This window comes from Kitasatospora sp. MAA19 (assembly GCF_029894125.1).
GTDB lineage: Bacteria > Actinomycetota > Actinomycetes > Streptomycetales > Streptomycetaceae > Kitasatospora.
Map to the genome: position 1 here is coordinate 1 of NZ_JARXYZ010000041.1, position 57671 is coordinate 57671.

Annotated in this window: 46 protein-coding genes, 2 pseudogenes and 2 CRISPR repeat arrays (1 of these 50 running past the window's edge); of the genes and pseudogenes, 30 read left to right on the forward strand and 18 right to left on the reverse strand. The window is 69.3% G+C overall.

The annotated features are described in order from the left end of the window. Nucleotides 1-39: 39 nt before the first annotated feature. Nucleotides 40-648 (forward strand): annotated as a pseudogene (locus P3T27_RS35805) (IPT/TIG domain-containing protein); the annotation flags it as partial. Nucleotides 649-726: 78 nt separating this feature from the next. Further along, nucleotides 727-1710, forward strand: a complete 984-nt coding sequence (locus tag P3T27_RS35810) for an IPT/TIG domain-containing protein (RefSeq protein WP_280685540.1) — start codon at nt 727-729, stop codon at nt 1708-1710. A 157-nt stretch (nt 1711-1867) separates the two neighbouring features. Here the strand turns inward: P3T27_RS35810 and P3T27_RS35815 are convergent, their stop codons facing one another. Beyond that, on the reverse strand, nt 1868-2368 hold the full coding sequence (locus P3T27_RS35815) for an IPT/TIG domain-containing protein (RefSeq protein ID WP_280685487.1): 501 nt from the start codon (nt 2366-2368) through the stop codon (nt 1868-1870). 612 nt (nt 2369-2980) lie between these two features. Here P3T27_RS35815 and P3T27_RS35820 point away from each other — a divergent pair. From P3T27_RS35820 to P3T27_RS35855, 8 genes are all read left to right on the forward strand, one after another. After that, nucleotides 2981-3199, forward strand: coding sequence for a DUF5988 family protein (locus tag P3T27_RS35820; RefSeq protein WP_280685488.1), 219 nt, complete (start codon nt 2981-2983; stop codon nt 3197-3199). 228 nt (nt 3200-3427) lie between these two features. Continuing rightward, nucleotides 3428-4714: a beta-ketoacyl synthase N-terminal-like domain-containing protein gene (locus P3T27_RS35825; protein ID WP_280685541.1), complete on the forward strand. Its 1287-nt coding sequence runs from the start codon at nt 3428-3430 to the stop codon at nt 4712-4714. An 80-nt stretch (nt 4715-4794) separates the two neighbouring features. Next, nucleotides 4795-11229: a type I polyketide synthase gene (locus P3T27_RS35830; RefSeq protein ID WP_280685489.1), complete on the forward strand. Its 6435-nt coding sequence runs from the start codon at nt 4795-4797 to the stop codon at nt 11227-11229. 92 nt (nt 11230-11321) lie between these two features. After that, nucleotides 11322-11744: an ATP-binding protein gene (locus P3T27_RS35835; RefSeq protein WP_280685490.1), complete on the forward strand. Its 423-nt coding sequence runs from the start codon at nt 11322-11324 to the stop codon at nt 11742-11744. A 370-nt stretch (nt 11745-12114) separates the two neighbouring features. Then, a complete protein-coding gene (locus P3T27_RS35840; RefSeq protein WP_280685491.1) occupies nt 12115-13434 on the forward strand; it encodes an IS21 family transposase in 1320 nt (439 codons plus the stop codon). Between the two features lie 441 nt (nt 13435-13875). Further along, complete coding sequence (locus tag P3T27_RS35845; RefSeq protein ID WP_280685492.1) at nt 13876-14625, forward strand: IPT/TIG domain-containing protein; 750 nt, start codon at nt 13876-13878, stop codon at nt 14623-14625. A gap of 133 nt (nt 14626-14758) precedes the next feature. After that, a complete protein-coding gene (locus P3T27_RS35850) occupies nt 14759-14998 on the forward strand; it encodes a hypothetical protein (RefSeq protein ID WP_280685493.1) in 240 nt (79 codons plus the stop codon). Between the two features lie 237 nt (nt 14999-15235). Then, on the forward strand, nt 15236-15730 hold the full coding sequence (locus P3T27_RS35855) for a hypothetical protein (protein ID WP_280685494.1): 495 nt from the start codon (nt 15236-15238) through the stop codon (nt 15728-15730). A gap of 609 nt (nt 15731-16339) precedes the next feature. Here P3T27_RS35855 and P3T27_RS35860 read toward each other — a convergent pair. Next, complete coding sequence (locus P3T27_RS35860) at nt 16340-16651, reverse strand: hypothetical protein (RefSeq protein ID WP_280685495.1); 312 nt, start codon at nt 16649-16651, stop codon at nt 16340-16342. Between the two features lie 205 nt (nt 16652-16856). Further along, the gene (locus P3T27_RS35865) at nt 16857-17384 is read right to left on the reverse strand and encodes an ATP-binding protein (RefSeq protein ID WP_280685496.1); all 528 of its coding nucleotides are present in this window, start codon (nt 17382-17384) and stop codon (nt 16857-16859) included. 1311 nt (nt 17385-18695) lie between these two features. Between P3T27_RS35865 and P3T27_RS35870 the strand changes: the two genes are divergently transcribed. From P3T27_RS35870 to P3T27_RS35890, 5 genes and pseudogenes are all read left to right on the forward strand, one after another. After that, entirely contained in the window at nt 18696-19106 is a 411-nt protein-coding gene (locus P3T27_RS35870) for a hypothetical protein (RefSeq protein ID WP_280685497.1), read from the forward strand. Nucleotides 19107-23019: 3913 nt separating this feature from the next. After that, entirely contained in the window at nt 23020-23169 is a 150-nt protein-coding gene (locus P3T27_RS35875) for a hypothetical protein (RefSeq protein ID WP_280685498.1), read from the forward strand. A 48-nt stretch (nt 23170-23217) separates the two neighbouring features. Further along, complete coding sequence (locus tag P3T27_RS35880) at nt 23218-23928, forward strand: DUF2637 domain-containing protein (protein ID WP_280685499.1); 711 nt, start codon at nt 23218-23220, stop codon at nt 23926-23928. A 145-nt stretch (nt 23929-24073) separates the two neighbouring features. Continuing rightward, nucleotides 24074-24646, forward strand: a complete 573-nt coding sequence (locus P3T27_RS35885) for a winged helix-turn-helix domain-containing protein (protein WP_280685542.1) — start codon at nt 24074-24076, stop codon at nt 24644-24646. Next, nucleotides 24643-24914, forward strand: a pseudogene (locus P3T27_RS35890) (transposase). The gene P3T27_RS35885 and the pseudogene P3T27_RS35890 overlap by 4 nt, the downstream one beginning before the upstream one ends. Nucleotides 24915-25217: 303 nt before the next feature. On the opposite strand, the gene P3T27_RS35895 reads toward P3T27_RS35890, so the two are convergent. Then, the gene (locus P3T27_RS35895) at nt 25218-26378 is read right to left on the reverse strand and encodes a hypothetical protein (RefSeq protein ID WP_280685501.1); all 1161 of its coding nucleotides are present in this window, start codon (nt 26376-26378) and stop codon (nt 25218-25220) included. Nucleotides 26379-26584: 206 nt separating this feature from the next. Between P3T27_RS35895 and P3T27_RS35900 the strand changes: the two genes are divergently transcribed. Further along, nucleotides 26585-27022, forward strand: a complete 438-nt coding sequence (locus tag P3T27_RS35900) for a hypothetical protein (protein WP_280685502.1) — start codon at nt 26585-26587, stop codon at nt 27020-27022. A 160-nt stretch (nt 27023-27182) separates the two neighbouring features. Here P3T27_RS35900 and P3T27_RS35905 read toward each other — a convergent pair whose 3' ends face one another. Further along, entirely contained in the window at nt 27183-27818 is a 636-nt protein-coding gene (locus P3T27_RS35905) for a hypothetical protein (protein WP_280685503.1), read from the reverse strand. Nucleotides 27819-28167: 349 nt separating this feature from the next. Beyond that, nucleotides 28168-28716, reverse strand: a complete 549-nt coding sequence (locus P3T27_RS35910; protein ID WP_280685504.1) for a flavoprotein — start codon at nt 28714-28716, stop codon at nt 28168-28170. Here P3T27_RS35910 and P3T27_RS35915 point away from each other — a divergent pair. Together P3T27_RS35915 and P3T27_RS35920 are read left to right on the forward strand one after the other, a co-directional pair. Next, the gene (locus tag P3T27_RS35915) at nt 28715-29650 is read left to right on the forward strand and encodes a helix-turn-helix transcriptional regulator (RefSeq protein ID WP_280685505.1); all 936 of its coding nucleotides are present in this window, start codon (nt 28715-28717) and stop codon (nt 29648-29650) included. The two genes, P3T27_RS35910 and P3T27_RS35915, sit on opposite strands and share 2 nt — an antisense overlap. Further along, a complete protein-coding gene (locus P3T27_RS35920; protein WP_280685506.1) occupies nt 29583-30008 on the forward strand; it encodes a transposase in 426 nt (141 codons plus the stop codon). The genes P3T27_RS35915 and P3T27_RS35920 overlap by 68 nt, the downstream gene beginning before the upstream one ends. Before the next feature lie 138 nt (nt 30009-30146). On the opposite strand, the gene P3T27_RS35925 is transcribed toward P3T27_RS35920, so the two are convergent. Further along, entirely contained in the window at nt 30147-30536 is a 390-nt protein-coding gene (locus P3T27_RS35925; RefSeq protein ID WP_280685507.1) for a hypothetical protein, read from the reverse strand. Nucleotides 30537-30606: 70 nt separating this feature from the next. Here P3T27_RS35925 and P3T27_RS35930 point away from each other — a divergent pair, with 70 nt between their 5' ends. Beyond that, nucleotides 30607-31521, forward strand: a complete 915-nt coding sequence (locus P3T27_RS35930) for an IS982 family transposase (RefSeq protein ID WP_280685508.1) — start codon at nt 30607-30609, stop codon at nt 31519-31521. A 46-nt stretch (nt 31522-31567) separates the two neighbouring features. Next, a CRISPR array of direct repeats spans nt 31568-33548; the repeat unit is 29 nt; unit sequence CGGCTGACCCCCGCGGGTGCGGGGAGGAC. A 789-nt stretch (nt 33549-34337) separates the two neighbouring features. After that, the gene (locus tag P3T27_RS35940) at nt 34338-35006 is read left to right on the forward strand and encodes a 3'-5' exonuclease (RefSeq protein ID WP_280685509.1); all 669 of its coding nucleotides are present in this window, start codon (nt 34338-34340) and stop codon (nt 35004-35006) included. 167 nt (nt 35007-35173) lie between these two features. Here P3T27_RS35940 and P3T27_RS35945 read toward each other — a convergent pair whose 3' ends face one another. Both P3T27_RS35945 and P3T27_RS35950 read right to left on the reverse strand, forming a co-directional pair. Beyond that, nucleotides 35174-36235, reverse strand: a complete 1062-nt coding sequence (locus P3T27_RS35945) for a PQQ-binding-like beta-propeller repeat protein (protein ID WP_280685510.1) — start codon at nt 36233-36235, stop codon at nt 35174-35176. Nucleotides 36236-36722: 487 nt separating this feature from the next. Further along, on the reverse strand, nt 36723-37907 hold the full coding sequence (locus tag P3T27_RS35950; protein WP_280685511.1) for a DNA sulfur modification protein DndB: 1185 nt from the start codon (nt 37905-37907) through the stop codon (nt 36723-36725). A 575-nt stretch (nt 37908-38482) separates the two neighbouring features. Between P3T27_RS35950 and P3T27_RS35955 the strand changes: the two genes are divergently transcribed. Next, nucleotides 38483-39058, forward strand: a complete 576-nt coding sequence (locus P3T27_RS35955) for a hypothetical protein (protein WP_280685512.1) — start codon at nt 38483-38485, stop codon at nt 39056-39058. Continuing rightward, the gene (locus P3T27_RS35960; RefSeq protein ID WP_280685513.1) at nt 39043-39393 is read left to right on the forward strand and encodes a hypothetical protein; all 351 of its coding nucleotides are present in this window, start codon (nt 39043-39045) and stop codon (nt 39391-39393) included. Before P3T27_RS35955 ends, P3T27_RS35960 begins: the two co-directional genes overlap by 16 nt. A 352-nt stretch (nt 39394-39745) precedes the next feature. Here P3T27_RS35960 and P3T27_RS35965 read toward each other — a convergent pair whose 3' ends face one another. Further along, nucleotides 39746-40747 (reverse strand): hypothetical protein, encoded by a 1002-nt coding sequence (locus P3T27_RS35965; RefSeq protein WP_280685514.1) that lies wholly within the window; start codon nt 40745-40747, stop codon nt 39746-39748. Between the two features lie 7 nt (nt 40748-40754). Beyond that, nucleotides 40755-41111 (reverse strand): nucleotide pyrophosphohydrolase, encoded by a 357-nt coding sequence (locus P3T27_RS35970; protein WP_280685515.1) that lies wholly within the window; start codon nt 41109-41111, stop codon nt 40755-40757. Nucleotides 41112-41541: 430 nt separating this feature from the next. Between P3T27_RS35970 and P3T27_RS35975 the strand changes: the two genes are divergently transcribed. Beyond that, nucleotides 41542-42309, forward strand: a complete 768-nt coding sequence (locus tag P3T27_RS35975; RefSeq protein ID WP_280685516.1) for a hypothetical protein — start codon at nt 41542-41544, stop codon at nt 42307-42309. Further along, entirely contained in the window at nt 42306-43607 is a 1302-nt protein-coding gene (locus P3T27_RS35980; RefSeq protein WP_280685517.1) for a nucleotidyl transferase AbiEii/AbiGii toxin family protein, read from the forward strand. Before P3T27_RS35975 ends, P3T27_RS35980 begins: the two co-directional genes overlap by 4 nt. Before the next feature lie 258 nt (nt 43608-43865). Here the strand turns inward: P3T27_RS35980 and P3T27_RS35985 are convergent, their stop codons facing one another. The 4 genes from P3T27_RS35985 to P3T27_RS36000 are packed head-to-tail and all read right to left on the reverse strand — an operon-like array spanning nt 43866 to nt 46342. Further along, nucleotides 43866-44168, reverse strand: a complete 303-nt coding sequence (locus P3T27_RS35985; protein WP_348534191.1) for a phytanoyl-CoA dioxygenase family protein — start codon at nt 44166-44168, stop codon at nt 43866-43868. 23 nt (nt 44169-44191) lie between these two features. After that, a complete protein-coding gene (locus P3T27_RS35990) occupies nt 44192-44485 on the reverse strand; it encodes a hypothetical protein (protein ID WP_280685518.1) in 294 nt (97 codons plus the stop codon). A 35-nt stretch (nt 44486-44520) separates the two neighbouring features. Continuing rightward, nucleotides 44521-45075: an NUDIX hydrolase gene (locus P3T27_RS35995; RefSeq protein WP_280685519.1), complete on the reverse strand. Its 555-nt coding sequence runs from the start codon at nt 45073-45075 to the stop codon at nt 44521-44523. 10 nt (nt 45076-45085) lie between these two features. Beyond that, a complete protein-coding gene (locus P3T27_RS36000) occupies nt 45086-46342 on the reverse strand; it encodes a helix-turn-helix transcriptional regulator (protein WP_280685520.1) in 1257 nt (418 codons plus the stop codon). Between the two features lie 109 nt (nt 46343-46451). On the opposite strand from P3T27_RS36000, the gene P3T27_RS36005 reads away from it, so the two are divergent. The 5 genes from P3T27_RS36005 (at nt 46452) to P3T27_RS36025 (ending at nt 52269) form a co-directional block, all read left to right on the forward strand. Then, nucleotides 46452-46643 (forward strand): hypothetical protein, encoded by a 192-nt coding sequence (locus P3T27_RS36005; protein WP_280685521.1) that lies wholly within the window; start codon nt 46452-46454, stop codon nt 46641-46643. Then, nucleotides 46640-47134, forward strand: coding sequence for a hypothetical protein (locus tag P3T27_RS36010; RefSeq protein WP_280685522.1), 495 nt, complete (start codon nt 46640-46642; stop codon nt 47132-47134). The genes P3T27_RS36005 and P3T27_RS36010 overlap by 4 nt, the downstream gene beginning before the upstream one ends. 175 nt (nt 47135-47309) lie before the next feature. Continuing rightward, nucleotides 47310-47471, forward strand: a complete 162-nt coding sequence (locus tag P3T27_RS36015) for a hypothetical protein (RefSeq protein ID WP_280685523.1) — start codon at nt 47310-47312, stop codon at nt 47469-47471. Between the two features lie 344 nt (nt 47472-47815). Beyond that, a CRISPR array of direct repeats spans nt 47816-48210; the repeat unit is 28 nt; unit sequence GGCTGACCCCCGCGGGTGCGGGGAGGAC. Between the two features lie 620 nt (nt 48211-48830). Continuing rightward, nucleotides 48831-49100, forward strand: a complete 270-nt coding sequence (locus tag P3T27_RS36020; protein ID WP_280685524.1) for a hypothetical protein — start codon at nt 48831-48833, stop codon at nt 49098-49100. Continuing rightward, nucleotides 49093-52269 (forward strand): tetratricopeptide repeat protein, encoded by a 3177-nt coding sequence (locus P3T27_RS36025; RefSeq protein ID WP_348534190.1) that lies wholly within the window; start codon nt 49093-49095, stop codon nt 52267-52269. The genes P3T27_RS36020 and P3T27_RS36025 overlap by 8 nt, the downstream gene beginning before the upstream one ends. Before the next feature lie 301 nt (nt 52270-52570). Here P3T27_RS36025 and P3T27_RS36030 read toward each other — a convergent pair whose 3' ends face one another. The 3 genes from P3T27_RS36030 to P3T27_RS36040 all read right to left on the reverse strand — a co-directional run bounded on the left by P3T27_RS36030 (nt 52571) and on the right by P3T27_RS36040 (nt 56527). Beyond that, nucleotides 52571-52852, reverse strand: coding sequence for a hypothetical protein (locus tag P3T27_RS36030; protein WP_280685525.1), 282 nt, complete (start codon nt 52850-52852; stop codon nt 52571-52573). Then, nucleotides 52849-53130: a hypothetical protein gene (locus P3T27_RS36035; RefSeq protein WP_280685526.1), complete on the reverse strand. Its 282-nt coding sequence runs from the start codon at nt 53128-53130 to the stop codon at nt 52849-52851. The genes P3T27_RS36030 and P3T27_RS36035 overlap by 4 nt, the downstream gene beginning before the upstream one ends. Before the next feature lie 3121 nt (nt 53131-56251). Further along, entirely contained in the window at nt 56252-56527 is a 276-nt protein-coding gene (locus P3T27_RS36040; protein WP_280685527.1) for a hypothetical protein, read from the reverse strand. A gap of 121 nt (nt 56528-56648) precedes the next feature. On the opposite strand from P3T27_RS36040, the gene P3T27_RS36045 reads away from it, so the two are divergent. Continuing rightward, nucleotides 56649-57671: the 5' portion of a DEAD/DEAH box helicase gene (locus tag P3T27_RS36045; protein WP_280685528.1), read on the forward strand. 513 nt of this gene lie beyond the right edge of the window; only the first 1023 of its 1536 coding nucleotides appear in the window; its start codon is at nt 56649-56651; its stop codon lies off the right edge, out of view.

Below are 57671 nucleotides of genomic sequence, written 5' to 3' on the forward strand. Positions count from 1 at the left end.
GCTTCGGTCAGTCCGGCGTCGGGGGCGGCGGGGTCGGTGGTGACGCTGACGGGCAGCGGGTTCACGGGGGCGTCGGCGGTGCGGTTCGGTGCCGTTGCGGCCTCGTCGTTCACGGTGGTGTCGGCGACGCAGATCATCGCGACGGTGCCGGCGGGCTCGGGCTCGGTGCTGGTGACGGTGACGACGCCTGGAGGAACCAGTAACGGTGTCGCGTTCACGTACACGGTCGCTGCTCCGGTGCTTGCTTCGGTCAGTCCGGCGTCGGGGGCGGCGGGGTCGGTGGTGACGCTGACGGGCAGCGGGTTCACGGGGGCGTCGGCGGTGCGGTTCGGTGCCGTTGCGGCCTCGTCGTTCACGGTGGTGTCGGCGACGCAGATCATCGCGACGGTGCCGGCGGGCTCGGGCTCGGTGCTGGTGACGGTGACGACGCCTGGAGGAACCAGTAACGGTGTCGCGTTCACGTACACGGTCGCTGCTCCGGTGCTTGCTTCGGTCAGTCCGGCGTCGGGGGCGGCGGGGTCGGTGGTGACGCTGACGGGCAGCGGGTTCACGGGGGCGACGGCGGTGCGGTTCGGTGCCGTCGCCGCCACGTCGTTCACGGTGGTGTCGGCGACGCAGATCACCGCGACGGTGCCGGCGGGCTCGGGCTCGGTGCTGGTGACGGTGACGACGCCTGGAGGAACCAGCAACGGTGTCGCGTTCACCTACGTTCCCGTTCCCCAACTGGTGAGTGTGGTTCCTACGGCGGGGCCGACCTCGGGTGGGACCACGGTCACGCTGGCGGGGAGCGGGCTGAGCGCCGCCACCGCGGTCACCTTCGGGTCCGCTCCGGCCGCCTTCACCGTCGTGTCGGACAGCTACCTGGTCGCCACGGCGCCGGCGGGCTCGGGCACGGTGCAGGTGACGGTGACCACCCCCGGCGGCACCAGCAACAGCCTCGCCTACACCTACACCGCCCCACCGGTGGTGACCACGATCGTCCCGCCCCAGGGGCCGGCGTCCGGTGGCAATACGGTGACGCTGACGGGCAGCGGGTTCACGGGGGTGACGGCGGTGCGGTTCGGTGCCGTCGCCGCCACGTCGTTCACGGTGGTGTCGGCGACGCAGATCACGGCGACGGTGCCAGCCGGAGGGCCCGGGCCGTCCGGCGTCACCGTCACCACGGCCGGTGGCACCAGCCTCCCCGTGCCCTACTACTACCTGAGCAACCCCCAGCTCACCGCCGTGGTCCCCGACGAAGGGCCTGTTCTCGGCGGAACCACCGTCACCCTCACAGGAAGCAATCTGCTGGGGGCGACGGCGGTGCGGTTCGGTGCCGTCGCCGCCACGTCGTTCACGGTGGTGTCGGCGACGCAGATCACCGCGACGGTGCCGGCGGGCTCGGGCACGGTGCTGGTGACGGTGACGACGCCTGGAGGAACCAGCAACGGTGTCGCGTTCACCTACGTTCCCGTTCCCCAACTGGTGAGTGTGGTTCCTACGGCGGGGCCGACCTCGGGTGGGACCACGGTCACGCTGGCGGGGAGCGGGCTGAGCGCCGCCACCGCGGTCACCTTCGGGTCCGCTCCGGCCGCCTTCACCGTCGTGTCGGACAGCTACCTGGTCGCCACGGCGCCGGCGGGCTCGGGCACGGTGCAGGTGACGGTGACCACCCCCGGCGGCACCAGCAACAGCCTCGCCTACACCTACACCGCCCCACCGACGATCTAGGGTCGCCTCCTCTTCCGAGAGCGGCGCGGACATCGGAATCCCGCCCCCGACCGAGCGTCCGACAAGCAGTGAGCTCCGACAGCGCGGCCGCTGTCGGAGCTCACTGTTCTCATCCCGCCGGATCATGTCGCGCACGGACCGGCGGTCGGCCGCCGTCCTACAGGTAGGTGTAGGAGGAACCGTTGCTGGTGCCGGCGGGCGTGACCACCGTGACGGGGACGGTTCCGGTTCCGGGCGGGGAGACGGCCAGGACGGCGCCGTCGCCCAGCACGGTGAAGTTCGTGGCGTTGGTGGCGCCGAACAGGACCGACGTCGCGCCGGACAGGCCGTGACCCACGATGAGGACGGGCAGGCCACCCATGGCCAGGCCGATCGGCGGCACGAGCGCGAGGATGGTCGGCGGGGCCGGCAGCTGGTAGGTGTAGCTGAGGTTGTTGCTGGTGCCGGACGACGTGACCACCGTGACCGGGACCGTCCCGGTCCCGGGCGGGGCGACAGCCGTGATGGCCCCGTCGAACTGGACGGTGAAGCTGAGCGCGGGGGTGGCGCCGAACAGGACCGCCGTCGCGCCGGTCAGTCCGGCGCCGACCAGGAGCACGGGGTTACCCCCGGTCGTCGGACCCTGCGAGGGGACGAGCGCGAGGAGAATCGGGGACATAGGATTCCTCTTTTCCGATTTCCGAACGCCGGACAAGGCCATTGTGGCCAAGTCGACGAGGCGTTTCACTCACGGTAGGTTCGGGCGCCATTGGGTGGCAATAGGGAATTTGCTAAAGGTGGGAGCAAAGTCCGCATCGGGGGCGCGAAATCTCTTCGACGCCTCGCCGGAGGGGGCCGGTAACGACAAAAGACTTGCCGCTGGGCATTTTAGGTGAGCGCGAGCGAGTGCCTTCCCGGACGACCGTCGAAGAGTTCTCGAGGATCCGGGCAGGAATCGTGCCGAGAGCGCCCGGAAACTGGGGATGAAACCTGCGGAAATCGGCCAAGATAGCCGTCTGACCTGCAGCTATGCCAATGGCATGGCGCAACCGGGAGAGCGTGGCGAAGTCTTCGTATTTATTCTTTCCAGTGATTCCCGGCTGGGCTTTATTCAGATAACATCACGGCTGGCACCCCTGTGGACTGCGATGCGCGTGCGCCCCTATCGCACTTCATGCGCTGTTGAGATTCCTGGGTTGACCGGCCTTCCCTGCGGGTATTCAGGGTGTGCGCCGTCAATCGGATGCTTGATCCTCCTCGAAGAATTATTTAGCGGTTTTGAATGGGTGAGGTGAGTGTCACGTCCCACTGTCTGCTCGTCTTCCTCAAGGGCGGCCCGAGTGACATTCCTGAGATTCGGGAAGTGAAATCTGGAAGTATTGAGGATCGGTTGAAGATTCCTCGCGGAAACGGCTATGAGCACTTCGAGATCACGCAGGAATTCAAAGACGTCGGGGGCGTACTGATGCGGGTCTACCGGTGGTCGTATCGAACCGCCATCGCCGAGTAGCGCCCGTCACCGTCTCCCCCCGCATCCGACGCCGGCGCCGGGTCCCAGCAGCCGCACACCAACGCGGCGCCGTCCCGCATCACCCCATCCCCACACCCCGAGGTGAGCAATGATCAGCAACCTTCCCGCACCGGTACGGAAAGAGCGTCCGCCCCGCACTCTCGGGTACGCGTCGTGAGCAGGCCCTCCAGCGCGCGCCCACGAGGCGCCACCGGCGGGCGGGACACCATGGTCACCGGCATGGGGTTCTGCCTGCCGGGCGAGGAGCAGCCGCTGTTCACCGCGGACGAACTCTGGGACGTGGCCGCCAACGGCCGCTCGTGCCTGAAGCACCACGGCGTCTACTACGGCTCCGTCGATCTGCCGGACACGGCCTTCGCGGAGCGCCTGCCGGACGTGCCGGGCATCTTCTCCCAGCACTACACCAACGCGCACCGCTATGGGCTGGTGTCCCTCGTGGAAGCCTGCGCGGACGCCCAACTGAGCATCCGAGACGGTGACCTCACCGACGCCGCCGTCCTGGTCGGGCGCGGGGGCATCGATGCCAACGTCTCCAGCTACCTCGAAGTCCTGCACGCCGACGCACGCACCACCACCCCGAACCAGGCGATGGAGCTGTTCGTCAGGGCTCAGCAGGGACTCACCCCTTCTGACGTGGCACTGGTCCAAGGGGCGCTGATGCGCACGACCGGCCCCTGCTTCACCGTCTCGTGCGGCTGTGCGTCCTCCGCCGTCCAGATCGGCAACGCCCGCCGCATGATCGCGGACGGTGACATCGACCTCGCCGTCGTCACCGGCGTCGACGTGTTCGGTGTGGATGTGATCCAGAACGTCCAGCGTCTGCTGCACGGTGCCCAGCGTGCCTACGATTCCATCCGCGTCGACGGCATGCCCGAACTCCTCCCGGCCTTCGACCGGATCATGAGGCCCTACGACCGGCGGGCCGACTGCGTGAACCACGGGGAGGGATCGGTGACCCTGGTGCTGGAAAGCCGCGACCGTGCCCAGCAACGCGGGGCGTACACCTACGGCCGGGTCCTGTCGCACGGTATGACCCGCGACGGCCTGTCCAATCCGCTCGCAAGCGACGAGAACGGCGCGTCACTGGTCGCCGCCATCCGCAAGTGCCTCGGCGACCGGTGGGACATCGGCCAGGTCCCCTACATCCACGGCGGAAGCGACGGCGACGTCGTCGTGACCGCGTTCGAGGCGAACGCAGCCAGGCAGCTCTACGGCGACGCTGTCGAAGACCTCCTGATGACCTCCCAGGAAGCCTGCTTCGGCCACAACGGCGCCCCGGCGGGAGCCCTGGGTGTCGCCCTGACCCTCCTGATGCTGGAGCAGGGAGAGGTGTGCCCCACCGCGAACTGCGAGGAGCCGGCCGACAACATCTGCTTCGATCCCGTCCCCGGCCTCCACACCCGGCACCTGGAGTTCGACTACGCACTGACCTGCAACTACCAGATCGGAGGTGTCAAGAGCGCGATCCTGCTGGGCAGTTCGGACGTCGACTGACCCCGGCCCCCGGCGGCCACATCGCCGGACGGAGAGCTCTCCCCACCCCCCGTTCACGCAAGCGCGTAGGAGACCATGTGATGGGCCACGCAGAGAACCCGAGAGCCGCCGATGCGCACATCGCCATCGTCGGCATGGGATGCCGACTTCCCCGCGACATCGATTCGCCCGCCGCGCTGTGGCGGCTGCTCGAAGCCGGCCAGGACGCGGTCGGCGAACCGCCGATAAGCCGCGCGGGGCACGTGGCTGGCGCCCACACCGCCGGGCCGATGCCGCTGTGGGGGGGCTACCTTCGCGACGTCGCCGGTTTCGACGCCGACTTCTTCGGGGTCTCGGGCAAGGAGGCCGACGTTCTAGACCCCCAGCACCGGCTGCTCCTGGAAGTGACGTGGGAGGCGCTCGAACACGCCGGACTTCCCCCGGAGCGACTGGCGGGAACCTCAACGGGACTGTTCTCGGGCCTGAGCTACACCGACTACATGGAGGCCCTCTCCGGCCAGCCCCGTGAACTCGAGGGCGCGATCCTGACCAACGGGCACTGCGTCGCCCCGGGGCGCATCTCCTACCTGCTGGGCCTACAGGGCCCTTGCGTGGCGCTGGACACCGCGTGCTCGTCCTCGCTCGTGGCGGTCCACCTGGCCTGTCAAGCCCTGCGGAACGACGAGTGCGATCTCGCGCTGGCCGGCGGCGTCACCCTCGTGCTGGGCGCCAGGACGACGATGTCCTTCGCCCGCATGGGAATGCTCTCGCCCACCGGTCACTGCCGGACCTTCGACGCGGCCGCGGACGGCTTCGTACGCGGCGAAGGCTGCGGCGTCGTCGTCCTCAAACGCCTTGAAGACGCGCTACGGGACGACGACCGCGTCCTGGCCCTGGTCCGCGGCTCGGCCGTCAACCAGGACGGCCGCTCCGACGTCCTGGCCTCGCCCTCCGCCGTAGCCCAGCAGGCCCTCTACCACCAGGCCCTCGCCCGATCCGGAACCGACCCGCGCGACGTGGGCCTGGTGGAAACGCACGGCACCGGCACACCCGTCGGCGACCCCGTCGAGTTCTCCAGCCTGGCCGCGGTCTACGGGGTAGGACAGGGGCGCTGTGCGCTGGGTTCGGTGAAGACGAACGTGGGCCACCTGGAACCGGCGGCCGGCGTCATCGGCCTGATCAAGGCAGTGCTCTGCCTCCAGCGCGGGCTCGTCCCGCCCAATCTGCACTTCACCCGGTGGAACCCGGCCATCAGCGCCGAAGGCACCCGCCTGTTCGTCCCCACCAACCTGTCCGCCTGGCCCACCCGGACGGCCTCGCGATTGGCCGCGGTGTCCTCCTTCGGCTTCTCCGGGACCAACGCCCACGTGATCCTCGAACAGGCCCCCGCCCGCCGCCGCACCGTCATCCTCCCCGACGGTCCCACCGCCGGCACTCCCACACACGCGGCCGCCGTCCCCACCGACGCCCCGTCATCGCAGGCGCAGGCCTCCTCACCCCACGTCTTCCTCCTGGCCGCCGGCTCCCCGGACGCACTGCCCACCGCCGCCGCGCGCCTGGCCCACTGGCTGGAGACCGAGGGAGCCGCCACCCCGCTGCACGACATCGCACACACCCTCGCCCTGCGCCGCTCCCCTGGGCACGGCCGGCTCGGCGTGGTGGCCGACTCCCACCGTGACCTGACGCACGCCCTGCGTTCCTTCGAAGCAGGTCGAGCCCACCCCGGCGTCGTTCGCGGCCACGTGGGCGCGGGCGTCAGCCGCCGTCCCGTCTGGGTGTTCTCCGGTCAGGGCTCGCAGTGGCAGGGCATGGGGCACGGCCTGCTCCACCACGAGCCGGCCTTCGCCGAGACCCTGGCCGAAGCCGATGCGCTGATCACCGCCGAAACCGGGTTCTCCGTTCTGCGAGCCGTCCGCGACCGCGAACACGTCAGCGGCTGCGGCCACGTGCAACCCGCGTTGTTCGCCCTGCAGGTCGCCCTGGCCGCCGCCTGGCGCGATCACGGGACCGAGCCGGCCGCAGTCATCGGCCATTCCATGGGCGAAGTCGCGGCCGCCGTCACCGCCGGAGCACTCACCCTGGCCGACGGCGTCCGCGTCATCTGCCGACGATCCGCTCTCCTCACCCGCATCGCCGGAGCCGGCGCCATGGCGAGCGTCGGCCTCGACAGCGCGACCGTCGAGAACGATCTCGCCGCCATCGGCGACGACACGGTGTCCGTGGCCGTCGTCGCCGCGCCCGACTCGACCGTCGTCGCCGGCACCGTGGCAGCCATCCGGCACCTGACCACCACCTGGCAGGCCCGCGGAGTCGTGGCACGCATGATCGACGTCGACGTCGCCTCGCACTGCCCCCAGGTCGACCCGCTGCTCGCGGACCTCGCCGCCGCGCTCGCCGAGCTCACCCCCAGCCAACCGACCATCCCCTTCTACACCACCGTCCTGGACGACCCCCGCGACACCCCGGTCTTCGACGCCGCCTACTGGTGCGCCAACCTGCGCCGCCCCGTACGCTTCAGCGCCGCCGTGGCCGCAGCCGCCGCCGACCGCCACCAGGTGTACCTCGAGATCTCGCCCCACGCCGTCGTCACCCGCCCCCTCTCCCAGAGCCTGACCGGCCTGCTCCACGAACCCGTGATCCTGTCGACACTGCGCAAGGGGGAAGACGACCGCACCACCTTTCGCACACAGCTCGCCGCCCTGCACTGCGCGGGAGTCGGCGTCGACTGGTCCCGCCTCTACGCCGAGGGCCGCCTGACCGACGTACCTGCGCTGACCTTCAACCGTCGACCCCACTGGACCGACATCACCCCACCCCGAGCGGCCTCCCAGCACGCCGAAGGCGCACCCGCCGGCCTGCCGGGCACACACACGGAGGTGCCCGGCGAGCAACCCCGCCACACCTGGCGCGGCGACACCGGCACCGACGTCCTGCCCTGGATGGCCGACCACCGTGTCCACGGCCAACCGGTCCTGCCCGGCGCCGCCTATTGCGCCCTGGCCCTGACCGCGGCCAGCGAGATCTTCCACGGTGCCGCGCACGATGTCGAAGCAGCCGACATCCACTTCCGCGAGCTGATGCACCTCGACGCCCGCACGCCCATCGGCACGACCGTCACCCTGACCGGCGCCGACCGGGCCGACTGCGAAGTCTTCGGCCAGGACGAGGACGGAACCTGGGTTCGGCAGGCCAGCGCGGTTCTGCGTCGCATCGACGCCGCCCCCCGGACATCGGCGTTCTCCGTGGCCGGACTGACCGCCGACCACCCCGTCGTCCTGGATCCGCACGCCCTCTACGCGAGTCTGCGCGCACGGGGCCTGGAGCACGGCCCGGCCTTCAGCGGCATCACCGAGCTGCACACGTCCGCCCAGGGTGACAGCTTCTGGGCTCGCGTGACGCTGCCGGAGTCGGCACGGACCGCCCGCCACGGCCTACGGATTCACCCGGTCCTCCTTGACCTGTGCGCCCAGCTCGTCGTCGCCGGCCTGATCCACGAACCAGGCCACGGCCTGGTACTGCCCGTCCAGATGCACGCCATGCGAATACTCGCAGCCCCCGAGGACGCCCGCTACGCGCACGCCCGGCTCACCCACTGCGCCGCGGACAGCATCATCGGAGATGTGCGGCTGCTGGACGAGGCGGGAAACCCCCTCGTCGAGATCGACGCACTGCGCTTCATACGCCACGGCGCGCGGGCCGAGGAAACCGTCGACCGGTGGTTCCTCGAAACCCGCTGGCAGCCCGTGCCGCGCCGGGAGAACCTCGACCCGGCCGGCCCGGGACCCTGGCTCGTCATCGGCGAGGCGGACGGATCCGCCCGGGCACTGGCGGACGCCCTCGAGCGCGCCGGAGCACGCACCGAAGTCCTCGACGCTCCCGTCGACGGCGCCACCCTCCAGCCGCTCAAGCAGACCATCGCCCGACCCTGGGACTCCTCACCCGCACCATGCGCCGTGGTCCTCCTGTCCGCGCCGTCCGCGCCCGAGGACGACGCCGCCGCGATCGCACTGCACCGTACCCGCCGCCTGCTCGCCGCCGCACAGAGCGCGATCGCGCACAGCGCGCCCACACGCCTGTTCGCCGTCACCCGATCCGCCCACGATCCAGAGCCGGGGCAACCCTCCGACCCCGCCCAGAGCGCCCTGCGCGGACTCGTGCGTGTCCTGACACACGAACACCCGGAGCTACGAGCGACCCTCATCGACGCGGATCCCGCCGACGTCGACCTGCGCCGACTCGCGGCCGAACTCCTCACCGACCCCCCCGAGGACGAGATCGCCCTGCGCGGTGACACCCGCCACATCGCCCGGCTGGCCTACACCCCCCTGTCCGAAACCGAACGCGCCACCGCCGTCACCCGCACCGTGCGCTACGGCGCCGACCGCTTCCAGCTCCACGCAGGGCGGCTCGGCGACCTTGACGCCCTGCGCCTGACCACCACTCCACGACGCGCTCCTGGCCCGGGCGAGGTCGAACTGCGCCTCCACGCCGCAGGCGTGAACTTCCGCGACGTGCTCACCGCCATGGGCATGCTGGCGACCGACGATGAAGCGGGCTACCGCATCGGCTTCGAAGCCGCCGGCGTGATCACCGCCGTCGGACCGGGCGTCAGGCACCTGCGCGTCGGCCACAGAGTCCTCGCCGTCGACGTGGGAGGCGGCCTCTTCACCACGTTCACCACCGTGCCCGCCGCTGCCGTCGCCCCCATCCCGGCGGGCCTGTCCGCCGAGACGGCCGCCGGGCTGCCCATCGCCTACCTCACCGCCTGGTACGCACTGCGCCACGTCGCCAGGCTCACCAGCGGCGAGCGTGTCCTGATCCACAGCGCCACCGGTGGAACAGGACTGGCCGCGATCGCGGTCGCGCAGCGCCTGGGCGCTGAAGTGCTCGCCACCGCCGGCAGCGAGGACAAGCGCCGATACCTGCGCGCGATGGGCATCCGGCACATCATGGACTCCCGCTCACTGGACTTCGCCGAGCAGACCCGCGCCGCCACCGCCGGAGAGGGTGTCGACGTGGTCCTCAACTCCCTCTCCGGACACGCCATCAGGGCCGGACTCGAAACGCTGCGCCCCTTCGGCAGGTTCGTCGAGCTGGGTGTACGCGACATCCTCGCCGACACCCCGCTTGGTCTCGCACCGCTACGGCACAACATCACCATGAGCACGGTCGACCTCGTCGAGCTCCAGCACGCCCGCGCGGACACCTTCGCTGAGCTGCTGGGCGAGGTCCTGGCCGAATTCAACCGGGGCGGCCTGGCCCCGTTGCCATGCGGGACCTATCCGCTCGCGCAGGCCGCCGACGCTTTTCGCTTCATGGCCGGTGCCGGGCACATCGGCAAACTGGTCCTGACAGTACCCGGCGAAGGCCACACCACCGCCGTACTGCGCGACCCGCCCTCGCCGGTGCGAGCAGACGGCGCCTACGTCATCACTGGAGGCCTGCGCGGCGTCGGCCTCGCCACGGCCCACTGGCTGGCAGGCCAAGGCGCCGCCCACCTCGTACTCAACGGACGCACACCGCCCTCGGCCGACACCGAACGGGTCCTTGCCGGACTGCTCGAACAGGGGACCCGCATCAGCGTCGTGCTCGGCGACATCGCGCAGCCCGGCATCGCCGAGCAACTGGTGGCCGAGGCCACCGCCGACGGCGGGACACTGCGCGGCGTCATCCACGCCGCGATGGTCCTCGACGACGCCGCGGTGTCCAACATCACCGACGACCAGCTGGAACGCGTCTGGCGTCCCAAAGTCACCGGCGCCTGGCGTCTCCACCAGGCCACCACCCGACTGCCACTCGACTGGTTCGTTCTCTATTCCTCCATGGCCTCCCTGCTCGGCAACCCGGGCCAGGGCGCTTACTCGGCCGCCAACGCGTGGCTTGACGCGTTCGCCACCTGGCGCACCGCCCTGGACCTGCCCACGTTGGCCGTGAACTGGGGCCCCTGGGGCGAAATCGGGGTCGCCACCGACTTCGCGACCCGCGGCTACCAGACCATTCCCACCGCCGACGGACTCGAGGCCCTCGCGGCGCTCCTGACCCACAGCCGAGTACGCACCGGCGTCATCCCCGGCCCGCCGGACACCTGGATCCCCTCGGCCGGCCGAACGTCATCGCTGTTCGCCCTCCTCACGCCCGAGGCGCCCGACACCTCCATGCAGATGCAGACGGTCGGCCAGGACGCGGCGAGCGACATCCGACGCGAGCTGCGGGCCGCGGAACCCGGCCTCGCCCGCCGCACGGTCCTCGAGGACTACCTGGCCGAACACATCCGCACCGTCCTCCGGCTGGGCGCCAGCACCCTGGATCCGCAGACCCCGCTGAATGCACTCGGGTTCGATTCCCTGCTCCGCATCGAACTGCGAACCCGGCTGGAAGCCTCGCTCGACGTCAGACTCGCCGGCGACTTCGTCGCGTGCCACCCGACTCTGGCGGCTCTCGCCGACGGCATCGCACAGCACATCGGCATCGGCCTGACCACCGACACCCCACCGGATTCCACAGCCGACACCGAGCCGCTGAGGAAGCACTCATGAGCTCACCTCGGGCCGTCGGCGCGCGAAGCCACTGCCGGACCGCGAGGCACGGGATTCCGCCTTCGGCGGGGGAAGGGAACCAGGGGACGACCATGACCTCGACAGACCTGCCATGCCTGGGCGCGCATGACATGCAGAGGCGACGCCTCACCATGCTCGTGTTGCCGGAGCCGCACTGCGTGCGGCCCGTACGCCATGCCGTGAAGGCCATTCTCGGCCACTGGGAGATGGCACACCTCACCGAGGACGCCGAACTCCTGACCACTGAGCTTCTGACGAACGCGATCAGGCATACCGATAGCGAGCAGCCGATCAGGGTGACGATCGCGCTCGAGCAGCGGTGGCTCGCGATCGGTATTCGAGACCGCTCCGCGAGCGCTCCCCAGGCGCGCCGGGCAACCGCCTGTCAAGAAGGCGGACGCGGGCTGCTTCTGGTGGAGAGCATTGCCGGCGCATGGGCGTACCGTTTCCATCTCGACGGAACCAAGACGGTCTCCTGCCGACTGCCGCTGTGAGGCCGCGAGCCGTCTCCCGCGCCCGCCGTGATTCGGGGTTCCGACGTCACCGAACCTGCCGCACGAACGATTCGATGCCAATCCTCGCATGCGCGCGATTCGAGCGTCCTTTAATATGCAATTCCGGCATCGCTCGGAAGAATTCCCGGGAATGCAAGGAGGTTATGTGGCGAAGTCGGGACTCAATCTCGGGCGGAAGGCGGCGGCGTACCCCCCACCGCTCTCCGAAATTGTCCATCACATATCCAAAAAGAAACGTTTCCGCCCCTTGAGCGGTTCTGTTGCATGCTATATCTTTCGACCGTGCCTGGCGGTCGCCGCTAATGCAAGACGCTTTGCGGCGGCGAAGTCCGATAGTCAGGGGGTTTGGATGCTCAGTGCAGAGGAATACAAAGAGGCTTACGCCTTGCGCCAGCGGGGCTGGTCCATCTCTGCGATCGCCCGATGCCTGGGCCGTGACCGCAAGACGGTCAGGGCCTACCTCAACGGAGAGCGGAGCGTAGGGGTTCGAACAATGACCTGTGATGAGTTCCTGCAGTTCGTCCCGTACTGTCGGCAGCGCCTTGAGGACGATCCGCACCTACAGGCGAAGGTGCTCCACAGCGAGATCGTCGAGCTGGGCTACAACCGCGCCTACTCGACCTTCACCCGCGCCCTGCGCAGGCACCTGACGCGGCCGCACTGCGGACCGTGCCACCGCGGGAGGGCCAGCCCCAGCCGCGGCATCTTCGAAGACGTGCAGTTCGACTGGGTACAGCTCCCGCCCCCGCCGGTCGCATGGGACTGCGGGCGCGAGATGCACCTGCTCATGGGTTCGCTCACGCGATCCGGCCACTGGCGGGCCGCCTTGGCCGACACCGACGACCTCCCGCACTACGTGGAAGCCCTGGACCAGGTGCTGCGTCGCCTCGGCGGCACCGGCGAGCGCTGGCTATTCGACCGGACCCGGCCGGTCTGCTCAACGGCCGGCAAGGTGACCGCCGTCTTCCACGGGATCGCGATCCACTACGGTGCCTCCATCGCGATCCGCCCGCAGATGAGAGCGTCCAGCCCCGTCGTCCGCGCCCACCGCTCCGTCGTCCTTCACTGGTGGAACACCGCGGTCAACGAACTCAGCGTGCAGGCGGCCCAGGACAGCCTTGACCGCCTGTCCGAGCGCTCGGACAGTTGGCACCGACGGACGAGTTGCAACGTTCGAGCACTGCTGCCGCTGCCCTCGAAGCCGTTCCCGGCTCGCATCTGCGTTCAGCGCAGGGTCGATCCTCACGGACTCGTGTCCTTCGAGGGCAACTTCTACCTGCTCCCCCCGGGTCTCGCTGGTAACGAGGTGGGGATCCGCCGACGGCTGGACGAACCACACCTGTCGATCACCACCACTCGCGGGGCGGTCATCGCCCGCTTCCCGAGGGCTCCGAGGGGGGCAGGCCAGACGGTCGCCGAGCACAGTGGCCCGATCACTTTGGAACGGCCCAACCGGACCTCCGGCGCCGGGGCGCGAGCCTGGGCGGCGGGAAGAACCCGTCGCCCGCGGTGTCGGGCCGCCATGGACGAGGACCAAGCCCTGTCCCGGCGCGACGACCAGCAACCCACCAAGCCTCTCGCCCGCACCGCAGAATCACGAGACGGATCAGCCTCCCCCGCGCGGAGTCGGCTCCGGTACCGCGCATCCGCACCGGAAGGAGCGGACTGACGGCCGCCGAGCGCGCCAGCACCGTCTTATGGCTGCGGAGGAGATCAGCCGGGTATGACGTTGACTGCCGTCCCGCAGCGCACCCCGAGCGGTGCGCCCCGAGTGTCCGTCACCGACCGAGCTCCCGAAAGCCCGAACACAACCCGGTGAGCCTCGACTCGACCAGCGACCGCAGCCTGTCCCCCCACCGGCGTGGCAGGACGAAGCGTCGAGGCGCCGGTCGCTCGCGTCGCCGTGGAAGCGGGCCCAGCCATGGAAACGGTGCTGTCACGTTGATCGATGCGTGAGGCAGCCCGCACGCCGGAATACCTGTTGCTCTCGCGCTCGGCCATCTGGCTGAGTTCCCGTGAGCATCCTTGCGGCGAAGGGCATCCTTTTGGGCTACTGGCTGTATTCCGAACCAGTACACCCCACTGCGGTGCCTGCCATTGGGAGAGCCTGATGCCACTGTCCCCGAACCAGGGCTCCACGGGGGGTCGCACCTCCGTGACGATAACCAGCACCACGGCCCACGCCCTGAGTACCGTCAGCCAGGTGCTGTTCGGCGACACTCCGGCCGCCAACGTCGCCTACAACGCGGGCGCCGACCATGTCACCTGCCTCTCTCCCGCCGGGGCGGGCGTGGTGGATGTGACGGTGGTCCTCGCCAACGGTCAGGTCAGCGACGGTGTGCCCTTCTACTACATCCCGGCGCCCGTGGAGTCGACGCTGAGCCCCACGGCCGGGCCACTGGCCAGCGGCACCGGGGTCGTCATCACCGGCTCTGGCCTGGACACCACCAGCGCGGTGTCGTTCGGCGCCAGCGCCGCGACCGTGGTCTCCAAGACCGACGGTCAGCTCAATGTCACCGCCCCGGCGGGCGCGGCCGGATCAGTGAACGTCAGTGTCACGACCGCCGCGGGCACCTTCGGCGGCCTGTCATACACCTACGTCGCCAGCCCCGGCACGCTGACGATCACTCCGAACACCGGATTACTCACCGGCGGCACCCACGTCACGATCACGACCACCGGAGACGCGACGACCACGTCGCAGGTCCTGTTCGGCAGCACCTCCATGCCCTTCGCCGTCGGCGGCACCCACACGCTCACGCTCTACACGCCCCCCGGGGCTCTGCTCGGCGCGGTCAACGTCTCCGTCACCACGGCGGGCGGCGCCAGCACCGCCACCAACGGCTACACCTACGTCTGATCCCAGGGCTTCGGTGTAGAAGCAGGCCGTCCGGTTGGTGACGATCTGTCGGACAGTGCGGCCCCGGGAACGTGACAGGCACGGTCTCCGATATCACGGAGTTCTCTACGCCCCGTGATCCGAGTGGAAGACCGTGCCTGCCGACGCGTCATCCCTGATCCCTGCCGCTCTTGACCAGCTTCGCGAGCACTCTCAGGCAGCGCCCGAGGAGGTCCCCCAGCTGCGAACCGGCAACGCACCGCGCGCGATGGCGACCTGGCGCAACCTGGCCATCGGCGCCCTGAAGCTGTCCGACGCCACCAATATCGCTGCCGCGCTCTGCCGCAACGCCCGCGATCCGCACCGCTCGCTGGTTCTCCTCGGCCTCGCATGATCACAAAACGGACGTCACACGACTACGCCGAAGCCCTGGACCAGCGACAAGTGAAACGCCGGAAATTGCTAACCGAATTCCCCATCCCGCCCTTCCAGGCCTCGGACTCCGGTCTTCCCTATAGTAGCTCGGATGGAGCAGCGCCAAGTTGTATGAAGACTACTGAATTCGCCTTCGATTGCAGGAACGCCAATTCTTCGCACCACTCTGCCGGTCTGCGCGCCCTGCCGCCCGCCCTTGGCGGTGAATTACGTTCCGTTCCTGCTGGCGTCCCACCAGCAGGAACGCTTTTTTTCGGAGGGGATTCGGATGACCCGTTCTCGTCTTGCCGCCAGCGTCGTCGCCGTCGCCATCGCATCCGGCGCCGCCCTCGCCATCGCCCCCGCGGCGCGGGCAGCGGAAGCTCCCAGGCTCCAGGTGTCGAGGTGTGCCGCCGATCTCACGGCTGCGCTCGACAGGAACGCAGCCGCCATCGACGCCGACTCCGTCGGCGACACCGCCGGCGCTCGCACCTACAACCTCCGCACCCTCGTCATCCTGGCCGGAGCGGGGCTCACCTGCTTCTGCCAGCCGGCCCAGGTCCACGCGGACATCATCGCCGCGGCGACCGACAGCATCCATGCGGCGATGTCCAACGCGATCGGCGATTCCGCCGCTGCCTCGAATAGCGAGGACGCCGTGGCGGCCGAGTTGACGGACGCCCTGGAGGTTGTCCGGTATGCCGAGGTGTGAGGTCTCACGGCACACGGGTGCGGGATTTGCCCTATCTCGTAGACACTTTCCTGCTATGCGGCCAAGTCACTGTCGCCAGGTACATCCACGACCCGCCGACCGGCAGGTACGAGATGTCCCCGCACCAGCGCACGTCCGGCACCTCAGCCGCGAACACGCGCCCCACCAGGTCCGGCGCCGGTGGCACGCTCCGGTCCGCGGCCGTCGTGCGCACCGTACGCCGCAGGTGCCGGCCGGCCAGCCCGCGTTCGCGTATCAGCCAGGCGACGCGCTTGTGGTTGACCACACCGTGCCGCTCCCGCAGCTCCCGGGTGATCCGTGGGACGCCGTAGGCGCCGTTCGACTCCTCATGGATCTCCTCGATCCGCGCGTCCGCTCCCTGGCGGACGCCATCACCAGCGCACTCGCCAACCCCGCGTACCGCCGCAACGCGAAGCACATGGCACAGTGACTGGCAAGGGAGAACGGCGCGAGAGCGGTGACCTCCGCGGTCGACCGTGGCCGAAGAGACGCGATGACACCCCCCGAAGGCAGCCGGGCCGGACGACCAGCCACGGACTGCAGCACCCTCCGGGCGAAGCCCCTTACACCTGACTCCGGACAAGCCTGTCACCGCTGGGGCAGATGGTGCAGGTCCCGTTGTTTCACGCAGTCTGCGAACATGACATTTTCGCTCAAACCCGTGAGCAGATCGAGGACAGCGGCAAGCGGCTGATATTCCGTGCGGATGGCCGGGCGCTCACCACTGGCCTTCAAATGCTCCCAAAGCGCGTGGAAGTAGTCCTCGAGCTCCAGACGCGCGTCGAACTGCGCGCTGAGCCGTTCGGGATCGAGGCGACGCAGGGCGTCGCGGTCGAGCTGAGTCACCGAGTTGATGATGCTATTGACGACTTCACGGTTCTCGGTGCTTGAGCTGGGCATGGGTTCTCCTAACGATGTGCGCAGTGGATGATTGAGGTTCGACGCCCGATGTGCCGTCCGGCCTGGTCGGATCGCGGGCGCCCGCACGCCGGCGGACGCAACCGGTGGCGGGTGGTGTCAGGGAACACCGCGTCGCTCCCCGGAGCCGGCTTGCCGGCCGGGCACCGGCACCTGCGGCGCGTGGCCGGCGACCGCCCCTGAACGGTCACCACGCGGCAGTGCTCCGACTGGACAGCGGGACGGCGGCCCACACCGAGCAGCTGCCGTCCATGCTCAGCCGCATCCCCCACTCCTGCGAGTAGCCCGCAACGAGCGCCAGGCCTCTGCCGTGGTCCTCGTCCGGCGTGGCGCGGTGCAGCCGCGGCACCGAGGAAGTCTTTCCCTGATCACGGACCTCCAGCAGGAGCCGGTCCGCGGTCCGGCGCAACCAACCGGTGATGTGTGCACTGTCGGAGTGCTCGAGGGCATTTGTGACCAGTTCGGAGATCACGAGCAAGGCCGCGTCCCGGGCATGGTTGGCCCGAACGTCCTCGGCGTCCAGCCACAGCCCTGCCAGCTGCCGGGCGATCGGTACCGCGCGACCGAGAGATGGCAGCCTGAAGGACAGCGGACGGCCGCTGACCCAGTGGCTCAGGACATCCTCGGCGAGAGCTCCCGTCGGCCGTTCATTGATCTCTGCGGTGGTCAGTGAAATCTCCTCCTCGGTGAACGGCGGGGTCGCTTCTCGGCTCACGAGCCGAAAGCAGCTGCCGGTATGACTGCTCGTGGCTTCGCGGCTCAGGCCGCGCCCGCTGCATGAGGACCATTCCCTCCGGCGAGCAGGCGGCTCCCTGTTCGCTCGACACTGGTTCATGCGTTCTCCACGGCTCATGGCCCACGTTTCGCCGGGGAAGGCTCCTCGGTCCGTCCAGGGCTCTTCTCCCACCGGAGGATTGGAGCAGCTGGCCGAACGGGTGCCGGACTGGTCGAAGTAAATCAGAAATAGATTATCCGCGGGGAGCGATCCGTTCCAAAAAAAAGGGGGCGTGTTTGTGAAATGCAGGCGCCTAGTGTGACGGTAAGAAGAGTTGTTCGCGCCGCTGGGGATCTGACGGAATGAGCTTGGCTTGTTTCGTTCACTCAAGTCCGGGTTTCGCGGCGAATGGCGGATGGCCAGGGCCATTGATCTTGGTCTTCGATGGAGCCATTCGGGCAAGTTTTCTTCCAGGTGTCCGAGGGCGACCGGCAACTCGCTCATGGAATTCCGCACCGACCTGGCCGAAATCAGCCGTTCCGCTTGTGCGCGTTATGGCCGGGACGGCGTCCGGCCCGCCGACCGCCTTCCGGACCGGTCCCTCCCAAGCGGCTGGCCGACGAGGAGGAGCCGGGGCCGTGCGTCTAGTCAGCCAGACGTTGCGTCGAAACCGGCGGCATCGCCGACGAGCAGGCGGCCACCAATAGCACCGACGGCCCCGAGGAACTGCGCTGACTGGGCGGAATCCGGCGCCGGTTCTCTACTGAAGGCTCTTCGAGCACCGCGTCGGCGCCCGAGAACCCGACTGCGAGAGGGCGGCGAGCCGACTCCTGTCCGTGGACGTCCGTGATGCTTGCGGACTCGACGGGGCGCCCAGCGGACTGCTTGCGCCGTGGGCTTCGACCAGCCCGATTGCACCGGGGGTGAGCCTCTGCCGGCTCTTACGGAGGCGACCCCGTGAGCCGCTGCGGGCCGGTGCGACAAGAATCGCACCGGCCCGCGGATCCAATTCCTCAACCGGGGGATGGCAACACGCCTCTTCAGCGATGAGGCGCAAGCCGGAAGCGCTGGCAGACGCGGCAGCTGCTTATCCCCTGGAGAGGATGGGTGACCCACCCGGTTCGGATGTACCTAGTTACCCATCGAGCCGAAATGGCCGCAATCCCCTGGTCGACCGATTCACCCGCATGGCCGAGCGCGCCGGAAACGCAAACGCCTGTGCGATCGGACCGGAAACCCCCCGCCGGACAATTTTCATATTCTGACTGCTCGCTCGGAAAATTGGACAGCATATCCGAAGGGAACTGCCGAATGATCGCGGAATACCGCCCGTGGGAGCCGGTCGGGATCCGTGACAGCGATCAGGACACTGACATAGCTCAGATCGGATCGCAGACCCTTCTCACCACGAGTGGCTTCCACAACACTCATGCTGACGTGAACAGCCGAGTCTTTGATCGCCTCGGAAACCGCGGCCTCAAGCTCGGACAGCACCGGAGCGGGCAGCTCTCGCGAGAGACCTGCAAACGGGGAAGCCAATCCTTCCGTGAGGCGCCGCCCGAAGCGCTGTGGGTCGCCTCCGAGTGGACCGTCTCGGTGATCCGGGCAAGCATCACGCTTGCGATGTGCCAGTGGATCGCCGCACGCCGGACCCCTTGCCGGATGTACCGGAGGATTTCATCCCCAGTAAGTGCTGCCACTGCCCATCCCGCGCGCAACTGAATTGGCGCAGCGATGCCTCCATCTCCTGCGGGCACTTTGCCTAGGAGGGAAGGTGGAGATATGCATTCGAAGGTGTTGTTTCGTTGCCGCGCCACCAGAGAATTGCAATTATCCGAAGATGACGCCAAGATTCCCAGTCCCAGCGTACGTTCGATCTTCCCTGTGCCGGTTCGATTACATTTTGACCGGTTTTTCGGCAAAGCCAAACGTTGACGGTGCACTGACTTCCAGACAAACGCAGGAGGCCTACCACTCGTGACACACGCGGGACGGCGCCCGCGATGGACCTGCAATCGGCGATGATCACGGCGGACTCCCCAGGCAGTCTCCGGCCTCCGGTCCGGTCGCGGGGACGCCCGCGCAGGTCCCCGCGCCCGGTCGGCCCTTGGCCCCAGGGGGCAACTGGCGGACCACCGGAAAGGCGGACATGACGAGAGGTCCCACGATGGCGTCTCGCAGGCCCCGGTCGCGCTGTGGCGACCACGCCGGCCTTCCCTGCATCAGGTCGGCCGTCCCGCCGTGGAGCAGGATCAGAAGCCGCGACGGCCTCCAGGGGCGCGTCGCGGAGCCCGGTGTCGTGCCCGCGCGCCTGGTCGGTGCTTCCTCGACCGGTGCCCTCCTGGCGGGCGGCTTCGGTGGCGCCCTGCCGACGGGGTCCGGCAAAGGCGGTGCGGGCCGCCGACAGATCCTCGCCGGCCCGGGCACGGGCTTGTTCCCGCTCAAGTCGGCGAGCGGCAAGCCGCCGACGAAGGACGGTTCCTTCCGACTCGTCGCCCTCTGTCGCCATCCGGTCCGAGAGCCCGCTCGGGGCGGCTGTTGGCGTACTCCGTCGGTGGACGGGCGCGGGCGGCGCCGTGAGCGGGTCTCTTAGGGGTGGCGCGTCCCACTGGTGACCGGATAGCTCCCACTGCTCCCGAAGCCGACGGCAGGCGGCAGCGGCGGCGGCGGGACCGCAGGATCGGCAGGTTTCCGGGTCCTCGGCGTCGCGGACGACCAGGGGCCCGCGGCAGAGTGCGCACTCGGGGCTTCGGACCGGCCTGGTCCCTGTGACCGTCTCGCTTGCCCGGTCGACGACCCTGATCAGCCAGGGAAGCGGGGAGACCACCGAAGACCACGGCACAGCGCCGACCGGCTCCCTGCGTCGCGCGAACTCGCACGCTGACTCGAGAGCTTTGAGGATCACGGCGCCATGGACCTCAGGGGATGTGCTGTAGTCGGTGAATGTTGCGACAATGTGCTGAGTGAGGAGGTCGAGGTGTCGCTCGGTCAGCCGGTCCGCGAGTTGCCTCGGCAGGCGCCCAAGAGCCGATGACGCGGCTTGCTGTCCCCATCGCCTCTGCTCGTTGGTCATCGACTGGATCATCTTCTGGTCGGCTTGCCCTGTGCCGTGCCCTGCCGGGCTTGCTCCGCCCCCCGTGGCTCCCGCCGCGCGTCCTCGCGCGCGGGGGCGCGCGGTTTCCGGTTCGCGGGACGAACAACCACCCACGACGGCCGACATGTTCAGCACGTCATGTTGGGGGGATCGTGTTTCTGTCACCGGATCGGGGGGGCTCAGTGTCACCGGACTGGGGGAGCCGGCTGTCGCCGAACCGGGAGCTTCCCGGCACACGCCGAGCGAGGCGCCGCGAAGGGAATCCGGTCCGGAGCCGAAGACCTCGACACCGCCGCCTGCGGGCCCGTCCGCGGATCGCAGCGCGGGAACGGGCCCGTTCGGGAGAGACTCGCTCGGCCCACTCGGTACGCGGACGGGCATGGGGTGGACGACGTATCTGTATCCCCTCTTCTCACTCTGTCCTCTGCTCACCCAGCCCTGGACCAGGAGTTCGGCCACCGCTTCGCGGGCCGTGTCCTCCTTTATCTGGCACTCGCGTGCGATTCGCGCGACGGGAGTCGATTCGGTGAACTGCTGCCGTAGGGAGAGCAACGCATAAACCTTGAACCGAGTACCCGCCAGATGCGCCCGAGCATATGAGCCGACGCACACGGCCAGCTCATCGTTGGCCAGTGGGCGAACACGCCGGTTCATGGTTCGGGTGGCAGGATTTCGAGACGCGCGAACCAGATTCTTGGCCTTTGCCTTGGCGATTAGGCGGTTCACACCGCCCCGGGACAGCCCCAGCTGTCTCCCGATCGTCTCGTCAGCGGCGAAGCACAATCCTGACTTCCAGCCGTAGTCCTGTACCAGCGTCACGACCCGGATCAGGTCACCGGTCAAGTCCCTGTCACTGAGCCACGCCGCTGGGAACCGGGTAGCGGGCAGGCGAACTTGCTCGGTCGCACGCGCGTGCCCGTGAGCAGGCCCGGGACCCCCGGCCGGTTTCGTGGGCATGGCGCCCGAGTATCGCGGACTCACGGAGCACCGCCGAAAGCCCGATGCTCGCTCACTTCCCTGGCCGGCCCGGCCGACCGCCCATCGACACCCGGATTGGTCGAGGAGCGATGCACCGACCGTCCCGAAGTCGTCGAGGCGACTTTTTCCGCGGTCGGCTCCATTTGAGCGTTGATCACTCGTGCTCGAGAGCCTGCTTGGGGAGGTCCTTGGAGGTTTCGCTCATTGAGGACTCTGTGCCCTCCTCCTAGACGGATGGAGCGACGACCCAGGACACGGGCAGGGGCGAGCTGGCAGATTTTGATTCGGTGATGCAAAATGGCATTGCCTACTTACGGACGTGTGAGGAGGCAGCGGCCCGTCAGGACACAGGTTCTCGCAGGATCCCAGGTGTGCAGATGGGCCGAGGCAGTGGTGGATTCCGTCGCCGACTCGGGCATGCGCTCAGTGACGGCGGAAGCAAAGCGTTCAGATGCCGAGGCATGTACTTGGCGCAAAGACGGTGAAGGTCCGGTGGTGCGGACGGAGCCGTCTCGTTGCTGCTAGGTCATGTCAAGACCTCCCCGTAGGGGAGCAGGGTGGTTGAAGAAGGCCGAACGAACAGTGAGAAGCGATCATGAGCGGTCGCTTCTGCCAGGCGCGGTTTCGAGTCCAGATGCCTGAGGGGTGATCTGGAACAGCGATGTCGCGCCGACTGCCCCTGGAGCCGTCCGGACCTGCCAGAGTCCGGGCGGCTGATCCATGACTGGGCCATGGCTTGACCAAGAGTACCCGCTTCATAACAGAGTGTGAATACTCTCGTACACGACTCATCTCCGGGGCCACTGCAACTGCTTGCGGGAAAGTTCGTTCGAGTCGACCGGCGGACGGCTCGAACGCTCCCGTTCCCGTCGCCGGGGAAGGTTTCGGGCGGGACGGTCGAAACCCACGGTCTGCCGAAGATTCCGCGGTCGCGATGGGACGCCGCCACCAGTCATCCACGGGTCGACACGGAGGCTGCCAGTTGATCACCAAGTGGGGTGCAGTTGCGTCGATCGCCACCACGGCTCATGTCGACGGCCATAGCGCGGCATCAAACGGTCCTGTCGCTGGTCACCCAAATGAGACACACAACTGACGTACCGCTCAGACAACCTGAGCGTCCGTCAACCGGCCGGCTGAACGGGCAAGGGGCGCAACGGTGCGTCCGCCCGAAGTCTGGCCACCTGCGGCTCCGCGCGCCGGCGCGTCATGTTGGGGAGAATCGCAGAGTATCTGGCCCCCTTCGCGGCCACCGTGCCTGGAAAGTGGGGAAGCCGAGCGAGCGGAGAAGGTAACGCTCGCTTCGATCGCTCCCCTCCAAGGCCAGTCGCAGGACCGCTGCACGCTCGGGCGAGGAGCTCGGTGACCTGAGTAAAAGCTCTGAGCGCGGGCGGCGTGAGCATATTTCAGGACACCCGGATGCCGTACATTTCTCGGTGATTAGCCCATCGTTGTCGGGGCATGAGTCCAACAGCCAAGCCGCCTGTTCCATTGCTGCTGGAGCGAGACAGGATCTGTAGTGCCGGTGATAACTGGCTATTCGTTCCAGGCCGGAGGAATGCCGTGGGTGATCTCGAAGGTGGTTATCTCGTAAAGAATGGCGAACGCGTGGTGCTGACGCATTGCTCACGCCAGCTGGCCGAACTCTTCCGCATCCTGCGTCGGCTCGAGTTTGAATTCTCGATGCGGCTGTATCGATCAGAGAACGACTGATTGAGACCGCCAGTCGAGATCCATGATGACGCGAACAGGAGGGTTGCTTTGCACGAGTCAACGAACACCGCTTTCAACCCCTACTACGCAGCTGGATTCATCCCCGATGACGAAGTGATACACAACCACGCCCTCTGGCCGCCCACCGGGCAGCTGGCCGCCGACCTGTCCTATCCGGTCGTCAATGGCTGGGCCGATCCAGGCCTGCAGTCATACCCTTCGGATGCGGAAGCGCTCGAAGAGGAAGCCGGCCTGCAGGCCATGGGCTTCCGCCCCCAGTTAGTCGCTAACCGCCGGGAGCGTCACGCACGCCCGGCGCGCCGCCGGTCCGACATCATGGGATCCGTCATCGGATTCCTGACTGCAACGATCGTCACTGTGGTGTGCATCCTCGGATGGATAATCTCCTATCACCCTCTGCAGGACATGGCCCTTTCCCAGCTGCCGAGGGGTCTGTCCCAGTACTGGCCGGCCGTCGTCTACGGGCCGTGGATGGCCGCTTCCCTCTCCGTTCTGCGGGCCGCTCTGGGAGGACGAAAGGCGGCGAATTCCTGGACGGTCATCCTGGTGTTCGCAGGTATAGCCAGTTTCCTGTGTATCGTCGACACGCCCAGCACAATGCCTGAGGCCGTGGTCACGGGCCTTCCGCCGGTGACAGCTGTGGTGTCCTTGCAGCAGATGGTGCGCCAGCTGCTCGTAACCCGACAAATGCGCCAGGAGGATCCTCGGCAGAAACTCTCACACCGGGCATCTCGCTAGTGCTCTGACTGGCAACGTTCGCCGGGTTGGCGGTGACTGCGCCTTACTGACTTCGGCTCGTCGGGGTGAATTTTCCCGAAGTCCCTGATGGGCTTGGTGTGGTGGCTGTATTCGGTGGCGTGTGAGATATGCGGATGGGGGCGGACTGACCGCTGAGGGACGGCTGCGCCGGGAGTCGGTGCGGATGCAGGCGGCCGAGCTGTTCGAGCAGAGGATCGAGCCGTCGGAAGTGGCACGGCGTCTGCGGGTGAGCCCGAAGTCGGCTCACCAGTGGCATGAGTTGTGGCGGGATGGCGGTGTGCAGGCTCTGGCCTCTCGCGGCTCGGGTGGGTCGCGGTGCCGTCTGTCGCCGCGCTGTCTGGAGAAACTCGCCGGGTATCTGGAGAAGGGTCCGGCCGCGCACGGCTGGGTGGAGGACCAGATGTGGACCGCGGCGCGGGTGGCCACGCTGATCGGCCGGAAGTTCCACGTCTCCTACAGCGTCTCGGGCGCCACGAGGCTGATGCGCCGGCTCGGCTTCAGCCCGCAGGTCCCCGCACGGCGGGTCGCCGAGCGGGACGAGCAGGCCGTCACCGCGTGGAAGGAGGCGACCTGGGCGGAGGTGAAAGCGCCCGGGCGGCCTGCGGGGGCTACATCTGCTTCGAGGACGAGGCAGGCTTCACCCGCCGTCCGCCCAGAGGACGCACCTGGGGACGTCGCGGACGCACACCTGTCGTGACGGTCAGCGGCCGCCGTTCGGGACGGCTGTCGGTGGCGGGGCTGATCGCCATGCGGCCCGGCTCCCGCACCCGGCTGTGCCACCGCCTGCGCACCCACCCGGCGGGCAGAGGCAAGCGCCGCAGCCTGGCCAACCTCGCCGTGGTCGCCCTCGACCGCCTCGAGACCTCGTACGCAACCGGCTCAAACGCCTGCAGTACCGACCCGACACCCTCGACGGCTTCATAGCCGGCACCGGTCTGACTCTCGACATTCCAACCTCACCCTGACACGCCGAAGTCAGTAGGGCAGTGTCCATGGCCTGCTGTCCTGGTGTTGCCAACCTTCCCAGGGGTGATGAGGACGACCGCACGGTCATGATCATCGCCGATCCAGCACGTCAGGGGGCAGGGGCGTGATGCGAGAGACGATCGACAGGTGAAGTAGCGTTCCCATCATCGACCACGTCAAGTCATCATTGGAGGCTGTGAAACCACTCAGCCTCGTACCGCCTTCTCGACACCGTGTGACTGGTTGCCCGAGAATAGTTCGAATTACATAGACGCCGACTTGGGCAACTGGTTCTGCCTGTCCTATCTGTCACGGTGGGGCGGCGGGACGACCAGGGCGTCGAGGGCCTGTTGGGCTCGGCCGAGGTTGTCCTTGCCTGCGCGGCGGAGGCCGGCCTTGGCGTACTTCTCGACCATGGTGGTGGACTTCCAGTCCTCGGTGATGACCAGGATCTCCGCCGCGCTGTAGCCCTGGGCGGCGAGGTCGGCGGGGACGCCGGCGCGCAGGCCGTGGCTGGTGGCGTTCTTGGCATCGAAGCCGGGAGTGCGGGTGACCATGCGTTTGAAGGCGCGGTTCACCGCGTGGCCGGTCATGCCGGTTCCGGAGGCGGGGACGGGCATGAGCCGGCCCCACCGGGTGATGCCGCGCAGCAGCGGCAATTGCGGCTCTGCTTGGCCGAGTTCGGCGAGCAATGACATGTAGGTGCGCACGACGGTGACCGCCACCGGGTCGCGGATGACGTACTCGCGGCCGGTGGACCAGTGGTCGTTCTTGCTAGTGCGCTTGCCGACGACCATCTGTTCAGTGCCGTCTTCCGGGTATTCGAAGACGATGGAGTCGATTCGGTAGGCCGCCTGTTCGGAGCGGCGGGCCCGGGTTCGATAGCCGAGGTGCAGGATCGTCAGGTCGCGCCAGCGGGCGAGTGGGATGTCGGCGGTCGTGCCCTGTTGGAGGTGGGCGATGCGGGCGGCGTCGACGGGTGGGCTCGATTTCGGGGTGCGGCGGGTGCGGGCGTGGTCGGCGGCCTGCTTGCGGATCAGTTCGGCGGTCGCCTTCTTCGGGGGCCAGCTCTCGTACCCCGCCCGGGCGTTGGCGTCTCGGATCGCGGCCATCGCCAGGCGTAGGGAACTGACGGGCGCGCCCGTGCCGTCGCGTCCGCCGAGGCGGCGTAGGTGGGAGATGTAGGAGACCATGTTCGCCTCGCTGGTGCGCGGCCCCGGGTGGCGGCCGTTGTCGGTGCACCAGCGGGCGAAGTAGCGCCACTGTTCGGCGTAGGTCTGACTGGTGCGTGCCGGCCGGGCGGAGGCGAGGTCGTCGGCTGCGTCCTCGGTCAGCGTCTCGTTCGGGTCGACCCCGTCGAGCGCGAACGGCACGAGGACGTGACTGTCGTCCACCAGCTCGCCGATCACCACCTTGGTGGCGCGCTCCACCAGAGCAGGCAGGTTCTCCGCGTCCGCGTCCACAGGCGCTCTCCATTCGGTGTGGCGGGCTGATGATCCGTCCGGGACAGCCTATCTGTACCAGGTCCTGTGTTGCGTCCTCTAAATCCAGTTAGAGGATGCAATACAGAAGTTGATACATAAGAAGCGCTCGAAGCGGCTCCTCTCGTCTCTGGCGTGTTTGTCGTGCTTATTTGTGTTCAGGCATCTGAGCTGCGAGGCTGTCCGCCATGAAGATCACGATCACCGTAGAGAATCCGACCCCTGAGGCACTCGAGAAGCTGCTCGCCCTCGCCGCCATGCCGGCCGCCGTCGTGACTGCGGAGCCCGACGACCGCTGGACCCCCGAACGCGCCCGCTCGTACTTCGACCGCCTGCCGCCCCGCGCACAGCAGATCCTCCTCCAGGTCCTCGAAGGCGAAGGCGAGTGCGCCGCAGAGGAGTTGAAAGCAAGCGGCCGAAGCCTGAGGGGATCCACCGGCGCATTCCGCCGGGTGCTCACGGAGGGCAAGCGCACCGGCCTATGGCCTGACGCACTCCCGGTACCGCTGGTCTCCCACATCGTCGGCGGACAGCTCAAGAAGCTCGAGATGCCAGGGCACGGCACCGAGCACTACGCACTCCCGGCCTTCGAGGAAGGCCTGCGTGATCTGCGGACTGGCGGCTGACAAGACGACCTGCTCGACCTCTGCGGGCGAGGCGCGAAGACCGGCCCACGGACGCATATCCGAAAGCTCGGTCAGCAAGGCCGCCCGTCAGCCCGACCAGCGGGAAGCCAAGAGCGTGAGCGTAAGACCCCCGCCAGGAAGCCTAGTTGGGCCAAGGGAGTCAGGAAACGTGTACCGCCACGCCGCACAAGCCGAGCCCGATCTCGGCCGCGGCGCGCCACAGCCGCAGCGGGCCGTCAAGGACAGACTCCTCTCGGGGCGAGTAGTGCAGCCAGTCCTGAGCATCCGCCGCAGAACGTTCAGCCTCGGTGAAGGTGAGGGCTCGCTCCACGCGCGGCAAGGTCTGGCGGACCTGGGCGGAGGTGAGGAGGAAGTTGCCGCACCAGCCCGGAATGAGGGAAGCGCGGGCCGGGCCGATGGCATGGAACAGCGACGCGATTGCGTACTCCTTGGAATTGGCCGAGGCGAAAAGGCCGTCTCCTGGATGATTCGTCCACACATCGTCGATGACACAGAAGTCCGGATCGGCCTCTCCCCAGCACATATCGTCAACGTTGAGCCCTGGGGCGGTGAGCTCCCGGAACGATTCCACTGCGGCATTGTCGGCCAGCGTGGACCCTGAACTCCTGTACCAGGTCCGGTAGTCGGGCAGAGGAGCCTGCAGCCAGCGTTCCCATCGCTCTTGAGTACGGGGCTGGGACCGGTCTGCCTCCATAGCGGGTAGTAACCGGGGAGACAGGTCGGAGATAAAGGAATCCGAGTGGCTGGTGATCGCCCAAACGCTGGTGAAGCCCATACTCTGGACGTTAGTACCCGCCGCTGACATCGACAGCAGTAGCCTGATTCCGGTGGACACGGTTCGACCGCTGCCGTTGCGCACCCCAGCTGCATTCGCCCCGGCGGTCTGACGATCCGTGCCGCTTCCGCCGCCCGGGCCGGTCGCCGTCGTCGGCTGCACACCGTACCGAGTGGGCGTCACTGCGCCGATCACGGAAGTCCGGCTGCCGCCGGACCCGGGCCTTGACGGCCCTTTCCGCGCTCAACCATTCGAGCGGCCGGCCACCGTCCGTCCCGAACATCCCGCTCGAAGGCATGGGGAAGCAGTGACCATGTCGATGACCACTCCAGGTTCCGCATTGTGTGAGTCACTGCCGGACAGACTCTTCAGCAGCCGCGAGTGCGGCCTCCCACGGGTAGGCCTCCGGTTGCCCCTGGCCGGGAGCGTTCGGGACGAAGCCTCCTTCGCCGAGCAGCACGCGCACGCCGGCTTCGCGCAGCGTGGCGACGCTCCGGGGGAACTGGGGGTGGCCGGTCAGCGCCGTGTTCGTGCACGGCATCACCGTCAGCGGGATTCCCTTGCCGATCGCCTCGGCCGCGAACCCTATGACCCAGGAGGTCGTGATGCCGAGGGCCAGGCTGTTGATGCTGTTCATCGTGGCGGGCGCGAAGAGGACCGCGTCGGCGGGCGGGAGTACGTCCGGGTCGCCTGGCCGACGGTACACGGACTTCACCGGATGGCCGGTCAGACGCCTCAGCTTGGGGAGCTCGTCCTGGAGCCAGCTCTCCGCAGTCGGGGTGAGCCCGAGCGAGACCTCCCATCCCCTGAACTGGGCGTGGCGCACGACCTGCGCCATGTTCAGGACTGGCGGGGCAGCGGAGCCGAAGAGATACAGAACCGGGCGCGTGGTGGGCATGGCAGTCATCGAACCCTGTGGGGACGGCCGGCGGCAAACCCTGCCGAATTCGGTGATGCACCTGACTACTTGGCGCTACCGTCGGATCATCAGGCCGAAACTCCTCAAGGGACGCGCCGTGACCGACTTCACGCCTGACACCGTAGGCAAGCGGATCAAGCAGACCCGCAAACTCCGACACATGACCCAGACCGAACTCGCCCTGAAGGCACGGATCTCGGCATCCCACATGGCTCAGATCGAGCGGGGCAAGCGGCAGGCCAGCCCGGCTGTCCTCGCCTCCATCGCCAGGGCCTTGTCCGTGCCCACGGCCGATCTCGAAGGGCGCCCGTACATCGAGGAGTTGCGGCGCGACCAGCTGGACGGGCTGATCCAGCCGATCCGGGAGTCCCTGGACATCTTCGACCTGGGAGCCGACCCGGACGTGGCACCGCGCCCGGCTGAGGAACTCGTCGCGCACACCGACCGGGTCTGCGGCCTGATCCGGGCGTCGGATCTGCGCAGCGCGGCGGCCGAGCTGCCCGGCCTGATCACCGAGACCACGACCGCGGCGCACAGCAGCGGTGATCGGCGTCTGTGGCAGGCCCTCGCCGTGCAGTACCGCTCCGGCTACGACCTCGCGAGTAAGCTCGGATTCCAGGACCTCGCGTCGATCTCCCTCGACCGCATGGGATGGGCGGCGGAGCGGGCGTCCGACGCCGTGACCGGGGCGATCAGGCAGTACAGCCGGGCGCTGGCCTACCTGCGTGCCGGCCAGTACCGGACCGGTATCCGGATCGCGGAGCTTGCCCGGCAGACGGCCGAGCAGGCCGATCCGGGCGTTGAGCGGGACGCTGTGCCTGTACCTGGTCTGCACGCCAACGGGTATGCCGATCCTGTGGGCACTGGCCACCCCGAAGCTCGACGAGCGCGAAGTCTTGGCCGCGACGCTTGAAGTCGACGCCGAACTTGTCGCCGAGCGGACGGGCATCCTGCTGATCTCCGACAAGGGGTTCGCCTCGAAGGCGTTCGAGCGCGAGCTCGCCGATATGGGCATCGACCTTCTGCGGCCCTCGTTCAAACGCGAGGGCCGCAGAAGCGGCGAGCCGCTGCTCAAGAAGGTCCGCCAGCTGATCGAGTCGGTCAACGACACCCTCAAAGGCCAGCTCGACCTGGAACAACACGGCGGACGGACTTTCGAAGGCGTCGCGGTCCGGGTCGCCCAGCGAATCCTCGCCCTGGCAACCGGCATCTGGCACAACAACCGCATCGGTGCACCAGTCACCCGGTCTCTGATCGCCTACGACCACTGATCACATCGGACTTACTCGTCTAGATGATCAATTCCAAGGGATGCCTGCGGAGGGTGTGGGGTGGGCGGCGGCCGAAGCCACCGCGAGACGGTCAGGCGGCGGGCTGCCGACCCTGGTTGTCGAGGTGGCAGCGGGCGGTCAGGCGTCAGGGTCGACTTCGGGGTGCGTGAACCGCACGGGCTTGCCCAGCGACCGGGCGTAGGCGATTTCGGCTCGGGTGCTGTCTCCGATGTAGTCGCCGACTACGAGCACCTCATCAGCGAGCCGGATCTTCGCCCGGTGCAGATCGTCGAGTCGAACCTTCAGCGCCTCGGCCTCGACAGGATCGGACCAAAGTTCGTGCGGCGACTTCATGTCACAGCCCGGTTTGACGACAATCTTTCCGGCTTTGGTCTCCCGCAGATCGGCCTCGTTCATCTCGGTCATGAAGCGGGTGGAGCCGCAGATCACGACGATACGCGGGAGGCTCAACAGCTTCTTCGCGTCGGCGAGCTTGTCCGCGGGGGTGAGCAGATGCGGGTATGACACTGGTTCCACCTGGTGGTGTGGTCCAAGGGGTGCCTGCGGAGACGAGAACGAGGGTGTCCAAGATCGTTTTGTGACGAACGACGTGGACACCCTCGCGACAGCACTCTATGCGACGACCGACGACATGCTGAAGGAGCATCCCGACCTGGCGCCGTGGCGCCCGCCGACCGGCATTACGCCCCGCCTGAGCGATGCCGAACTGGTCACCCTCGCCACGATGCAGGCCATACTCGGCTACACCTCCGAGGCCAAATGGCTCCGCCATGCCCGTGCCCACCTGCGCCACCTCTTCCCCTACCTGCCCCAGCAGCCCGGCTACAACAAGCGGCTGCGCAAGGCCGCCGGTCTGATGCGAAGCGTCAACCGGATCCTGGCCACCACCACCTCGGTGTGGAGCGACGACGTATGGGTCGTGGACTCCACCCCGGTGGAATGCGGCCGCTCCCGCGAGACCGTCAAACGCTCCGACCTGGCAGGTTGGGCCGAATACGGCTACTGCGCCAGCCACAGCCGCTTCTTCTGGGGCCTGCGCCTGCACCTGGTCTGCACCCTTCAGGGCCTGCCCATCGCCTTCGCCCTGACCGGGGCCAAGGCCGACGAACGCGAGACCCTCCTTGACCTCCTGGCAGCCGAACGCGAGCTTCTGCGAGAGCGCCCCCGACAGACTCTCATCGGCGACAAGAACTACTTCGGCCGTGGTTTCGAACACGAACTGTCCGAGCATGGAGTCCAGTTGCTGCGGCCTGCCCGTAAAGGTGAACGGGAACGGCCTGGCGCAGCCCTGTTCAAGCCGCTGCGACAGGTCATCGAATCGATCAACGAGACCTTCAAGGGACAGCTTGACCTCGAACGGCACCGAGGGCGCACGCCCGGAGGTGTCATAGCCCGCGTCATGCAACGCATCCTCGCGCTGACCGCCGCGATCTGGCACAACGACGCCACCGGACAAACCGTCCTACGCTCACTGATCGCCTATGATCACTGACCCCTTGGAATAGATCATCTAGAAAACCGACCGTCGTCTGAACCGTCGGCTGACCCCCGCGGGTGCGGGGAGGACGTCGGGCGGACCGTGTAGTAGACGGTGTCGAGCGGCTGACCCCCGCGGGTGCGGGGAGGACATGGCGGTCTCGTTGAACGTGATGCTCAGCCACGGCTGACCCCTGCGGGTGCGGGGAGGACACGTCCGACGGACCCGACTTCCCGTCCTGCACCGGCTGACCCCCGCGGGTGCGGGGAGGACGCAAGATCCACTGGGAGGGAATGGGAGATGATCGGCTGACCCCCGCGGGTGCGGGGAGGACGCCGGCGCCGAAGACCTGCTGCGGCACGCGCGCGGCTGACCCCCGCGGGTGCGGGGAGGACCGGCCGTCGGTGATCTCGACGCGGCCGAATCACGGCTGACCCCCGCGGGTGCGGGGAGGACATGTCGAGGCGGGCCAGCTCGTTGCCCGCCGCCGGCTGACCCCCGCGGGTGCGGGGAGGACGCCTGCGTGAGGCGGAACGAGAGCTGCGTCTCCGGCTGACCCCCGCGGGTGCGGGGAGGACGCCTTCATCACCAGCGCCACCGGGACGCTCCCCGGCTGACCCCCGCGGGTGCGGGGAGGGCAGAGGCAGGTCGTGCGACGGCGAAGGGCCCGACGGCTGACCCCCGCGGGTGCGGGGAGGACGGGACCTCGGTACCGCGAGCTGCGTGAATGGGGGGCTGACCCCCGCGGGTGCGGGGAGGACTTTACCTGCGATCCGGACCGGCTGAGCGACTACGGCTGACCCCCGCGGGTGCGGGGAGGACCGCCCAGGCAGCGGTGATCGTCTCGACCGCCACGGCTGACCCCCGCGGGTGCGGGGAGGACAGGTCCTCGGCGTCCTTCACCGTCTCCAGTCGCGGCTGACCCCCGCGGGTGCGGGGAGGACTAGAGCAGGGGCGGTTGGCGCCCGGCCAGAGGCGGCTGACCCCCGCGGGTGCGGGGAGGACACAATCACGTGCAAGTGCGGGTGCCACCCATTCGGCTGACCCCCGCGGGTGCGGGGAGGACTCCAGCACGATGGGCTCGTTCTCGGTCACGCGCGGCTGACCCCCGCGGGTGCGGGGAGGACCCGATGGCCGGATATGCCGAGATTGCGGCGTACGGCTGACCCCCGCGGGTGCGGGGAGGACTTGACCATGCGGTAGCCCTGCCCCTTGGACCACGGCTGACCCCCGCGGGTGCGGGGAGGACCTCACCCAACTCGGCCACGTCGCGGCCGGCCACGGCTGACCCCCGCGGGTGCGGGGAGGACTGCCGCTGTACGGCATCTCCCCTCCTCCCCTACGGCTGACCCCCGCGGGTGCGGGGAGGACGGCGAGCAGCGAGAAAGGGACCTGCTGGGCCGCCGGCTGACCCCCGCGGGTGCGGGGAGGACAGGACCTCGACGCGGGCGAGGGTGCGCGCATCCGGCTGACCCCCGCGGGTGCGGGGAGGACGTGCCGTCCACGGACGGGCCGAGGTCGACGGGCGGCTGACCCCCGCGGGTGCGGGGAGGACGCATCGAGGCCCGCAAGAACGCCAAGGGCGGACGGCTGACCCCCGCGGGTGCGGGGAGGACCGGGGCTGGGCGGCAGGTCTGTCGGTGTGGGGCGGCTGACCCCCGCGGGTGCGGGGAGGACGGGCGACCGTCGGCCGGACGAGCGGCTCGGGCGGCTGACCCCCGCGGGTGCGGGGAGGACCGGCCAGGAAGGGCCGAAGTCGTCCCCGGTGACGGCTGACCCCCGCGGGTGCGGGGAGGACGTCCGCCGGATCGAACAGCGCCCGCTGCTCGACGGCTGACCCCCGCGGGTGCGGGGAGGACCGTGGGGCACGGCTGACTTGGAGTCAAGGAACCGGCTGACCCCCGCGGGTGCGGGGAGGACATAACGGCGGAGGGAGGGCTAAGGTATCGTCACGGCTGACCCCCGCGGGTGCGGGGAGGACAGCGAAGGCGGAGTGGTAGCCGACCGTCGTGCCGGCTGACCCCCGCGGGTGCGGGGAGGACCCTTCGCGACCTGGGACGATGCGGCGGCTTTGTCATTTCTTTGCAAAGCTTGGTGCGCCGCTGTTCGAAGGTCTCAACGTCGCATGTGAGCTGTTGAGGTGTCAAAGAACCTGAGAAGCATCCCACCTGCCCGTGTCGCGTGGGTGGTTGGGACCGCCTGCGCGGAGAGCCTGTTACTTCGAACGTTGCAGTGTGCCGAATCCGGAGTGTCTTCGCGCCCGACACCGGCTGGGTAGCATCGTGCGGCTACTGACGGCTATCCGACGATACTGGGGAACGGGCGCAGTGATGACGAGTCAGAACCAGGAGGGTATGACGCCGTTGCGGCCGGGGGATTCGGATGACGTCGCTGGCTACCCGCTGCTGCGTCGGATCGGCGAAGGTGGCATGGGGACCGTCTTCCTATCCCGGACGCGCGGCGGCCAGCCGATTGCCCTGAAGGTGATCCGCGAGGAGTTCGCCCGGGGCGCGGGGGTTCCGGCGCCGGTTCCAGCAGGAGGTCCGCGCGGCCCGTACCGTGCAGGGCTACCACGTGGTGCCCGTGGTCGACCACGACACCGGCAGCACCACCCCCTGGCTGGCCTGCCGGTACGTCCCCGGTCTGACGTACCGTTTGGCGTCAAGGGCGGTTCGGATCGAGTTCATGGCAGTTAACGCGCGGGCGCGCCTGCTGAGTACGGCCTCTTTCCCGCGCGCACGCTACGGTGGACGCCCTGCCGGCCGCCCCGTTCACCGAGCACGACACGCCGTCCGGCAGTGGGCGCTGACGATCCGACGGGAGGCCGCCGCGTGGACCGGTTGATGCAGGACCCGCGCTTCCTGGACACGACCTTCGTCGTGATCGACTTCGAGGCGCTCACCCCCACCGGGCGGGCTGCCGAGCCGGTCGAGGTCGCCGCTCTCGCCCTGCGCGCCGATGGCGGCCGACTGGTGGAGATCGGCCGGTTCGAGGAGCTGATCCGGCCGCCCGCCGACGTCCCCGTCACCCCGATGGACACCGCGCAGACTGGACTCACCGCCGCGATGCTCGCCACCGCGGCCCCGGCCTCCGCGGTGATGGCCCGACTCGATGCACACCTGAGTGCGCCGCCGTACCGGCTGGTGGCCCACCACGCGCCCACCGAAGCCGGGCTGATCGCTCACCAGGGTGATCACTGCCCCGTCCTGGCCGGCACGCCGCTGCTCGACACGGTGCGCATGGCCAAGCACGTCCTGCCCGGGCTCGGCTCCTACCGGCTCGACAACCTGCTCGGCCACTACGACATCCCCAAGCCCCCGGACCGGCACCGGGCCATGCCGGACGTCGAGGCGACCCGCCAGGTCCTCGGCCGGCTGCTCACCGAGGGGTGTGCTTCCGGCCGGTGGCGCACCCTGCTCGAATTGGACATGGCCGCCGGGCTGCAGCCCAAGCGCCTCACCCCGGCAGGTTCACAGGCGGAGCAGAACTCCCTGTTCTGACCCCGGGGCCCGCGTTGCCAGGCGCTGCGACCCGTCGGCGATCGTGCCGAAGAGCTGCTTCAGCCGGAGGCGGGAGTCCTTCGACGGACCGGCGTCTCGGCGGTTCGGCCGGGAGGCCGAAGGGTTCGGCAGGGCGGTTGTACGCGCTCGGCCCGGCCGGGCCGCCGTTATTCCGGCGGCAGAGCGAAAACGGTCGAGCCCAGCTTCGCGAGCAGCCGTTGGCCGTCGGTGGCCAGGGTCCACTTCCGGTTCTCGGTGGTCACCGGGTAGGTGTTCACGGCGAAGGTCCACCGCAGGCGGCCCGTCTTCACGTCCACCGCGTGGACGCCCTCGATGCCCTGGCCGGCCACGAAGAGGGTGTCCTGGACGAGCACGGGCTCGGTCTCGGACGGTCGGAAGGGCACCGGGCAGGTCCAGAGCTGCCGTCCGGTCCGCGCGTCCCAGGCACAGACCGCCGCCGTCCCGTTCCCGCCGTAGACCACGCCGTTCGCGGCCGTCACCGGCGGGAACGCCCCGGTCGCGCCGTCGACGAGCTCGACCTCCCACAGCCGTCTGCCGTCGGCCAGACTGACCGCCCGCAGGGCGTTCCTGCCCGCAAGGCAGTAGGCCTGGCCGTCCGCCACGGCGGGCGGGATCGTGTCGGTGGCACCGGTCTCGACGAGCCACAGCTGCCGACCGTCCTGGCCGCTTCGGGCAACCAGGTCGCACCTGCCGTTGGTGTAGTAGAGATTGCCGCCCACGGCCGCGTTGTCGAGGTACTGCGCTCGCTCCCCCACCTCCATCGGTACGGACCAGAGCTTCTCGTGCGTGTCGATCGAGTAGGCCAGTACGACCGGCGCCGGTGCTGTGGTGGCCCCGTACGGTTTGGCGTTGGCGAGCGCGTAGAGCACCTTGTCGTCGGCACGGAGCGCGTAGACGTTGGAGAGGTCGTCGGCGTTGTTCTCGCGGTTGACGGTGTTCCACGTCTCCGCGCCGGTGGCCGCGTCGTACCCGGTGGCGCCCTGGAACGAGCCGACGAACACGTGCCCGGCTCCGGCGGCCGTGTACAGCGTGTTGACGCCCTTGCCGGCCCACTTCACCGTGCCGGTCGCGGTGTCGACCGCGGTCAGATGAGAACCCAACGTGAAGAGCGTCCCGTTCGAGACCAGCATCGAGGTGGGCACGAGGGCTTCGTCCGGTGTGAACGACCAGAGCGGTTTCGGCGCACCGGAGTCCGGGTTGGGCACCATCGGCGTCGGCGAATCCCGCAGCGGCCTCGGTGGATCGGTCGGGACGGCCGCCTCCGGCTTCCCGCCGCGCCGCCGCGACAGCACCCACCCGGCGCCGCCGGCCACCGCGAGCGCGGCCCCTCCCGTCAGCAACGCCCGCCGGCTCGGGCGACGCCGCGACCCACCGGCGTCATCGACATCCGAAGCGGCGGACTGATCCGAGATCCCCATGATGTACGTCATCCCCCATCCATCGACGTGACAGCCGCCAGGATCATACGGGCACGACCCACGCACTGCTTCCGGCAGTCCTGAGTCGCACGGGCCGACGGAGGGGACTTCTGCCGACGACCCCACCCGGGCCCGCCGGATCTCGCGCCTGTCAGGAACGGCCCGCGTACGAGAATGCCGAGCGGCTCCTCCCCAATCGCAGTGGGGAGGAGCCGCTCGGCACCTGCGAGCTAGAAGCGGCCGCGAATCTGCATGCCGGTGTCGGTGTCCGGGTGGTTCAGCGCGTCGTAGACCTTGTGGCCGGAGTCGCGGGCACCACCGGCCCAGCTGACGGCACCCTTGTCCGTGACCTTGGCCGCAACGCCGCCCCAGTACTTCGCCTCGCGGTCCCACTGGACGTCTCCAGGAGGGCATCCAGCGTGATGCCCTCGGGCATCGGGTCGGTGGACCAGGACATGGTGCGGTTCATGGTCGCGCCAAGGCCGGCCACGACAGCGGGGGCGGTGATGGCGGTCTTGGTGTGGAAGAGCCGGGCGTTCTCCACCAGGAAGGCGCCGACCGTCTCCATGATCTCGCGCTGGACAACGGCCTGGTCAGGACGGTCGTTGTTCTTGTCGGCGGGAATGTCCTCGTACTCGATGCCGGTCGAGGCGGCATGGATACCGGCCTTGCCGAGCATCGCCGTGGAGACGAGAGTCCGCAGGACCGACATCGTCATCCACTCGGCCGCCTTGTCAGACACCTGGCGCTTCCCGGTGAGGATGAGGCCGGACAGCGGAACCGTGGCCTCGCCGAACGGCACCTTCAGCGACTCCATCAGCTTGCGCGTCACCGTGGTGCCGAAGTCGCGACCGTCCATGGACATGGCCAGGGACTTGTCGACCGGCACGCCCTTCAGGTTGCGGTCATGGAAGATCTGTCGGGCGGCCATGACGCTGATGCCGTGGAAGATCTCGATGGAGAGTTTCATCTCGCCGAAGTCGAAGTCCTCCAAGCCGTACGCCGCCGGGTTCTTCCTGATCCGGTGCAGTGCCGTGACCTGAGTCTCGGCGTCGAGGGCAATGAAGCCGTCACGGATCGGCAGGTACCAGGTGCCGCTCTCGTCCGGCCCCAGCGGGCGCGGCGACCAGAGGGTGATCTGCGGGACCGACCACGCACTGTCGAAGTCCCCCCGCAGGCCGGCCGCGATGTAGTCCGCGTACTCGCCGACGTTCTTCGCCTTCTTGCTGGCCGCAGTGCCGATGGGCCGCTGCACCTCGGCGCGCATGCGGGCGTAGGGGTCGATCTCGTAGCCGGCCTTCGTGGCGCGCTTGGCGTCCTCCTCGACCTTCGCCGGGTCGTTGACGAAGTGGAGCAGGTTCTCCCCGTCGATGACGGCGTTCGCCATGACTCCCTCGCGAACGACCAGGAGCTTGATGGGGAAGCCGGTGGTGACCGGCTTCGTGAACGTGGCTATGGACACACTCTCTCCCTTGGTGGCGCGCGCCTCTTTTGACGCTGCGTCATATGACGGGAAGGTGTCCAATGATCAATCAACGGTCAACTGATGTAGGGGAGTTACCGGTTCTGTGTCGTCCGCAGCTGAAGGTATGCCCCATGCGGTTGGGAGGATCTCCCGATTCGGGTGGCTGCGGACGACAGTTCCATGCCAAGCTTCCGTCCGCGGAAACCGCCCCAAAAGCTGCGGTCCCCGGCCCGCACCGCGCCCCCTGCTCGCCTGCCCACCCGCATCCTGCACGCCGGATGAGCGGCTCCCGACAGCAACCTGCGGGTTCGGTGACGCGGACCTGGATCTTGAGTCCGGCCCACCCTTGAACTGGGTGCCCATCGACACTCGCGGGGCGTCGACCGAGCTTGGGCGGACCCGAGCCCCGGGTGTCGATGCCCGGACGGCTGGTGCGGCGGTTCGCGTCGTTCACGACAACGTATCCGTGGGAGTAAATCCCGGAGGGCGTCGAGGCGTACATCTCGCACCAGCTGTTGGGCGCCGCCCTGCTGGTGCAATCGACGATGCCCGGGCAGTAGGGCGGCCTGCAGATGTTCTGCGCGTTCGTCGGCGACCGTCGCTATGGCTGGGTGGCTGCCTGCGAGGACGCGTTCTGGGAGGTCCCGGTGCAGGCGTGCCACGACTGGAACACCGCCGACCTACATCGTTGCGTACGAAGCCGGCCCGGGCGGAGCTCGCTGACATACGACGAGTTGCAGACCTTCTTCGACGTCGCCGACGACCTGGTCGAGCTGAAGCGCAAGCGCTGCCGCAAGGGGGCACTGGCCGTGCGGCGGGACGCGGTGATGATCAGGCAGGTCTACCCGTACCGCACCCGGCGGCGCGGGACCTCGATGCTGGAGTTGCCGGAACTGCGGCATAGCCCGAGGAGCAAGGCGTACGGGCGGTTCGGCGCTGGAGGTGCGGCACGGCAAGGCCTCGCGCGTCCGGAGGAAGGTCGGCGAGTTCGGCCAGCCTCGCCGTCGACCTCGAACTCGCCCGCACGGAGCTCCGCAGCCTGTGCGAAGAACGCGACAAGCTCAAGGACGTACTCGGGTGCAACCTCGGCCAAGAGCTTCAGCAAGCCGACTCAGGTGACCTCAAGGCCAGGATGGACGGGCTCCTGACCGCCAACCACCAGCTTGAGGAACGTCTATCGGCCGCACTCAAGGAGCTGGAGAAGACTCAGGAGAAGCTCGAAGAGACCGAGATCGATCTGGTCGGGGCCCGCGCCGGCATCACGCAGATGATGCGAGACAGAGCAGTCCTGCCCGCATCGGCCCTCGTATCCGAGCCGAGTTGCCAGCTCTCGCGGTGCACGTTCTCGGGCCACTCGCCTGCTGGGTACGGACTCGGCGATCAGCCGCTCGTGCTGGCCGTCGAACGTGATGTCGTCCAGTTGACCCCGCGGAGCGGGGAGGACCGGAGGATCTGGCGATCGACCCGGCGCAGGAACAGCTGACCCCTGCGGGCGCGGGGAGGAGGACTGGTGCACCTTCGACAGCCTGGTCGCCTACGGCTGACCCCCGCTGGCGCGGGGAGGAGCCTATGGGGCCGTTCGCCCTCGCAGGCCACATCGGCTGACCCCCGCTGGCGCGGGGAGGAGGCTTTCTGACCTGGTGCGTTGCGAGGGCTTTGCTGTTTCTTGACCATGCTTGATGGCCGACGGGACACCGGATCTTGGTGAGCTGTCGTGGTGTCAAGGAGCTTGGCTCATCGTCCCATGTCCCCTGGCAGGGCGGGTGGCGGTGCAGTCACCGGCCGGGCTCCAACCGGGCCGTTGTACCGGCCCGGCTCGCGCGGCGCGCGGGCGTCTACGCCGGTGGGTCGGGTTTGAAGGTGTGGGTGCGGTGCCAGTGGAAGTGGGGTTCGCGTTTCTCGGTCCACCAGGGCACGGTGCGGTCGGTGAGGTGTTGTTGGATGTGTTCGTGGACGCCGGGCATGGCGTGGGCGAGCGGGCTGACCTGGATATGGCCGGTTTCGGTGACGGTGATGTAGCCGCGTTCGTAGAGGCTGTCGCAGCCGAGGCTGCAGGCGAGCATGGCGATGTTCTCGAAGTCGCGCTTCTCGTCGTCGGTGCAGACGGCGCGCTTCTTGATGTGGGCGGCTATGAGGAAGCCGGCCGGCAGGGTGCGGCCGCACAGGGCGCACTGACCGGTGGGGCCGGGCAGGAGGTGGCGCTTGAGTGCGGCCTGTTCTCCCCGGTAGGCGCGCGTCGCGGTGCGTTCGAGTTCGCCGTCGAATGCGGTGGCGGCGTTGGCGTCGGCCTGGGCGTCCGGGGTCGGTGCGGTGGCGGTGTCCGCGGTGGAGGCCTCGAGGGTGAGGTAGGCCTGGAGGGTGTCGCTCTGGTCCTGGTCCAGGACGGATATCCCCATGATGTTCCGGTTGGGGTTCCAGCTGAGGAGCCGGCGGACCTCTTCGACGGTGATGTCGAAGCCCTGGGTGCCGGACAGGGCGTACATGTACTCCCAGGTCTGGTCGTTGTGGTTGCGGCCCCAGAGGCGTTCGGCCAGTGCCTCGTCGCGCCACATCAGGGCGATGGTGCCGCCGAAGTAGATCCTCTTGTCGCCGCTGAAGAGCGCGAAGTCGCCCGGGTTCATCTTCTCGACCCGGGAGACGTTGACGTTCCTCTTGCCGGGTACGACGCCCCACATCTGGGCTGATCCGTCGGGGAACAGGCGGTCCAGGCGCTCGCGGACGTCGGGCGCGAGCAGGTCCGCGTGCTCATCAAAGACGACCGGGGAGGAGATGGTGTCCAGGTAGTGCTCGTTGACGTCCTTGTCCGACCTGGCCGCCGGCTGCAGCACGATGAGCATGTGGCGGTCAGCCCCCCAGTTCGGTGTACTTGTCGGCCCGTCCTCGGGCGAGGTGGACCGGGTACTTGGCGCGGTTGGCCGCGATCTTCTCGGTGAGTGCCTGCTCGGGGTCGATGCCGAGGACGTCCGCGAGCCGTAGCAGGTAGGCGAGGACGTCGGAGAGTTCCTCCCGGACGCGCTGGGCGCGGGCGGGGTCGGCCATGACGGCGGACGATTCCTCGGGCGTCAGCCATTGGAACAGTTCGAGGAGTTCGCCGGCCTCGCCGCTGAGCGCCATGGCGAGGTTCTTGGGGGTGTGGAACTGCTCCCAGTCCCGCTCGGCCGCGAACTCGGCCAGCTCCTGCTGCAGTGACCTGATCGTCATGGGGACGATCTATAGCAGTCTGGTACGACGATATGCCAACCATTCATTCAGTCCGCTTCCCGTGCTGCCGGAAAGGACCTGCCGCGATCGGCATCGCAGCTGCCTCCGGCGGGCCGGCTGTCCGTACCGCTTCCGCCGCCCGGGCCGGTCGCCGTCGCCCGCTGCCCACGGCATCGGACTGGGCGTCACCGCGCCGATCACGGAAGTCCGGCTGCCGCCGGACCCGGGCCTTGACGGCCCTTTCCGCGCTCATCCGTCCCCATGGCCGACCACCGTCCCCGTTCCGGCACCCCAAATGCCGACAGCGCCGGATCCCGCCAGTCCCTCCCGAAGGACCGGGCGACCGACCGGCCGAACCCGCCTGCGCAGAGAGGAGCTCAGCGCCCGGGCACGTGAGGCGTTGTCGTAGGGGTTTGGCAGGATGCCCTCCATGCTCGACACCCGTCCTGACCAGCGCCGTGACGACCGGCTCGCTCCGCCCGACGTCCGGGGCGACTTCGAGGTGCACCTGACCGTGGCGCCCGGTGCAGCCGAGGCGCTGGCCGCGTGGGCCGACGGCCACGGCCTGAAGTTCACCCACATCCTGCTGGCGCGCGGTGCGGTGCCCTCACAGCCGATGCTCACCTTGCGGGCCGGCGGCACGCTGGACGAGGTCGCCGCGGCGACTTCCCGGACCGTGGGCCGGCTGGCCCGGGCCGGGTTCACCGTCCTGCGGGCGAAGATCGAGGCCACGCCGTGGGCGGAGGGCGTCCCGGTCTCGGACGAGGACGCCGTGCCGCACGGGTCCGGCCGGTACTTCGAGCACCACGTCAAGCTGCTGCTCCCGGGGTGGGCTTCCGTAGCCGACTCCGCCCGCCTCGCCGGACTCACCGAGCTGGTCGTCCGGCACGGTGCGCACCTGTCACGCAACCCGCGCCGGGTGCGTGAGGACGGCCGGTGCGAGTGGTTCGTGACGCAGCGGTGCCGCCTGGTCGGCCTCAGCGCCGCGGGACTCCGTCTGGAGGCGCTGCTGCGGGACCTCGCCGCCGACGGCCACGAGGTGCTGTCGGTGGAACGCGAGTTCGTCGTCACGGACAGCGACGAGGCCCTGGACGCAGGCTGGATATCCGAGCACGAACACGAACACGAACAGCAACGCGATCGCGAGCATGCGCACGAGCACAGCGTCGGGCCGTACGCAGAGGGAGACCCGAGATGACCGAGAACCAGCCCCAGCCCCACCCGCCAGTGGCATGGGAAGAACTCGAATACGGGCCCTGGCAGGATGTCCTGCTGCCCAAACAGCCACCGCCGGAGGACATCCGGGAGAACCGGGACCTGCCCAGGAGCATCAGGCCGATCGACGACGAGACGGTGAGCCAGCAACCCGTCTTCGACCCCGCCCTCGCCGGGTACAGCCGGGCCCTCCGTCCCAGCGAACCGGCCTTCACCGACCCACAGCTCGCCGAACGCTGGCTCACCGCCCGGAGCGAAGCGCTGAACACCGTCCTGTCCGCCGTCGCCGCCTCGCCGTGGGCCGACCACCTGGTGCTGCGCGGCAGCGTCCTGCTGCGGGCCTGGTACGGCGAGCAGGCGCGGGAGCCGGGAGACCTGGACTTCGTGGTCCGCCCGGCGGACTGGGAACTGGAGGACGAGCGCACGGACCACATGCTCGAGGGGCTCGCCGCCGACGCCGAACGGCTCTCGGACACGGTGCGGCTGCACGCCGACCAGGCGGTCAGCGACGAGATCTGGACGTACAGCAGGATCCCCGGGCGCAGGCTCGTCCTGCCATGGTCGGCACCGGGCATCCCGGGCGGCACTGTCCAGCTCGACTTCGTCTTCACCGAGCACCTGCCCGTCCCACCGCAGTCCTACCAGCTCCCAGGCGTCACCGGCCCGCTGCTCGCGGCCACGCCCCAGCTCTCCCTCGCCTGGAAGATCCTGTGGCTGGTCTCGGACAACCACCCGCAGGGCAAAGACCTCCACGACGCGATCCTGCTCTCGCGCACCGCCGAGGTGCCCTACGACCTGCTTCGGCAGGTCGTCACCCAGTCCGACGAGAGCTGGTCGCGCTGGCCGGTCCTCCCCCAGCAGATCACCGGACTCGAGGTCGACTGGGACGAATTCGCCAAGGACTACCCGCAATTCGCCGAACCCGTCGAGGAGTACCCGGCACAACTGCTCACCGTACTCCACGCGACCTTCGCCGACCGCGGCGAGTACGCGCTGCGGGCCCTGTGGCTGGCCCCGGTGACCGAGAAACTGCGGGAGACGCTGGCACGCGCGGGCATGGACGAGGTCCAGCAACGGATGTCCCGACGTCACATGCCCCCGGACAACACCCTGGTGATCACCAGCGAACTGCTGAACGGCGACCTGAACACGGCCCACCACACCGTCGCCAGCCACCTCGGCACCGAGTCCGACCGGACGACTCGCCAGCTGGCGGAGGCCGCCGCCCGCTACGCCGCAGAGCTCGCCGACGACCGTCGGACGGACGGCACCGGCGGCTGATACCCCGCCGGGCAGCCCCGCGGCCACTGTCCGGGCTCCCGGGGCGGCACCGAACAGCCGGCCCGGGAGCCGGTCGGAATCCATCCTCCGAGGCGGACTTGAAAGCAGCACCGCGCATCAACAGGGTGGCCGCAGTGATCCGGCACCATCGATAGGAGGAGGCTGGAGGTCGCTACGGGGCCAGCCGTCGGAGTGCAGATCAGCGACGCTTCGGCGGCCTCGGCGGCGGATGCCGCCGGGGGGCGATGTAGCGGACGTTCAGGCCGACGCGGGCGCCGTCACTGGTGTTGGTGCCGGAGCGGTCCATGAGCAGGGCGGTGCCGGCGCGAAGCGGCAGGGCGGGGTCGAGGCGTCGGCGGTGAAGCCGGTCGCCTGGTCGGCCCGGCCGCGTTCGGCGCCGTACTCGGAGGAGAACGGCAGGTAGCCGAAGTGGTGGGAGCCGGGGACGGCGTGCAGGCTGCCGTTGTCGAGGGTGGCGACGCTGACGGCCAACCAGGCGGAGACGGACCGGTCGGGGTCGAGTTCGACCTGGGCGTCGATGCCGTCCTGGTGCCAGGGGATCTCGAAGGTGCGGTCGGGTCACTTCACCACGAGGAAGGTGTTCGGCTGACCCCCGCGGGCGCGGGGAGGACACCGGTCAGGCCTGCTCGTCGTCGAGTGCCCGCTTCGCCGCATCGAGGCTGGCCTGCAAGAGCTTCTGGTGCTTTGCCCTCGGCGCGGGCTTGCTCCCAGATCGGGTGGGTTCGCAGCGCCTCCGCCGCGCCGATGTAGGCCTCGACATCGCCGCCGGCCAACCGCGCCGTCGTCATCGCCCGGTCCGCACGGAGCGCGGCAACGTGGAGGGGCAGCAGGTCAGCGGGGAGCTCAAGATCAGCCATGACGTCATCGTACGACCGGGGTCTGACAGTGCAGGTCAGGAACGCCTGGCAAGCCGGTGCGGTCCTAGGTAGTAGGAGAGCGCGGCGTGGGACGGCCCGTCGGAGACCTCCCCGCCGACCAAAAGCTTCACCACCTCGGCTTCCGATACCCACTCCACCCGGGCTGCCTCGGAGATGTCCTCCGGATCGCCGACCCGAGTGCAGCCAGTGACGTGGTACGAGCGGAAGTGCGCGTCGGAGATTCCCGCCATGGCGTCGTACTCGGTCAGCAGCTCGACCCGTCCGGGACGCCAGCCGGTCTCCTCCTCGACCTCCCGGGCGATCGCCACCGCCGGCTCCTCGCCCGGTTCAGCCCAGCCTGCCGGCACTTCCCAGCCCCACCGATCGGTGATGAACCGGTGTCGGAAGATCAGGAGAAACTCGCCTTGGTCGTTGGTGACGACGGCGGTGGTGGAGGCTCGTGGCATGCGGAGGACGTGGTGGTCGATCCGGCCGATTCCGGGGATGCCGACGTCGTCCAGCCAGACCTCGACCCACGGCGAGCCGTAGACCTGCCGTCGACTGTAGACCTGCCACTCCGAGTTGGTCACCAGGCTCTCCTCACGCGCGTGCCAGCTGATACCCCAACTCTCTCACCCGCGCGGTCAGTTCTCGGACGGGCCGTGTACCGGACCACGGGGTGAGCGTCTGCTGCAGCTGTCGGGCCCGCAGGACGAGCGGCTGCACGATGCTGACGCCCGCAAGGTCGAAGGCTGAGTGCGCGAGGGCGCACGCCGCGTCAAGGTCTCCCTGGCCGAGCCGGCACTCGGCGAGGTCGATGGTGAGGACTGATCGACCCTTGACGTCGGCCTCAGCCCGACGCACCATGGCGGTCTCCAGCAGGTCGGCCGCGGCATCATGCTCACCGAGGTGGGCATAGGTCTCGCCAGCGAGGCCGTCGAGGCGGCCCGCGGTGAGGAAGTCGAGGCCACCGATCGGCTCGTCAGCGGTGTCGAGCAGGTGGCTGGCCTGATCGAGGGCGACGAGGGCCGCCTCACGGTCGCCTCGGGCGGCGAGCCCGCGGGCGAGGTTGGCAGCAACCCACGCGCGGCGCCGAGGGCTGGCTGTCTCGGCGAGGGCTGCGGCCTGCTGTAGCAATGCGGCGGCGGGGGCGCGTCGTCCAGCGGTGTACTCAACGATGGATTGCATGGTCAGCAGCCACGCGGTGAGGTCGTCTGCCTCGCCCTCCCCGGCGGCCACCGTGCCGAGGTGGAAGTGCGCGTCGGACTTGCTGCGGTCGCCGAGGTCGTGGTTCGCGAGGCCGAGGAGCCCGGAGACGACGGCCAGTATCCGCACCCCACGGCGCCGGGCTGCAAGGGACTGCGGTCGGGCCAGCATTTCGTGTACCCCGGTCAGCTGACGGTGGAGTGTGGGCACGCTCTCGACGGGTGGGGTCGACGGGTATCGGTAGGCGACTCCTGCGACGGCTGCTTCGAGATGCGAAAGGGCGGCAGACGACGCGGTGGAGCGGGAGAGCATGTCCAGAACTTCCCAGGTCTCGGGGACGGCGGCTGGCTGGTAGCCGGTTGGGATGGCCGCCGCCTCCCACGGTCGGTCGGCGAGGCCGAGCATCCGCCCGGGGATGTGCAGGCCGTCGGCAATTCGTTCGATGACGTCCATGCTCGATACGACTCTGCCGCCGCTCGTGATCTCGGTGACGCGGCTGGTCGACAGACCCGTACGGCGGGCGATCTGGGTCACGCTGATGCCGGCCCGCTTGGCGGCCTGGAACACGGCGCCGATCTGCCGATTGGCGCAGGCCGCCACGAACGTCGGGTCAGCCAGCAAGTGGGCGGGGAGCGGTTCCGGTGCGGACAACGTGGCCTCCCGAGTCGATGGTGTCACGAGGTTAGCGGCAGCCGTGGCGTCACGGTGGGTACTCACCGTGGCCCTAGTGACGCCACCGCCGCCGACCGATCCTGTGCCTGTGACGACGCATCAGCCGGAGCCCAGCAGGGCCCAGCTCCAGGCCAAGGCCTGCATCCGTTGCGGGCGTGAGGGCGGCGAGCTGGTCCCCGCTGGCCACGTCTACACGTCGACCAGTGAAGGCCAAGCCCCGCTCGGCTGGGCGGTCGTGGCCCACCCGAAGTGCATCACCATCGAGGAGACGGCGTGTTGACCGACGAGCTCACAGTTGCGGTGGACGGTCACCTGGAGCCGGTCACCGCGCCTCCCCTGGAGGCCCTGGAGACGCTGTGGCAGGCGGTTTGCGCGCTGCCGATCAGCGACTACGAGCGGCGGGCCATGCAGCGACTGCTGGGCAGCGGCACCACAGATGACCTGGAACGCCGAATGAACGGCGACGAGACGACGGATTGGCCGCTCACGCTGGACGGCGACAGCCTCGTGATCGTGCGTGTGTCATATGGCGACGGGCTGACCTACCGGCAGCGCGTCGCGGCCCGGTACACCGTCGTGCAGCTGCCGGCCGACCAGCGAGGGCGGCGCCCGTGGGTGATCCGGGACGCCGAGACCGGCGGCCTGGTCACCGCTGGCACCGGGCCGCGGCCGCTTGAGTTCTCGATCCGGGAGAGCGCCGATGAGTGGACCCGTGGCCGGGTGAACCTCGCCGGGTACCGCGCCTTCCCGATTCGGACGGTCGCCGAGTGAGCGCTGCCGAGGGAACACCGGCCGAGGCCGAGGAGCGAACGGAGCGAGGCCTGTGCCCCGTCTGCGGGCGCTGGGTCCGCGGCCGGTTCCTGGGCGACCTCACCGCGTACACGGCTGCGGTCGAGCACTGCCCGCCACTGGATGAGCCAGACGTGATCACCAAAAGGAGAAGTGCATGAGCGACCCGGATGACGCGTTCTTCGAGCAGCTGGGCCACCTGGTGGACGCCGCCCAGGACGGGCGGGCTGCGGACTCTGATGTGGCGTACGACGACGCGTCCCGGCGAGCGGGCGAGGCCGCGGCGGCGCTCCAGGAGATGGACCGCGAGGGGTGGTGATGGCTGCCCAGCCGAATGATCGGAACCGCGCCACGGGAGCGCCACCATTCCACCCGATCAGCAGGGCCAGTGGTCCGCGCGGCGCCGCGAGACCCGGGGGCTCACGAGGGCAAACAAGCGCCCCACGATGCCGCCGGACGACGTCCCGGTGGCGCTGGAGACCGAGGAGGACGACATGACCCCACAGAAGAGCCCGCTGCCGGCGGAGTAGGCACCGCCGCTCCCTGGCCGCCGTACGGCGGTCCGGCTGGCCAGGGCCTACCCGTCTACCCGTGGAACAGGCGCCAGGTCGACACGTCCAGCGATTGACCGATGGCGATCAGGTCGTCCAGGTTGGGCGGTGTCGGCTGACCCCCGCGGGTGCGGGGAGGACGCCACGAGGAGCCCCGAGTTCGCGTTCGGGGGCGGCTGACCCCCGTGGGTGCGGGGAGGACGCGGTGTAGGCGACGCCCGCCCACAGCGCGACCGGCTGACCCCCGCGGGTGCGGGGAGGACGTCTGGGTGACCGCCAGCAAGACCGCCAAGGACGGCTGACCCCCGCGGGTGCGGGGAGGACGCGAGCTCGACCAACCTGGATGCGGTGGGGCGCGGCTGACCCCCGCGGGTGCGGGGAGGACGTGCTTCAGCAGGGTGAGGATGTGTTCTTGGGTGGCTGACCCCCGCGGGTGCGGGGAGGACAGCTTCGCCTCCAGGACGTCGGCGATGGCGTCCGGCTGACCCCCGCGGGTGCGGGGAGGACCCTTCGCGACCTGGGGCGTTGTGGTGGCTTTGTCATTTCTTTGCATAGCTTGGCGCGTTGTTGTGCGGACGTTACAACGTCGCCGTTTGAGCTGTTGAGATGTCAAAGGGCTTGCGAATCATCCCACGTGTCGGTGACGTGGGGAGCGGTAGTCCCACACGTACGGTTCGCTGCCGCCGGGCAGGCGAACCGGCCAGTGGCTGTTGTCCGAGCAGTTTCGTGAGTGCTGAGAGGTGTGGGTTTGGAGTCGCTGGGGCGGGTCGGATTCGGTCGAAGCGGGTGCACGAGGCCGTGAACCGGGCGACGTGAGGTGCGTGGAATCAGAGCCGGCGTGGGCCCGATCGGGAACAGCTCGCGCTCCCCGTGGCGGTTCCGGACGTGGCGGTTGCGGCTGGTGTCTTCGGCAGTTGAGCCGGATGCGCGCCAGGTGTGGCGTAAGGATCTGTCCGGGCCGGTTGTGGACGTGGACGAGTACCGCCACAAAACAGGCCGATTGTGCCGCGATGGTGATCATTTAGGAGTACATGGCGAATGTACTGCATATTTCCCTGACCAGCCTTCAGGTGTAGGATGCCGAACCCGCAGATCTGTGTCGAGGGCAGAAACAAACGGGGGCAGACATGGCTCGTGCATGGGAAGCAGATCCTTCCGTTTCGTTCGAGAAGCGCCTGGGGAAGTCCGCGAAAGAGCTCGGGGTGTCCGAAGGCCGGGACGAATGCCCGGACATCTGGCAGCTCTCGAACGGTGACATCGCCGTGATCGGCCGGGACCTCACCGAGAACTACGGCGGCCGGCTGCCCGAAGACGTCGTCATCGGCCCTGACGAGCGGCTCGTCGTCATCCCCGGTCTCATGCTCCGCGCGGCGAAAACGGACATCGCGGATGCCTGATCGGCAGGCCCCCGAGCTGCGGTCCGAGTGGGGCGAGAGCCTCGCCCGGCAGGACTACAAACGCGACTTCCGTGAGCGGGATGCGCAGGTCCGCGGCCGGGACTCCTGGAAGCTGGAGCGGCGCCAGCACTTCGAGGAGCAAAGCAGCCCGAGCTGGGAGGCCGTCCTGCGCGGCGACTGGGACGAGGCGCTGCGGCTCCTCGAGAACAGGCGCGAGGCGCTGCTCGAGATCGGCCGGGAGGACGAGGAGCGCCAGTCCTTCTTCCACCGCGTACGGGTGGTCGAGAAGCCGCTGACGGCCTATCTGCAGTGGGAGCTGCATTCGCTGCGGATCCGCGCCGAATGCGGCGAGAGGATCAGTATCGTCAACGCCGAGGCACTGGCCGATTCCGAGGAATTCGGGCCGCTGCCGGAAATCGTCATTCTCGGCGGTCGCACCCTCTATCAGGTCCTGTATTCGGCAACAGGAATCCCAATCGGCGCGATCCGCTACACAGATCCCGATATCGTCCTCCGCTGGGAGAACTACATCGAGGATCTCCACCGGACAGGTGAAGACGTGCTGACCTACTTCGACCGTGAAGTGGCGCGCCTTCCCCCGCCCACACAGAAGCGGAGCAACGTGGCAGACGCGCACAGTGGGAGCAGCGGCGGACCCGGGAGCACGCGTTCCGCGCTGTCCGGATCGTCGGCCCACGACGTCGTCCAGGCAAGGGACATCAGCGGAGGCGTCCACTTCCACAGCACCGCGGACCGCGAGAACGCCACCCCGACACCCCGCCAGCTGCCGGCCGACGTACGCGGCTTCGTCAACCGCGTCGACGAACTCCGCCTGCTCGACGCCATCCTGACCGAGGAAAGCAAGGACCCGGCCGACGCCCACGTCTTCGTCATCGCAGGAACCGCAGGTGCCGGAAAGACCTCACTCGCACTGCACTGGGCCCACCAGGCCCGCAGCCGCTTCCCCGACGGACAGCTCTACGTCAACCTGCGCGGCTACGACCCTGGCCGACCCGTCACCGCCCAAGAAGCACTCCACCGCTTCCTGACCTCCCTCGGCGTCCACACCCAGTCCCTCCCGCAGGACCCCGACGCAGCCGCGGCCCTCTACCGCTCCCTGCTCGCCGAACGCCGTGTCCTGATCGTCCTCGACAACGCCGCCACCGTCAGCCAGGTCCGCCCCCTCCTGCCCGGCAGCGCCGGCAGCCTGGTCGTCGTCACCAGCCGCAGCCGCCTCGCCGTCCGCGACGGCGCCCGCCGCCTCACCCTCGGTACCCTGCCCGAACCCGAAGCCGTCGCCCTGCTGCGCACCGTCACCGCGGGCCACCGGCCACAGGACGACCCAGCCCAGCTCACCGAACTCGCCCGGCTCTGCGCCCAACTGCCCCTGGCCCTGCGCATCGCGGCCGAACGCGCCGCGAGCCTGCCCCACATGGGACTGGACGACCTGATCTCCGACCTGCGCGACGAATCCGCCCTATGGGACGCCCTGAGCGTGGGAGACGACGAGGACGCCGACGCCGTCCGCACCGTCTTCGCCTGGTCCTACCGCGCCCTGCCCGACCAGGTCGCCCGCCTCTTCCGCCTCCTGGGCCTGCACCCCGGCCCCGACTTCGGACTCCACGCCGCAACCGCGATCGCGCATCTGACCACCAGCCGCACCCGCCAACTCCTCGACTCCTTAGTCGGCGCCCACCTCGTCGAGCAGACCGCACCGGACCGCTACCAGTTCCATGACCTGCTGCGTGCCTACGCCACCGACCAGGCACAGAACGAGGAACCACCCGCCGAGCGCCAGGCCGCACTGCGGAGAGCCCTGTGCTGGTACCTGCACACGGCCGATGCCGCTCAGCCATGGCTCCGCCCGGCGGAAGCCCGCCTCCCGCTCGCACCACTGCCGGACGGAGTCCAAGCGCTGGCCTTCACCGACTACAACGCCGCCGTGGACTGGGCCGAACGCGAGCGCGCCAACCTCCTGCAGGCCGTCCGAACCGCCTCAACAGCCGGAGAAGACCACCTGACCTGGCAGCTCGCCGCCGTGCTCTGGAACGCCCAGGCCCCCTCGGCACCGGGCACGGACTGGCTCCCGGCCGGAAAAATCGGCCTGGCCGCGGCGCAGCGGCTCGGCAACGACACCGCCCAGGCCCTCCTGCTCACCGACCTCGGCATGGGCCACACCCGGACCAACTCCCTCGACGAGAGCCTGGAACACCACCGGAAGGCGCTGGCGATCTGGCGCGACCTCGGGGACCGGCTCAACGAGGCGCACTCCCTCAACCTGCTGGGCCTGGCTCACCTGCACAAGCGCCAACTAGGCGATGCGGCAAAGTACTTCGAGAAGGCACTCGCCGGCTTCCGCCTACAGGGCGAGCATCACTGGGAAGCCACCACACTCGCCAACCTCGCCAGCGCCCACCACCGCGCCGGACGCGCACAGCAGGCCACAGCCGCCGTTCACCAGGCACTCGAGGCCCACCGCACATCGGACAACCAGCGCGGCGAAGGCAACGCCCTGCGCCTGCTGAGCGACCTCCAACGCGAGGAAGGCGACCGGGTCGGGGCCCTGACCTCGGCACAAGCGGCCCTGGACATCGCCCTGAGCCTGCGGGACCACCGACTGGAAGGCTTCTGGCTCCTCACCCTCGGCGACGCCCAACGGGCCAACGGACACCACACCGACGCCCTGGACTCCTACCAGCGTGCCGCCGTACTCCACCGCCGCCTCGGCGACCGCAGCCGCGAAGCCCTCTCCTGGCACGGCACCGGCGAAACCTACCGCCACCTCGACCGCCACACGGAGGCATCCGCCTTCCTCCGCCAAGCCGCCACCGCCCACCACGAACTCGGCGACACCTGGCACGAGGCCCTGGCCCTCGACGCCCTCAGCGCAGCCCTGCTCACCGAGAACCCGCGCACCGCACGCCGACACCGGGAGGACGCCCTTGCCCTCCTGGCCGGCTACGACGATCCACGGGCGGTCGCAACGCGTGACCGGATCGAGCGCGAACTGGAGACGGACCGGCCCACGACCTTCATGCGGCCGACCCCCGCAGACGCGGGGAGGACAGTCAGTCCCACAACAGGTCCTCCTCAGGCATCGGATGACCCCCGCGGGGGCGGGGAGGAGCGGCCGTACCCGTCCGCGCAGGGCGGCGGCGACCACGGCTGACGGCCGCGGGTGCGGGCTGCTGGTGCTGTCCGTGCTGTCGGGGGCGGTTTCGCCGTTTCTGCAGATCGCGTTGTCGACGCACTTCGTGCTGTTCCCTCCGGCCGCCCGCCGGCGGCTCTGACGGTGGACCTGGCCGTGATCCGCACGCGCGGGACGGTCTCGATGCCGTTCGTCCCCGGGCCGAGGCTCGGCCCACAGGCCGGTCGCCCGGGCCAGGTCTCGGATGGCCTGCTCGAACAGCGGCCGGACGGCGTGCAGGCGCTTGTTGTAGGCAGGCCGTTCGGGCAGGTGGGGGGAAGCGTCAGTCCGCGCGCAGGATCCGGGACACGTAGACCCGGGGCGGATCCTGCCCCTCGTCCACCGCATACTCCACCAGTCCCAGATCCCGGCGCAGCGGCGCCGAGTGCATGCCGGGCCGTCCGGGGACCGGCATGCTCAGGTGTGGGAAGGGGTTCTCGCGCAGGTCGACGAGGAAGGCGACGACGGCGGAGAACACTTCGGCCGGTGTGCCGGGGTCGCCGAGGAACTCCTCGACGGCCGGGGAGACGGTGATCGGGTCGTCCTCGTCCGGGAACTCGCTCACAGGGCCCCGAGACGACGCAGGACCGAAGCGGCCGAAGCACCGGGAGCGGTGCCGGCCTGGACGTCGGCGTGGATGCGGTCGCCCTCGGGGTCGCGGTACAACTGGGCGCGCAGCCACCAACGCCGCAGGACGCCACCGATCGTCTCGTCGTCGGCCTCGCCCATCTCCCGGTAGAACTCCATCCGCTGCGCCGGCGGCAAGGCGGCGGCGACGGCGTCCTGGGTGCGTGGGATGGACTGTTGGTCGTCGTGATGGCCGTGCAAGGGGGCGGCGCTCACCGTGTCCTCCAGAGGCTCTCGTACGGGCGGGACCGGTAACCAGTGTCCTCCCCCGGCAGCCGCGGGTGATAACCGGCCCTGTTGACGCGGCGATGCGCCGTGAGGTCTCACTGCACACGCCGGGCTGGCTGGTTTCGGGCACGACGGAATCGCTCTGACTTGGATCGCGCGGGCGACAGCGCGGACGGTGCAGCGGGCCCGCTGTTGCGGGCCGCCTCGGCCTGGCCTGTTTCGGCGGTTTCAACGTTCTCAGGCGCTGCAGTGTTAGTTTCGGGTGCGACCAATGGCGTACTCTCGCTGACCCCCACCAGCGCCGGTACGGGACCTGGGAGCTGTAGCCAGAGGATCGGCAGCGCCGGGGAGCACAGCGCGCGCTAGTGGCCGTGCAGGCCGAGCGCCGCGTGCTCCTGGCGGTGCTGCTGTCCTGGAGCGGGGCGCCGGCCACCCGATGGCGGCCGAAGCAGGTACGGCTGACCCCCGTGGCGGAGAGGAGTCGCACAGTTCCCGCGCCGCCACGTGGCGAGCCAGCTGACCCCCCGCGTGTGCGGGGAGGACCGGCCGCCACCGCCGTCCTCGGGTTCCTCGAACGGCTGACCCCCGCGTGTGCGGGGAGGACCCAGAGTCCGAACGACGGAAGGCGGAAGGCGTCGGCTGACCCCCGCGTGTGCGGGGAGGACGCTTCCTGACCTGGGGCGAAGTAGCGGATTTGCCATTTCTTTGCCATCGGCCCGAGGTGCCGTTGCGTGAACGTGGTGATGCTGCAGACGCTCTGTTGAGGGGTCAACGTACTGGGGACATCGTGTCACGTATCAGCGCCGTCGGGACGTGGCGTGCCTGGCGCGTGAGCTGGGGTGGCTCTTTGTGTGTGGCCCCTGGCGTCGGGGGTCGGTTGCCGCGGCCGTCCGCTGGCGGATGCGGACGCCGTCGGGCCCGCCGCCGGCCTCTGACCTGGGTACTCGGCTTGCCCGCCGCCGGTCCGGTAGATTCTGCGGCCGGCTGATCGGCACACGAAGCGGCTGGGAGCCGCGGGTTCGACACGGGGGGCAGTGGGGTGCGGACCGGACAGGGGCGGGACCGGCGGGTGGCAGACCTGTTGGAGTGTTGGCGAGCCGTCGAGTTGTTCAGCCCGCCGACCATCCCGGAGGTAGCGCGCAGACAGCGCACCTCCAGGCCCCGTGCCTCCGACACGTATGTCCTGGACCTGACGCCGGCCGTCGGCCAGGTGGCGCCGTCGCTGCCGTGGGCGTCGGACCATCCGGTGACGGCGGCGTGGCGGGCACCACGAGGGATGGTGTGGCGGCACGAGGTGTACGGCGGGGTGTTCGACCTGGAGCTGTTGCGCCAGGCGATGATCGCGGTGCTGCCGGAGGGCACCGACCCGTACCCGGGGGTGCCGCCGGAGGAACTGGTGCTGTCGGGGCAGAGCGCGATGTTCGCCCTGGTCCTGGACGAGTACGGGCGGCCGATCGAGGGCACGTCCGTCATCTCCGCGTGCGGCTGGGCGACGGGCCGCCTCTTCGATCCGGGCCCGTCGACGACCGGGTGGCTGGACGGCTTCGAGGAGCTGGGCGAGGCGTTCGAGGTGGCGGTGGGGCGGCTGACCGCCATCCCGATCCCCTACACGACCGGGCACTCTCGCCCGCCCGGCCCTCCACCGCAGGCCGCCCCCGCGGGCACCGAACCCGTGCCGCAGGCCGCCGCCCCGGCGGGCGGCTGGCGGCAACTGCTCGCGCAGGTCCTGGGCGGCGCCGCCGTGGCGGCGGTCGGCGCGCTGTTCGGCGAGGTCGCCGGCGCAGCCCTCCAGGGGGCGACGGAACCGCTGGTGCGCCGGGTCGCGGACTGGGCGGCGGCCCGCCGCCCCGCGCGCGAGGGCGTCGACGAGGAGCGCTCGCCCGTCCCCGGGGCGGCCCCGGCGTCGGCGGAGCCCGCCGCCGACGCTCCCCCGCCCGACCACGGGGCCGACACGGGCCTGCGCCCCGTCGCGTTCGCCGACCTCGTCGCGTTGACCGCCCAGATCGCCCACCTGTGCGGCGTCCAGCACCTCCTCGACCCGCGCGTGATCCGTGTCCGCAGTCGGCTCGTCCACCGCCCGCGCGACCCCAAAACCAAGCCCACCGCCGCACAGCCGTTCCTCAACAGCCTCCTCCCACCGGACCTCGCCCGGGTCCGCACCGGGCTCGGGGACGGCCTCGGCCCGGCCCTGGACGCCTACCTGACCGCACTCCGGGACATCGCCGTCCACACCCGCACCGACCTGCGCCAGGACCGTCGCACCGTCCTGGCGGGCGTCGACCCCGCGCTCGTACCCGCCGGCCGCTGGCCCGCCAAGGCGGGGCACCCGCTCGCGCTCAGCCAGCAGTTCGCGGTCAACCGCATGCTCGCCGACCGCGCCGGAACCGACGGCGGCCTGTTCTCGGTCAACGGCCCGCCCGGTACCGGCAAGACCACCATGCTGCGCGACCTGGTCGCCGCCCTCGTCGTCGAACGGGCCACCGTGATGGCCTCCTACAAACGGCCCGAGGAGGCGTTCGTCGGCCGCCCCTGGCGCGGCAGGGACCGCCAAGGCGTCCACCCGCGCTTCGTCTCGGCACTCGACCCGAGGCTGACCGGCTACGAGATCGTCGTCACCTCCTCCAACAACGGCGCCGTGGAGAACATCACCGCCGAACTCCCCGGCGCCGCCGCCCTCGACGACCACTGGCACGGAGGCCCCGACCACTTCTCCGACCTCGCCTCCGCTCTGCTCGGCGGCGCACCCGCCTGGGGACTGGTCGCCGCGGTGCTCGGCAACAAGGCCAACCGCAAGGAATTCGGCGAGCGCTTCTGGTGGGGCCGCCTGCCCGAGGACGAGACCACGGCCCGCACCGACGCGGGACTCCCCCCGCTGCGCGGCATGCACGCCGTCCTGAGCGACTGGATCCCGCCCCGCACCCCGGCGCCCGCCCGCACCCCGCGCGACCGTCGCGCCGACCCACCCGACACGGCTACCGCACCCACCGCACCCGCCCAGCCGATCCCCTCCTGGCGCCAGGCCGTCGCCGCGTTCAAGGCGGCCCAGGCCGAAGTCGAACGCCTCCGCACCGAGCGCGTCCACCTGGCCGCCGCCCTGGCGGACACCGGGTCAGGACGGAGCCGACAGCGCATCGAGGCCTTGCGGGCCGCCGTCCGCCGCGCCGACGAACACGTGGAAGCCGCCGAAGCCCGCCACGACGCCGCCACCACAGCCGCGGTCACCGCCGGCAGCGCGACCCTGGCCGCCGAAGCCGCCCACCGCACCGCCGCCCAGCGCGTCCCGCAGGCCCGCCAGGCACTCGCCGCCGCCCGCGCCAACCTGTCCACAGCCCGCGAACGCGCCGCCCACCACCGCCGGCACGTCGACGCCCTGACCGCCCGCCACGAGGCACCCCCCCGTCGCCGAACCGGGCCTGCGCGCCGGACTGCGCCGACTACTCCAGACCACCGCCGAACGCCAGGCCGTCGAACAGCAACGCGAACGCACCCAGGCCGAGATCCTCGAGATGCTCGTCCAGCAGCGCACCGCCCTGGAGGACGCCTACGACCACATCGCCCGGTGCACACACGCCGAGGACCTCGCCGCAGCCGACCTGCACGACCGCTCCACCACCGAACTCGCCGCCGTCACCCGCGCCCAACGGCACGAGGACACCGCCCGCACCGAGGAGTCCGCCGCCCACGAGGCCGTCCGGCAGGCCCGGCGCGAAACGGACACCACCCGACGCGACCTCGAGACCGCCACCGCCGACCTCGACGCCGCCCACCGCCTCCTGCGCCAGGCGTCCACCACCCTCCCCTCCCTGCCCCTGGACTGGACCAGCCTCGACGACCACGACCAGGAACTCGGCTCCCCCTGGTCCGACGAGGCCTGGTCCACCGCCCGCAGCGACCTCTTCCTGCGCGCCCTCGACCTGCACCGCGCCCTCGTCGCCGGCACCGCCAAGAAGACCCGCGGCAACCTTCAGGTCCTGATGGAACTCATGGCGGGCACCAGCGGCCCCGTCCCCGACGAGGAGGTGCAGCGCGCCTGGCAGGCCCTCTTCCTCCTCATTCCCGTCGTCTCCACCACCTTCTCCTCCATCGGCACCATGTTCGCCCGCCTCGGCCGCGGCTCCATCGGCTGGATCCTCGTCGACGAAGCAGGCCAGGCCACGCCGCAAGCCGCCATCGGCGCCCTCTGGCGCGCCCGCCGCGCCGTCCTCGTCGGAGACCCCCTCCAACTCGAACCGGTCGTCACCATGCCCATCGCCCTCCAACGCCGCCTCCTGCGCGCCTACGACGTCGACGACGAATGGCTCCCCTCCGCCACCTCCGCCCAGGCGGTCGCCGACCGCGTCAACCGCTACGGCACCTACCTGCCCGCACCCGCCGGCGCCGACGACGACACCGTCTGGGTCGGTTCACCCCTGCGCGTCCACCGCCGCTGCGAAGACCCCATGTTCACCGTCAGCAACGACGTCGCCTACGGCGGCCTCATGGTCTACGGCACCCGCCCCCAGAGCTTCCCCGACCCCGACCGCGACGAC

Bases quoted from the DNA above. Each gene is read 5' to 3' on its own strand.
- P3T27_RS35975 (WP_280685516.1), top strand. From the start codon at position 41,542: ATGCTCGACACCCGTCCTGACCAGCGCCGTGACGACCGGCTCGCTCCG.
- P3T27_RS35960 (WP_280685513.1), top strand. From the start codon at position 39,043: ATGGACGGGCTCCTGACCGCCAACCACCAGCTTGAGGAACGTCTATCG.
- P3T27_RS35990 (WP_280685518.1), bottom strand. From the start codon at position 44,485: ATGGCTGATCTTGAGCTCCCCGCTGACCTGCTGCCCCTCCACGTTGCC.
- P3T27_RS36015 (WP_280685523.1), top strand. From the start codon at position 47,310: ATGAGCGACCCGGATGACGCGTTCTTCGAGCAGCTGGGCCACCTGGTG.
- P3T27_RS35840 (WP_280685491.1), top strand. From the start codon at position 12,115: ATGCTCAGTGCAGAGGAATACAAAGAGGCTTACGCCTTGCGCCAGCGG.
- P3T27_RS36020 (WP_280685524.1), top strand. From the start codon at position 48,831: ATGGCTCGTGCATGGGAAGCAGATCCTTCCGTTTCGTTCGAGAAGCGC.
- P3T27_RS36025 (WP_348534190.1), top strand. From the start codon at position 49,093: ATGCCTGATCGGCAGGCCCCCGAGCTGCGGTCCGAGTGGGGCGAGAGC.
- P3T27_RS35870 (WP_280685497.1), top strand. From the start codon at position 18,696: ATGATCGCGGAATACCGCCCGTGGGAGCCGGTCGGGATCCGTGACAGC.
- P3T27_RS35965 (WP_280685514.1), bottom strand. From the start codon at position 40,747: ATGCTCATCGTGCTGCAGCCGGCGGCCAGGTCGGACAAGGACGTCAAC.
- P3T27_RS35835 (WP_280685490.1), top strand. From the start codon at position 11,322: ATGACCTCGACAGACCTGCCATGCCTGGGCGCGCATGACATGCAGAGG.
- P3T27_RS35905 (WP_280685503.1), bottom strand. From the start codon at position 27,818: ATGGGCTTCACCAGCGTTTGGGCGATCACCAGCCACTCGGATTCCTTT.
- P3T27_RS35900 (WP_280685502.1), top strand. From the start codon at position 26,585: ATGAAGATCACGATCACCGTAGAGAATCCGACCCCTGAGGCACTCGAG.
- P3T27_RS35910 (WP_280685504.1), bottom strand. From the start codon at position 28,716: ATGCCCACCACGCGCCCGGTTCTGTATCTCTTCGGCTCCGCTGCCCCG.
- P3T27_RS35825 (WP_280685541.1), top strand. From the start codon at position 3,428: ATGGTCACCGGCATGGGGTTCTGCCTGCCGGGCGAGGAGCAGCCGCTG.
- P3T27_RS35970 (WP_280685515.1), bottom strand. From the start codon at position 41,111: ATGACGATCAGGTCACTGCAGCAGGAGCTGGCCGAGTTCGCGGCCGAG.
- P3T27_RS35815 (WP_280685487.1), bottom strand. From the start codon at position 2,368: ATGTCCCCGATTCTCCTCGCGCTCGTCCCCTCGCAGGGTCCGACGACC.
- P3T27_RS35980 (WP_280685517.1), top strand. From the start codon at position 42,306: ATGACCGAGAACCAGCCCCAGCCCCACCCGCCAGTGGCATGGGAAGAA.
- P3T27_RS35830 (WP_280685489.1), top strand. From the start codon at position 4,795: ATGGGCCACGCAGAGAACCCGAGAGCCGCCGATGCGCACATCGCCATC.
- P3T27_RS35845 (WP_280685492.1), top strand. From the start codon at position 13,876: ATGCCACTGTCCCCGAACCAGGGCTCCACGGGGGGTCGCACCTCCGTG.
- P3T27_RS35945 (WP_280685510.1), bottom strand. From the start codon at position 36,235: ATGGTGCCCAACCCGGACTCCGGTGCGCCGAAACCGCTCTGGTCGTTC.
- P3T27_RS35955 (WP_280685512.1), top strand. From the start codon at position 38,483: ATGTTCTGCGCGTTCGTCGGCGACCGTCGCTATGGCTGGGTGGCTGCC.
- P3T27_RS35915 (WP_280685505.1), top strand. From the start codon at position 28,715: ATGGCAGTCATCGAACCCTGTGGGGACGGCCGGCGGCAAACCCTGCCG.
- P3T27_RS35860 (WP_280685495.1), bottom strand. From the start codon at position 16,651: ATGCCCAGCTCAAGCACCGAGAACCGTGAAGTCGTCAATAGCATCATC.
- P3T27_RS35920 (WP_280685506.1), top strand. From the start codon at position 29,583: ATGCCGATCCTGTGGGCACTGGCCACCCCGAAGCTCGACGAGCGCGAA.